This is a genomic window from uncultured Flavobacterium sp. (assembly GCF_963922255.1).
GTDB lineage: Bacteria > Bacteroidota > Bacteroidia > Flavobacteriales > Flavobacteriaceae > Flavobacterium.
The window spans coordinates 57,672-113,607 of the sequence record NZ_CAWUIC010000011.1 but is presented as its reverse complement, the minus strand read 5'-3'; the positions used below and the strand labels follow the sequence as shown (position 1 = coordinate 113,607).

The following is a 55,936-nucleotide window of genomic DNA, read 5'->3' as shown; positions in this document are numbered from 1 at the left end:
ACTGAATATGCTTTAAAAAACGGAATTGACGCTCACAAAGACCAACTGTTTGCCGTTTTGGCCAATAATTATTTAGGAGTTGTTGTTGCTTTTAGTTTCCTGTTAGGTTTGATTGCTGCTGCTTTTTCATCTGCTGATAGTGCTCTAACTTCACTTACAACTTCTTTTAGTATCGATATTTTGAATATTGAGAAAAGATATGACCCCGCCCAACAAATTGCGGTCAGAAAGAAAATTCATTTAGCTTTTGTATTGGTATCCATAATCGTAATCCTGATTTTTAAATATGGTTTCAACGATGCAAGTATCATTGATAAAGTCCTGAAATTTGCTGGATTTACTTATGGTCCGTTATTAGGACTTTATAGCTTTGGATTATTTACCAACTGGCATGTTAAAGACAAATTAGTTCCCATAGTTGCCCTTTCTGCCGTCATAATTTCCCTATTGTTAAATGCTTATGGAGAAGTTTGGTTTAATTATACCTTTGGATTTGAAATCTTAATGGTCAATGGATTTTTAACCTTCTTAGGATTAATACTGATTCGTAGCCAACAAAACTAGTGTACAAGCTTCTTCATATTTGATACCGTTTGCCTTTAACAGTTGATAAAATTCAGGATTTTCTGTCCCTGGATTGAATAGTACTCTTTTTGGCTCTAAACCAATGATGTAGTTATAATAATCGCGTTGAGCAATTGCATTTAGATACAAAGTAACTGTATGAATTTTTGTGGCAGGAATAGCTTTTGACTGAATTTTAACTCCTGCTACTTCTCCTGTTTTTTGACCAATGGCCACAACCGTATGTTTGTGATTTACTAAACTGTTAATGGCTTTAAAGCTATATCGTTCTGGATTTGTTGAAGCTCCTATTACTAATGTCTTTTTCATATTTATCTTTTAAAAGACAAAAATACGAATAAACAATTTATAAATATTTCCAAAGACTGGCATTTAACTTTAAAGTTATAATTAATTTTAAACAAAAATGCTTTTCAACATCTCACATAATGATAAAAAAATCAAGAAAACTATAAACGATTTAGTGGGCAATCCTTATGGTATTATTGAAAATATAAAAATGAAAGGAACTGGTTCTCCTAGATTACCTATTGTCAAAGCTAGCCCAGAAATCGGCAACATTTTAAACAAAAACAATTCCATCAAATATGCAAATATTGAGCTCAGACCTAAGGGAATCATTATGGGATTTCAATCGCAATTAGAAGTTTATGCTTTAGTTATCCCTTTTTACAAATTGGTTCTTTTTAAACCTGGTAATACTATGACGTTTCATATTGACGAACATTTTATCAGTATTGATATTTCAAAAAACACTGATAAAATTATGAAATTTCTAAAAAAAATTGAAAATCTAAAATTGAAACAGATAAACAACTGATAAATTAACTTTTTAATAAAACTAATTAAAAAATAATTTATGCTACATTTGTAAAAAAACAAATGGAAGTATTCCTACTCTTATTTGCTGCTTTATTCTCCATTTTAAATCCCATTGGAACCGTTCCCATATTTGTGGGATTAACTGAAGGATATAGTAAAGCTGAACTTTCCAAAACTTCTTTATGGACAGCCATTAATGTATTTATTATATTAATGATTTCTTTTTTTGTTGGTCAATATGTATTGTCTTTTTTTGGAATTACGATTACTGCTCTTAGAATTGCTGGTGGAATTTTAATTACAAATTCTGGTTTTGCTTTACTGAATGGTAAATTCAGTAAAAACAAAGGTATTAATAAAAAAGTAGAAGAAGAAGCACAGGAAAGAAGTGATATTGCTTTGACTCCTTTAGCCATGCCCATGCTTGCTGGACCAGGTTCTATGTCTTTATTAATTGCCTTTTATCAAGAACACAACACAACTGGTGAAATAATTGCGTCTAGCATTGCTATTCTTGTGATTGCGATTGTTATTTTTATTATTTTAAGAAGTGCTTATTATTTATCTAGAATTTTAGGTTCTTCTGGAATTGTAGCCATTTCAAGAATAGTAGGTTTCTTGACGATTGCCATTGGAATTCAATATATTATTAGTGCTATTTTGAGCATTATTAGAGGAATTTAAAAAAAGGTTATGGGTTTTGGGTAATTGGTTATAGGTTAAAAAAAATTATCTTAACTTACTTAAACAAGTCTTAAAATTATAGGCATCTTCTTTTAGTATTTCAAATTTTCTTAACTTTAAGAAAAAAAGAAATACATGCGAATTCTACTCACTGGAGCAAACGGTTATGTTGGGAAAAGGCTATTACCTGAATTATTAAATAATGGTCATGACGTAGTGTGTTGTGTCAGAAACAAAAATCGTCTTGGTCTTGATGCTAGTACACTTAAAAAGATTACTATTTGGGAACTTGACTTTTTAGAAGAACCTTTACTTGAAAATCTACCTGAAAAATTTGATGTTGCTTTTTATTTAATTCATTCCATGACCTCATCTACTGATAAATTTGATGAATTGGAAACTAAAGCTGCTAAAAACTTCAATATTTATTTAAATAAAATTGGTGTAACACAAGTTGTTTATTTAAGTGGAATTGTAAATCAAGAGTATCTTTCAAAGCATTTACAGTCTAGATTAAATGTTGAAGAAATTCTCTATAAAGGGAATTTTAAAACAACAGTTTTAAGAGCAGCCATAATTGTTGGTTCTGGAAGTTCCTCTTTTGAAATCATTAGGGATTTATGCGAGAAACTGCCTGTAATGATTACACCAAAATGGGTCTTAACCAAGTGCCAACCTATTGCTATTCGTGATGTAATACAGTATTTAATAGGTGTGATGTTGAATGAAAAATGCTATGATGATTCGTTTGACATTGGTGGACCAGATATCATTACTTACAAACAAATGATGCTTTCCTATGCAGAAACAAGAAAAATTAAACTTTGGATTTTTACTTTGCCCGTAATGACTCCAAAATTATCTTCTTATTGGCTTTATTTTGTAACTTCTACATCATATAAATTAGCCGTAAATTTAGTTGACAGTATGCGATTGGAAGTTGTTTGCAATGACAATAGACTTCGAAATATTTTAAACATCACTCCTATTTCTTATGTGGAAGCTATAAAACTTGCGTTTTTAAAAATTGAACAAAACCTTGTAGTTTCAAGTTGGAAAGACAGTCTAGTTAGTGGTCGATTTAAAAAAGAATTAGTAGGTTATATTCAAGTTCCAACGTACGGTTGTTTAAAAGATGAAAAGTCCATAAAAGTTGATGATGTTGATAAAGTTTTGGAAAACATTTGGTCTATTGGTGGAGCCAAAGGTTGGTATTATGGCAATTGGATGTGGGAAATTAGAGGTTTTTTTGATAAATTGGTTGGTGGTGTTGGTTTGCAAAGAGGTCGAACACATGTAAATGAGATAGCTGCAGGTGATTCTTTGGATTTTTGGAGGGTTTTGTTAGCTGATAAGACTGAAAAAAGATTGTTATTATTTGCAGAAATGCGATTGCCTGGTGAAGCTTGGTTAGAATTCAGAATTGATGAAGATAATGTTTTGCATCAAATTGCTACATTTAGACCAAAAGGTATATTTGGAAGGCTTTATTGGTATAGTTTAGTGCCTTTTCACTATTTTATTTTTGGTGGAATGATTAAGAATATTGCGAAAACTAATTAAGAAAATTCCAAAAAATAAAATTCCAAATCCCAATTATTATTTTGGAATTTGGAATTTCAGTATTGAAATTTTAAAAAAATTAGTTCTTTGGAAGAAAAATTTCTGCCATCATACATCTTGCGCTTCCACCGCCACAAGCTTCAATTGTATCTAAACTGGAACTTAAAATTGTGGCATGCTTTTCTAATTTTTGAATTTGGTCAGCAGTTAAACTTTCATGAGCTGATTTGCTCATTACCAAATAACTTTTATCATCAGTACCTTTTAATTGCAACATGTTTCCAGCAAAGTTGTTTACTTGCTCTTCTGTGATTAAAATGATTTCTTTTCCGTCTTCTTTTAAACTTTGTAAGACTTGTCTCCTTTCGCTTTTGTCATCAATACAATCGGCACAAATAACTGCAAAAGTTTCACCTAAACACATCATAACATTAGTATGATAAATCAATTTTCGTTCTCCATCAACGGTTTGATACGCTTCAAAAATAATAGGTCCCATATCAAAATCTTCACAGAATTCGATCATTAATTCTTCATCTGCTCTAGGAGATAAGGCACAATAAGCTTTTCCATTGGCTCTATCTAGAAGAAGACTTCCTGTTCCTTCTAGAAAAATGCCATCCTCTTCGGCTGAAGTGTAATCCACAATATCATTTAATTTGAATCCTTTTTCTTCTAATAAATCAAGAATATCTTCTCTTCTTTCGGCACGACGATTTTCGGCAAACATAGGATATAGAGCTACATCACCATTCTCGTGAAAAGAGATCCAATTGTTAGGGAAAATGCTATCTGGTGTATCCGGATTAATTGTATCGTCTACAACTGTTACATCTATACCAACCATTTTAAGTTTTTGCACAAAAGTATCAAACTCTTCTTGTGCTTTGGCGTTTACATTTTCTGGAGTTAATCCATCTAATACTTTTTGATAATAATTATTTACCGCTGTTTGTTCGTTCATTCGGAATGCTACCGGACGAATCATTAGTATGGAATTTGTGGTTTGTTTCATTTTTTTTGTTGTCTGTTATCTGTTGTCTGTTGTCAGTTTTATTAAAAGTCTAAGTTTTCCAGTTATTTTCAACGTATTTTATAAAATTGAAAATTTTTGCTCCTAAATTATCATAATCTGTAATATATCTTTCTATATCAGGTATTAATCCTTTGTATAAATGATTAATCTTTATTAAATGCCCTTTTGTTTCTAAACAACTTGAATGTGAAAAAACTAAAAATCTAATAAAATCAGCTTTGTAACGATTTCTGCCATAACCTTCAACAATATTAGAGTTTACAGAATCTGAAGAACGTCTTATTTGACTGCCCAATTCATATAACTCATATTTTGGCAAAAGTAATGAAGCTGAATGAATCTCATAAAATAATACCAAACTAATTTTGTAAATATCCAAATCTTGATAACTACTCATTTATAAACAATTTATTTAGTAAATAACTGAAAACCGTTAACTGACAACTTTTTAATCCCTAATTAATGGTAATGTTGAACATCTTAGTAATCCTTCTTGTTTAGCAATTTCGGCATATGGAATTTCTTCAACTGTAAAACCGCTTTCTCTAAGCCAATTGTTTAATCGGGTGAAATTTTTCTCAGAAACTACTACATCTGGTGCAATAGAAAACACGTTCGAATTCATATGATACATTTCATCTCTTGTGATGTGAAATAGATTTTCTTTTCCGAAAAGTTTGACCAAATACATATAATCTGCTTCTTCACGGAAACCGCTTTTGTAAATGATTCCTTTATCAGTTCCTACAGGCTGAAAGCAGCAATCTAAATGTAAGGCATTGTCTCTAGCTTCGATTTTTGATTTTACTAAATCAAATTCTTTTACAATTTTATTTGGAAATAATTCTTTGATATAATTTACACCCGCCATGTTAGTTCTTGCTGTAATGTAATCTTTGTAATCTGAACCTTTGTATGTTCCTATGAAGATATAATCATTCCATAACATCACATCTCCACCTTCAATATGTACTTCTTCTGGTGGACGAACTACTTTTTTGGGATCAATTTGATCTATAACATATTGAATAGCATCCAATTCTCTTTCTCTATCTGGTAAGATATTTGCTTTTATGAAAGTATCTTCGATTACAAAACCAATATCTCTTGTAAAGATTTGATTGTAGTTTTCAATCATTTTTGGTCTAAAAACTTGTACCTCATATTTTTGAAAAACTTGGTTAAAAGCTTCCATTTCTTTCACCATATCTTCTTCTACAGGATAGGTTCCTGCTAAAATGTGTTCTAATGATTTTGGATCATAAGCTTCGTCAGCTGTTGGTGTTGGACCATTACTAATGGCTGAACCTAAAACTACTGCTTTTAATCTTGCTGTTTCGTTTTTTACATTTAATTGTAACATATAATTGCTTTTTGGCATTGCTACAAAGATAAAAAACAGAATGTGCATTTTAACGATTAAAAAGTATATTTATCCACATTGTTATAATACTATATTTTTATTAAAATCTTTTCTATACATTTGAGTTACAAAAAACTAATAACAAAAATAATTATGGGAATTTCAAATTTTTTTAGTTCACTTTTTGGAAAAGCAAAAGGAACTGCTGATAATGTAAGTGACAAAGTTGAAGATGTAGCCGAAAAAGCTATTGATAAAGCAACTGAAGTAGCTGGTGATTTAAAGGAAAAAGCTTCTCATCTAATTGATGAGGCCTCTGCAAAATTAGACGAAATGGGTGTTGGTGAAAAAGTATCTAGCTTTGTAGAAACTGCAAAAGACAAATTAGAAGAGGCCTCTGAATGGGTTGAAGAAAAAGCTGAAGATGCAAAAGAAGCTGCTTCAAGTTTTGTAGAGAAAGCTGAAGATAAGATTGATGAATTAAGAGGTAAAAAAGATAATTTTGAAGAAGCTGATTAATTCCTTTTTATCAAAATAAAAAAAATCCCGTTTCATAATTTTGTTGAAACGGGATTTTTAGTTTTTATCTATCTTTTACTTCTTTAAAAGGTCTTAAGTTATACCCTGTATAAACTTGTCTTGGTCTTCCGATTGGTTCTTTGTTTAAACGCATTTCTTTCCATTGTGCGATCCAACCTGGCAAACGTCCAATTGCAAAAAGAACTGTAAACATACCTACAGGAATTCCCATAGCACGATAAATGATACCTGAATAGAAATCTACGTTTGGATATAAATTTCTTGCCTTGAAGTATTCATCTTCTAAAGCTACTTTTTCTAATTGTTTAGCTATATCCAATAAAGGATCATCAACTCCTAAAGCTTCTAAAACATCATTTGCTGCTTTTTTAATAATTGTTGCTCTTGGGTCAAAGTTTTTATACACTCTGTGTCCGAATCCCATTAAACGGAATGAATCATCTTTGTCTTTTGCTTTTAATACATATTTAGCAACATCACCTCCATTGTTATGAATTTCTTCTAACATTTCAAGTACAGCTTGGTTAGCTCCTCCATGTAATGGTCCCCAAAGTGCAGACACACCTGCAGAAATTGAAGCAAATAAACCTGCATGAGAAGAACCTACAATTCTTACTGTTGAAGTAGAACAATTTTGTTCGTGATCTGCGTGAAGAATAAATAGTTTATCTAATGCATCGATAACTTTTTTATCAAATTTATAAGGTTCGGTTGGTAATTCAAACATCATTCTCATGAAGTTTTCTACATATCCTTTTGTATTATCATAGTAGTTCAAAGGATAACCCATAGTTTTTCTGTACGTCCATGTTGCAATAACTAAGAATTTTGCCATTGTTTTACAAACAGCATCATACATTTCTTTTTCGTTATTAGGATTCACAGCTTTAGGGTTAAAAGCGGTAAGAGCACTTGTTAGAGAAGCTAAAACACCCATTGGATGAGCCGTTTTAGGAAAACCATCGATGATGTTTTTCATTTCTTCGTTGACTAACGTATATTTTCTGATATCGTTTTCAAATTTTTCTAATTGTGCTTTGGTTGGTAATTCGCCAAAAATCAACAGAAAAGATACTTCTAAGAAATCAGCTTTTTCAGCTAGTTCTTCGATTGAATATCCTCTGTAACGAAGTATTCCTTCTTCACCATCTAAAAAAGTAATTTCACTTTTGCATGAACCTGTATTTTTGTAACCTGGATCTATTGTTATTGCACCAGTTGCACCACGTAATGTTTCTACTTCAATAGCAACTTCATTTTCAGTTCCAACAATTACAGGGAACTCATATTTTTTGCCATCTAATTCTAATGTAGCCGTTTTTGACATAATATTGTTAGGGTTTTAAGATCTTGAATTTTATCAATTGCACAAAATTAGGGAATTCCTTATTAATTAGAAAGAAAATTTGATATCGTTTTCGTTAATAAAAGTATAAATTTTTTAAAGTTGTCATTATTTGCTGACTTCATCTTCCAAATTCAACTTTAAAGTAGAATTATCAACTAAAATTTAACACAAAACACCCACAAAACAATTTAATGTTCTATGGGTGAATGACTATTAACAAACAAATTATCTATTCTTTAACTAACTTTTCTACTTTTTGACCTAATTCTGTTTTTATCATTAAGAAATAAATGCCTTTTGTTACATTAGAAACATCTACAACTTCATTTTCAGCATTTGATATTTTCTTTTGCACAATTCTTCCTTGAGCATCATACACTTCAATTGATGTAATTGTAGAATTTGCCTTAACATTTACAACATCTTTTGTAGGATTTGGATAAATTCCAACTGAATTATCAATTATAATAATTGAATTACTCAACACTTGAAATGTGGTATTGGCAAAATTTGTCTCTACTGGAAAATTGTAATCAAAATAAATATCAGCTTTGTTAGAAACTATATCACTAACTAAAAGATTGTCTTTTGTTTGCAATTTCAACAATATATTTCCGTGCCCACCTGTGTCTAGGTTTATGGTTTGAAAAATAAATTCAATTATATTTCCATTTACTCTGGTAGAAACATTATGAGAAGCTTCCATTAATCGCAAGGTTGAAATGTCAAAATCAGCTGGATTGATTTCTGTTTTCACTACAATATTTTCCGCTTGATAAGTTCCTGTATTTTCAAAATTGATTACATAATGAAGGTATTCTCCAATATATGATGGAGCAACCACATCACCCTGAAGACAAGTAATGCCATTAGGATCGTATGAACCCACAACGGTTTGATTAAACTGAAATAGATTATTAAACGTGTTTTCATCTCCTGCTGAAGGCAAAATTGATGCTGTTAAAGTTAACACATCACCAATATTTACAGGTGGCGTTTCTGTTGGTCCATTCACATTTAGAGTTATATAAAAACTTCTGGTTTCAAAAGGTTTTAAATTGGCATAATCCCAACTCAAAGAGCCAGAACCCACTGAAGATGTAGCATAAGTAGTTGAAACGAAATCGAGCAGATTTTCATTATAGAAAAAGTTAATTCCGTATTGTTGGCTTAAAGTTGTATTTCCAATATTTCTGTAAACAATTTTATAAACGGCATCAAAACCTGGTCTTGCTGGAGTTATGGGAGCAATTACAATTTCTAAATCTGGATGCACTCCGTTTGGTGTAATACAGAAGTTTTGAGTAGTTGTAGTATTATCTATAACTGGAATATTCACACTTGCAGGATTTGGTGTTACATTAAAATAAGTTGGGTTTTCAAGATTTGGGGTTAAACCATAATTTCCAGTTTGATTGGTATTAAAAATATAATTGCCATTAAAATTTGTAAAAACGGAATTATTTAATGAAACTGCATTAAGACTTAAATCAAGTCCCATGTAAGAAGCTGGACTATCTAAAGCATCACAGCCATTATTATTAAAATCATATTGAATAATTCCAGAAATAGAGTTGTAATTTCCTCCTGGATTATTAGTACAATAAGAATTCACATTTACTGAACCACTAACTAAAGATTGAATATTAGCCACTTGATTTTGATCGGCACAAACATAAGTTAAACTTGGATTATTATTACTTAAGAAGTTTTCCAGCCAACTTCCTGAACCTATATTTGAACTTTCATCACTTCCGTTTTTAATAAACACCGTTTGTAATTGCGGATTAAAAGGAAAATAAAGATTGGTTAAATTAAAATTACTAGAAAGATTAAGAGTCGTTAAATTATTAGTGGAACAATTTAATGTTGTCAAATTAGTAAATGCTTCAATACCTGTTAAATCTGCAATATTAGAATTTGAAACATCTAAAGTGGTTGGCACTAATGCTTCTGAAAATTGAATTTCACCATCTGTATTTGTATCTACACCCAACTGAATTAGTTTTGCTTTAAAATTAGCATCTGGAATGTAGACGATACCGTTTACTGAATCAATGACTATTAAATCAAAGTTTGTTATTGTCATACAACCTGTTGTATTATCTACAACACTTACATAAATTGTTTCAGGATTTGAAATATTAAAATAAGAACTTGGATTTGGGAATGGATTAGCTCCAATTTGTGCATCCATTAGACTTCCATAAAACAAAACATTTACAGAAGATGGATCAATTCCATTATATATTGATGCTAAATTTAGTGTCAAGTCAAAAGTAGCAAAACCATCAAAAGGGTTTTCGTAAATTATCAAATCATTTGGCTGCACAATAAATGGAGCAGGATTTACAATTACATCGAAATTAGTAATTGAAATACAACCAGTGAAATTATCTTGTACTCTAACAAAAATAGTTTGTTGAAAAGGAACAATATTCATATAATTTGTAGCATTTTGTACTTGGTTAGATCCTGTTTGTGCATCATTTAAAGTTTCGTGGTATGTAAATGTAAATTGTTGTGGATTTCCATTAGATATCAAATTTTCTTGATTCGTTAAATCAAAACTTCCCGATCCTATACCAGGAAAAATATCGCAAGCGTAAATATCATTCGGCTGAGTAGTTATTGGAGCTGTACTCACAACAATAGTTTCACAAGCAGTTAATGTTTGCGTACAAGCAGGAGTTGTTGATGATGTTACATCTACTAAACATATTGTAGTATCAACAGTTAAGTTAGCAAATGATAAATTAGCCAATCCATTTGGATCTAAAATTACAGACTGAATAGAACCTCCATTAACTGTATATTGAACTGTTGCATTTGGAGTTCCATTAAACATAAGAGTTCCTGTTTCACCTGAACAGATTGGAGAATTTGAACCTATCGAAGCTGTTGGTGATATGTTAACGATCAAATTAAAACTTGTCGTAGCAAAATTTGTTGTGTTTGCATTTTCTTCAACTCTAACGTAAATTGCTTGACTTGGTCCACCAACAAAAGCATTAGGTGGTAAAGCAAAGTTATTATCTGCATCCGCACCTGCTTGATCAAAATGATAAGAAATTGTATATAAAGCAGGATTCAACCCGTTTAAAGTTTGAGATTCATTTGTTGTTAAATCAAAAGCTTCAATTCCATTATTTGAAACATCATCACAAACAACCAAATCATTAGGTTGTGCAATTGGCGGTTGAGCATATAATGTTCCTGATATAAAAAGAAGTATGTATAGTATTTTTCTCATGACTCTTATATTTTGTATAAATTTAATACTGTTTTATTTATTTTTTGGCACTCAATGAGTAAATGTATGTTTTGAATTAGAATTCGCTAAATGGTTTTCAAAATTTCTTGTAAGCGTTCACGTTTTCGTTGTGAAATGGGCAGATGACTTTCATCAGCCATAATAACATAACCACCGTCTTTTTTAATGTAAGATTTCAGATAATTCAAATTTATTAAATGTGATTGATGTATTCTTTCAAATCCGTGTTCGGTTAATAATTCTTCGTATTCTTTTAATGTTTTTGAAATCAGTACTGGTTTACTATTTTTAATGTAAAACTTGGTGTAATTATCTTCGCTTTCACATCGAATGATATCACTAATCTCAAACAAATGAATTCCGTCTGAAGTAGAAAGAGCTATTCGCTTGAAATTATCTACTTTCCTTCTGATGTTTTCCAACAGTAAATCTATATGAGCATAATCGTTAGTTTTCTCTAAAACCGATTCGATTTTCAAAATTACCTTTTGCAATTCATCTGGATCAACTGGTTTTAATAAAAAGTCCAAAGCACTAAACCTAAAGGCCTTAATAGCATATTGTTCGTGAGCTGTAATGAAAACTATGTTTGATTTTATAGTTCCATTCTTAACAGCCAATTGTTCCAAAATATCAAAACCTGTTCCGTCATTTAACTGAATGTCTAAAAAAACTACTTGTGGTTTCAAAGTATCCATTACTTCGATTCCCGTTGCAACACTATCTGCTTCACCAATGATTTTTATATTGGGTGCAAATCGTTCCAACAAACCTTTCATTCCTTCTCTTAGGTTTTGGTCATCGTCAATTAATATAGCTTTTATCATTTTTTAGGTTAAAAGTTTATGGGTTTAAAAGGCTAAATGGGTTTGCAATAGATTATACTATGTATTGTAACGGTAATTGCAAAATCACTTTTGTTCCTTTTATTTCATTATTTTCAATTAATTCTTCAATTTCAATGGTGGCTTTTTTGGATGTTGATGAAGCAATCATTTCTAAACGTTTTTTGATGATGTCTAAAGCCATTGATTTGTGTGCTAAAACTGAATTTTCTTTATTTAATTTGGATTGATTAATTCCAATTCCGTCATCTAAAATAGTACAAATTAGGGAATCACCTTTTATCGAAAAATCAATAGTTACATTTCCAAGTTCTTTTTTTGGAATTACTCCATGAATAATAGCATTTTCCACAAAAGGTTGAATTATTAAAGGAGGAAGCGCAACATCATCTTCAATTTCGGGACTTTTTTGAATGTTAAAATTAAATTTGTGATTAAATCGTAGTTGCTCCAGCTCCAAATAATTTTGTAGACTTTCTATTTCTTTATCAATTGGAATTAAAGATTCTTTGGAATACTCCAAAGTTAATCGCATTAATTTTGAAAATTTTGACAAATATTTTATGGCTGAGTCTGTTCCGTTTTGCACAATAAAACTCGAAATTGAACCCAAACAATTGAATACAAAATGTGGATTCATTTGTAAATGCAACGCTTTTTGTTCGTATTCAGCTAATTCTTTTTGCAAGGTAAGTGTCTTTTTAAGTTGCGTTCTGTTGTATATTAAAAATCCAATTCCGAATAACAACAAAGCAATTAATGCTCCGAATATTAATTTTAATTTAGCACTTTTAGCTTCTTCTTTTAGTAATAATTCTCTTTTTTCGTTTTCTTCCTTCTGTAGTAAATCTTTCTTTTCAAATTCATAATTCATGGAAGCTTCGACTGATTTTCTGATGTTTTCTTCATTAGTCAAGCTGTCTTTTGCCACGCTATATTTTTGAAAATGTTCTAAAGCTAAATTTGAGTTACCTTTTTTAGCATAAATCTCACTTAATAGTTTTTCTGAAATTGCTTTCTGTTCTAATACATTAATTTCAGTGGCTAAAGTCAATGCTTTATTTGTATTAAATAGTGCTTCATCTAATTGATTTTCCTCTAAATAAAATTCTCCAAGAAAAATATAAGTATCTGCTAATCCGAATTTATCATCAATGCTTGTAAAAGTATCAATTGCATTATTCCAACTTGAAACAGCATTATTATCTTGATTTTTCTCTCTAAAATACAAACCCATATTATTATACCATTCTCCTAAAGCTCTTGGATTTGGATTTTTATCTAATGCTTTTTTGGCTAAAGTGTAATATTCATAAGCTTTGTCTAAACTTTTTTGATTGAGGTAAATATTTGCAATGTTGGTTAAAGTGATTCCGACATTAACATCATTTAGTTTCTCTTGTAATTTCTGTGCTTTTATAAAATATTCTAAAGCTTTAAAATCTGAATGTTGTGATTTATAAACGACTCCAATGTTGTTATAAATTTTTGAACATTTACTTTCGTCTTTTAAATCTTCATAAATTTTTACTGATTTTAGATAGTATTGTAGTGCTTTTGCATAATTACTTTGTTCCGAAAACACAATTCCCATACTTCCATATGCTTTGGCTAAACCTTGAACCACTTCTTTTTTAGTAGATGAAGTGTTGATTCCTTCAAAAACATCTTTAGCTAAAATAAAATTATCCAATGCTTTTTTATAATCTCCTAAAATGATGTTTGAAGTTCCAATGTTTAAATAAGCATTTCCTTCTTCAACTTTATACTTAATTTTTTTGGCTAATTGTAAGGCTTGGTTTCCATATTTAGCCATTTTATTTGGATCTGAATATTTGAATTGATCAGCAATAGCATTTAAAACTATTGTTTTATCAATATCATTTTTTGATTTTTTTAGTTCATTCTGCAAACTGTCCATCACTTTGTCTTGTGCTTGAACAACTATTGAAATGATCAAAAAAAAGTGTAGAAATATTTTTGTTCTCATTTATTTACTATTGATTAACAAATGTAACATTTCCTTTTCAGGAATTTATAGTGATTTAGAATTTGAGTGTTTTGGATGAGAATTTGATTAATTTCAAACCATTTAGGAATTTAGTTTCATTTAGAAAATCTTAAATTTCTTACTTTCTAAATGGGTTAAAAAAAGAAACCCTTCTAGAGTTTGAAACTCTAGAAGGGTTGTTTTTATGTATTATTTACAGATCTTATTTCTGCTTAAAAGCTTTCATTCCTGGAAAATAAGCTACATCAGCTAATTCTTCTTCGATTCTTAATAATTGGTTGTATTTTGCCATTCTATCTGAACGTGAAGCTGAACCTGTTTTGATTTGTCCACAGTTTAATGCTACAGCTAAATCTGCAATGGTATTATCTTCTGTTTCTCCAGAACGGTGACTCATTACTGATGTATACCCAGCATTGTGTGCCATGTTTACAGCTGCAATGGTTTCAGATAAAGTTCCAATTTGGTTTACTTTAATTAAGATTGAGTTTGCCGTATTGTTTGCAATTCCTTTCGCTAATCTTTCTACATTTGTAACAAATAAATCATCTCCAACTAATTGTACTTTATCACCAACTAATTCAGTTAAAGTTTTCCAACCTGCCCAGTCGTTTTCGTCCATTCCATCTTCAATAGAAACGATAGGATATTTTTTTGTTAATTCTGCTAAATACTCTGCTTGTTCTTGAGAAGTTCTTACTTTTCCTGTTGGTCCTTCAAATTTTGAATAATCATATTTTCCATCTACAAAAAATTCTGCTGCAGCACAATCTAAAGCAATCATTACATCATCGCCAAAAGTATAACCAGCATTTTCAACTGCTAATTTGATAGAATCTAAAGCATCTTCTGTTCCACCTTCTAAGTTTGGAGCAAATCCTCCTTCATCACCAACTGCTGTTGATAAACCTCTATCGTGTAATACTTTTTTAAGGTTATGGAAAATTTCAGTTCCCATTTGCATAGCATGTGTAAAGTTTTTTGCTTTTACAGGCATAACCATAAATTCTTGAAAGGCAATTGGAGCATCTGAATGTGAACCACCATTGATGATATTCATCATTGGAACTGGTAAAGTATTAGCAGAAACGCCACCAACATATCTGTATAAAGGCATTCCTAATTCGTTTGCAGCTGCTTTTGCAACGGCTAAAGAAACTCCTAAAATGGCATTAGCTCCTAAATTAGATTTGTTTGGTGTGCCATCCAATTCAATCATCATTTTGTCAATGGCATTTTGTTCAAAAACTGACATTCCCACAACTTCAGCAGCAATTTCTGTATTTACATTTTCAACCGCTTTTAAAACTCCTTTTCCCATGTAAGCTTTTCCACCATCACGTAATTCAACAGCTTCATGTTCACCTGTTGAAGCGCCACTTGGCACAGCAGCTCTTCCTAAAATTCCATTTTCTGTAATTACATCAACTTCTACTGTTGGATTTCCGCGAGAATCTAATATTTGTCTTGCGTGTACTTTAATAATTATGCTCATTTTTTAATGATTTTTTAAAATTGGATAAACAAATTTAAACATTCTATATTTTAAAGGCTAATAAACTTATAAACGATAACGTTTTAGTACTTTTGAAGCGAAAGGCTTGCGTTTTATTTAGCTACCATATTCCTGATTTTCGTTACAATCTCTACGAGGATTTCCACTACAATCAGGGCTAGATAATTTATCTTATACCTTTTGTAAACTGTGGTTTTTTATATTCTCTATAAAAGTATCAAACAAATATTCTGCATCATGAGGCCCTGGACTTGCTTCTGGATGATATTGTACAGAAAAACAGTTTTTAGATTTCATTCGCATTCCTGCAACAGTGTCATCATTTAAATGTAAATGCGTGATTTCCATGTCTGGATGTTTTTCTAATTCTTCCTTATTAACGGCAAAACCGTGATTCTGTGAAGTAATCTCACCTTTACCTGTCAATAAATTTTTCACAGGATGATTAATTCCTCTGTGACCGTTGAACATTTTGTATGTCGAAATTCCGTTTGCTAAAGCTATTACTTGATGTCCTAAGCAAATTCCGAATAAAGGTTTGTTGTTGGTTATAATTTCTTTTGCTGTGTTTTGTGCTTGATGCAAAGGTTCTGGATCACCAGGTCCATTAGACAAGAAATATCCGTCAGGATTAAAGCTTTTTAAATCTTCATAAGAAGCATCAAAAGGAAATACTTTAATGTAACAATCTCTTTTTGCTAAGTTTCTCAGAATATTGGTTTTTATTCCTAAATCTAAAGCTGAGATTTTATAAGTTGCATTTTCGTCACCGAAGAAATAAGGTTCTTTTGTAGAAACTTTTGAAGATAGTTCTAAACCTTTCATGTTTGGAACGTTGGATAATTGTTTCTTCAAGTCTTCTATTGAAGTTCCGTCAGTTGAGATAATTGCATTTTGCGCTCCGTTATCTCTAATATAACTTACCAATGCTCTTGTATCAACATCCGACACAGCAACGATATTTTGTTTTTCAAAATAATCATATAAACTTTCAGAAGCATCTGGACGAGAATAATTAAAACTGAAGTTTTTGCAAATTAATCCAGCTATTTTTACTCCGTTTGATTCTACATCATTTAAACTTACTCCGTAATTTCCAATATGAGGATTGGTAGTTACCATGATTTGTCCGAAATAAGATGGATCTGTAAAAATTTCTTGGTAACCGCTCATTCCAGTGTTGAAACAAACTTCGCCAAAAGTTGTACCGCTAATTCCGATTGATTTTCCGTGAAAGACTGTTCCATCTGCTAATAAAACGATGGCTTTTTGTTTAGTAGTATATTGCATTTGATGTGTGTTGTTTTGCAAATTTAGTGTAATTCTTTTTTCTAAAAAAATAAGTTTATAAACAATAAAATAGTTTCTATTTTAGCCCTGATGGGAATGGCATCCTTTTTTGTAAAAAAAGATAGAATGGACAGCAGGAAATACACTGCTAAATAATGTCCAAACCATAATGCTTCAAAAAATAAATCTAAAAAAAAAGGATAAACTAAAAATTAGCTTATCCTTTTTTCTATTTATGAATTGGTATTCATTATTCTGCTTTATCAGTAGATTCTTCAGAAGTTTCAGGAGCAGGAGTTTCTGCAACAGGAGCTTCAGTAGTAGTTTCAGCTTTTTTAGCTTTTCCACCACGACGGCTTCTTCCTTTTTTCTCTTCTTTTTTACCACCGTTGTACAATTCATTGAAGTCAACTAACTCAATCATTGCCATATCAGCGTTATCTCCTAAACGATTACCCAACTTGATGATACGTGTGTATCCACCTGGACGATCTCCAACTTTAGCAGCTACTTCTCTGAATAATTCAGTTACAGCATATTTATCTCTTAAATAAGCGAAACAAATACGACGATTATGAGTTGTATCTTCTTTTGATTTTGTTACTAACGGTTCAACAAACTGTTTTAAAGCTTTTGCTTTAGCAACTGTAGTATTGATACGTTTGTGCTCAATAAGTGAACAAGCCATATTTGCAAGCATAGCTGCTCTATGTCCTTTTTGTCTACTTAAATGATTGAATTTTTTTCCGTGTCTCATGACTTTTTATTTAACCTTCATCTTGCTACTATCCGCTTTGGAGAGCAAAATATGAAGTAATTTATTCTTTATCTAATTTATATTTTGCTAAGTCCATTCCGAAAGTAAGACCTTTCACAGCAACTAGTTCATCTAATTCTGTTAAAGATTTTTTACCAAAGTTACGGAATTTCATTAAGTCGTTTTTGTTAAAAGAAACCAAGTCTCCTAAAGTATCAACTTCAGCTGCTTTTAAACAATTTAATGCTCTTACTGATAAATCCATATCCACAAGTTTAGTTTTTAATAACTGTCTCATGTGTAATGACTCTTCGTCATAAGATTCTGTTTGAGCAATTTCATCAGCCTCAAGTGTAATTCTTTCATCAGAAAACAACATAAAGTGATGAATCAACGTTTTAGCTGCTTCAGTTAATGCATCTTTTGGATTGATAGAACCGTCAGTTTGGATTTCGAAAACTAACTTTTCATAGTCAGTTTTTTGCTCCACACGGAAGTTTTCAATTGAATACTTAACATTTTTTACTGGTGTGTAAATTGAGTCAGTATATATTGTACCAATTGGTGCATTTGCTTTTTTGTTTTCTTCTGCTGGAACATATCCTCTACCTTTTTCGATAGATAATTCCATATTGATTGAAGTTTTGCTATCAAGGTTACAGATTACTAAATCTGGATTTAAGATTTGGAAACCAGAGATGAATTTTTGAAAATCACCTGCAGTTAACACTTCTTTACCTGATAAAGACATTGAAACAGATTCATTATCGATATCTTCAATTTGACGTTTGAAACGTACTTGTTTAAGATTAAGGATAATTTCTGTAACGTCTTCAACTACACCAGGAATTGTAGAGAACTCATGTTCTACACCTTCAATTCTTACTGATGTTATTGCAAAACCTTCTAATGCAGAAAGTAAAACTCTTCTAAGTGCATTACCAACAGTCAATCCGTAACCAGGTTCTAAAGGTCTAAATTCAAATTTACCTTCAAAATCGGTTGAATCGATCATGATAACTTTATCGGGCTTCTGAAAATTAAATACTGCCATAATTCGACTAATGTGTATTTTTTATTTGTTATACAACTCTACGATTAGTTGCTCTTTGATGTTTTCTGGAATCTGAAGTCTTTGAGGAACTGATACAAAAGTACCTTCCTTAGTATCATTATTCCAAGTAATCCACTCATAAACTTGAGATGCATTAGATAAAGAACGGTCGATAGCTTCTAAAGATTTAGATTTTTCACGAACTGCAACTTTATCACCAGCTTTAAGGTGGTAAGAAGGAATATTTACTAATTCTCCATTAACAGTAATATGTCTATGAGAAACGATTTGACGAGCACCTCTACGAGTAGGAGCAATACCCATTCTGTAAACAACGTTGTCTAATCTTGCTTCGCAAAGTTGCAAAAGGATTTCACCAGTTACACCTGAAGCTGCAGAAGCTTTTTCAAATAAATTTCTAAATTGTTTTTCTAAAATACCATAGGTATATTTAGCTTTTTGCTTTTCCATTAACTGGATTGCGTATTCAGATTTTTTTCCTCTTCTTTTAGACATTCCATGTTGTCCAGGAGGATAATTTCTTTTTTCGAAGGCTTTGTCTTCTCCGAATATTGCTTCGCCAAATTTACGAGCAATTTTAGTTTTTGGACCAGTATATCTTGCCATTTCTAATTGTTTAAGATAGAGATTATGAATTCAGGTCTAATCCTTCGATAATCGTAATTCTATCTTGGTTATACTTATAATTTATTTTTAAGAGTGCAAATATAGTAAATATATTTGATTAAACTCTTCTTCTTTTTGGAGGACGACATCCATTATGAGGCATTGGAGTTACATCAATAATTTCTGTAACTTCAATTCCACCATTATGTAATGATCTAATTGCAGATTCTCTTCCGTTTCCTGGACCTTTAACGTAAACTTTTACTTTCTTAAGACCAGCATCAAGAGCTACTTTTGAACAATCTTCTGCTGCCATTTGAGCTGCGTATGGAGTATTCTTTTTAGAACCTCTAAAGCCCATTTTACCTGCTGAAGACCAAGAAATAACTTCACCTTTCTTATTTGTTAAAGAAATAATGATGTTGTTAAAAGTTGCGCTAATATGAGCTTCTCCTGTTGATTCAACAATAACTTTACGTTTTTTTGTAGTTGCCTTAGCCATATTACTTATTATTTAGTTGCTTTTTTCTTGTTAGCAACAGTTTTTCTTTTACCTTTTCTAGTTCTAGAATTGTTTTTAGTTCTTTGACCTCTTAAAGGAAGTCCCGCTCTATGACGAATTCCTCTTTGACATCCGATATCCATTAAACGTTTGATGTTTAATTGAACTTCTGAACGTAATTCACCTTCAATTTTGAAAAATGATACTGCTTCACGAATTGCTCCGATCTCATCATCATTCCAATCTGAAACTTTCTTATCTTCGCTAACTTGAGCTTTTTCTAAAATCTCTTTAGCTCTGCTATTACCAATACCAAAAATGTATGTTAAAGCAATAACTCCTCTTTTCTGTTTAGGTATATCTACCCCTGCTATTCTTGCCATAATTATCCTTGTCTTTGTTTAAATCTAGGATTCTTTTTGTTGATTACGTATAATCTGCCTTTTCTTCGTACAATTTTGCACTCGGCACTTCTTTTTTTAACTGATGCTCTTACTTTCATGCTATTAGATTTAGTATCTATATGTGATTCTTGCTTTAGACAAATCGTAAGGACTCATTTCTAGTTTCACTTTATCACCAGGTAATAATTTGATATAATGCATTCGCATTTTTCCAGAGATGTGAGCAATTACAATGTGCCCGTTTTCTAATTCTACTCGAAACATCGCATTTGATAATGCTTCAATTATTGTTCCGTCTTGTTCTATTGCTGATTGTTTTGCCATAAAATAATTAAGCTACTGCTTTTCTGTTTTTACCACTTTTCATCAACCCATCATAATGTTTATTCAATAAATAAGAATTTATTTGTTGAATAGTGTCAATTGCAACTCCTACCATAATTAATAACGATGTACCTCCATAGAAATAAGCCCATGAACCTTGAACACCCATTAGACTAACAGCTATAGCTGGGAACACAGCGATAACAGCAAGATAAAGTGAACCTGGAAAAGTTATTAAAGACATAATCTTATCTAAGAAATCTGAAGTTTCAGATCCTGGCTTAATACCAGGAATAAAACCACCACTTCTTTTTAAATCATCTGCCATTTTATTTGTTGGAATTGTAATCGCAGTATAGAAATAAGTAAATACAATTATTAATAATGCAAATACTAAATTATATACTAATCCAAATGGATCTTTAAACATTGTAGCTATTGATTGAGCACCGTCAGATTGCGATAATCCTGCTAATGCTGCTGGGATAAACATAATTGCTTGAGCAAAAATGATTGGCATTACACCCGATGCGTTTAATTTTAAAGGAATAAATTGTCTGTCTCCTCCACCCATTAAATCTTGTTCAAAATCACCAGAAACTGTTCTACGTGCGTATTGAACTTGAATTTTTCTCACTGCCATTACTAATAATATACATGCTACTATCACCAATAACCATATAATGATTTCCAAAACTATCATAAGTGCACCACCATTTGCTTGAGAAGTTCTTGAAGCTATCTCTTGCATGAATGCTTGTGGCATTCTAGCGATAATTCCCACCATAATTAATAATGAAATACCATTTCCAATTCCTTTATCTGTAATTTTTTCCCCTAACCACATAGCAAAAATTGTACCTGTAACTAAGATTAAAACTGCAGAGAATAAAAACTGGAATGAATTAAATCCTAATAAAAATGCATCAGGAGGAAGTGTTGAATAAAGATTATAAATATATCCAGGACCTTGAACTAAAGTAATTGCAATAGTCAACCATCTTGTGATTTGATTTATCTTTTTTCTTCCACTTTCACCATCTTTTTGAAGTTTTTGTAGGTAAGGCACTGCTATTCCCATCAATTGTACAACAATCGAAGCAGAAATATAAGGCATAATTCCTAAAGCAAAAATAGATGCTTGTGAGAATGCCCCACCTGTAAAAACGTCAATTAACCAACCAATACCTTGATCGGTTTGGTCGGTTAAATTTCCTAGTTTAGTAGCGTCGATACCTGGAAGTGTCACTTGTGCACCAAAACGATACACTAATAATAAACCTAGAGTTAACAAAATTCTGTTTCTCAACTCTTCGATTTTCCAAACATTGACTAAAGAATCTATAAATTTCTTCATTTTACTATACTATATATTATAAGATTACTACTTCTCCTCCAGCAGCTTCAATAGCAGCTTTTGCAGTAGCAGTGAATTTATGTCCACTCACTTTAAGCTTAGCTTTTAATTCGCCTCTACCTAAAATTTTAACTAATTCGTTCTTTGTTGCTAATCTTGTATCTACTAAAACTGTAAAATCTACAGTGTCAGTTACTACTCCGTTATCAACTAACAGTTGAAGTGTATCAAGATTAACACCTTGGTATTCTTTTCTGTTAATATTTTTAAATCCGAACTTAGGAACACGTCTCTGAAGTGGCATTTGCCCTCCTTCAAAACCAATTTTCTTAGAATAACCAGATCGAGATTTAGCTCCTTTGTGTCCACGTGATGCAGTACCACCTTTACCAGAACCTTCTCCTCTACCTAATCTTTTATTTTGGTTGTGCGTTGAACCTTCCGCTGGTTGTAAATTACTTAAATTCATAACTGTATATGTTATTTAGTTTCAACAGAAACTAAGTGTTTTACTTTGTTTACCATTCCAAGGATAGCTTGGTTGTCATCATGCTCAACAACTTGTCCCATTTTTTTTAGACCCAAAGCAATAAGAGTCTTCTTTTGATCAAGAGGACAATTGATTTTGCTTCTTACTTGTTTTACTACTATTTTTGCCATTTTTTCCTTGAATTATTAACCTTTAAATACTTTTTCTAAAGATATTCCTCTTTGTTTTGCAACTGTATAAGCACTTCTCATTTGCAATAATGCATCGAAAGTAGCTTTAACTACATTATGAGGATTTGATGAACCTTGAGATTTTGATAATACATCATGAATACCCACTGACTCAAGTACGGCACGTACTGCACCACCTGCAATAACTCCTGTACCATGAGATGCTGGTATTAAAAATACTCTTGCTCCACCAAATTTACCTTTTTGTTCGTGAGGTACTGATTGCCCGCGTAAAGGAATTCTAACTAAGTTCTTCTTTGCATCTTCTACTGCTTTTGCAATAGCTTCTGAAACATCTTTAGATTTTCCTGAACCATGACCAACTACACCGTTTTCATCACCTACCACTACAATTGCAGAGAAACCGAATGCTCTACCTCCTTTTGTAACTTTAGTAACACGATTAACATTCACCAAACGGTCTTTTAAATCAAGTCCTCCTGGTTTTACTAGTTCTACATTTTTATAATTATTGATCATATATCTTTAGAATTTAAGTCCAGCTTCTCTTGCGCCTTCAGCTAATGATTTAACACGTCCGTGGTATAAATAACCACCTCTATCGAAAGAGATTGTTGAAATACCAGCCTTAAGAGCCTTTTCAGCTACTAACTTACCTACTGCATTTGCAGTTTCAATGTTTGTACCTTTAGTAACACCTTTATCTCTTGAAGATGCTGCTACTAATGTAACACCGTTTACATCATCTATGATTTGAGCATAGATTTCCTTATTAGATCTAAAAACAGCTAGTCTAGGTTGTGTAGCTGTTCCGCTCACAATCTTTCTAATTCTGAATTTTATTCTTTGTCTTCTTTCCGTTTTTGTTAATGACATAGTCTTAAATTTTAAGCTGATTTACCTGCTTTTCTTCTTAATACTTCACCTACAAACTTAATACCTTTTCCTTTGTAAGGTTCAGGTTTACGAAAAGCTCTGATTTTAGCAGCAACTTGACCTAATAATTGTTTGTCAAATGATGATAATTTTACTATAGGATTTTTACCTTTCTCTGATACTGTTTCTACATTTACTTCAGAAACTACTTCTAGTACAATATTATGAGAGAATCCTAAAGCTAAATCAAGTTTTTGTCCTTGATTTGAAGCTCTATAACCCACTCCTACTAGTTCTAATTCTTTTGTAAAACCTTCAGAAACACCAACAATCATGTTGTTAATCAAAGAACGATATAGTCCGTGTTTCGCTCTCTCGTCTTTATGATCTGATGAACGTTCAACGATAACTTGGTTATCTTCTATTTTTACCGTTACATCAGAAAATTCTTGAGTAAGCTCGCCTAATTTTCCTTTTACTGTAACCACAGCGTCTTTAACATCTACTGTTACTCCTGCTGGAATTGCAATTGGATTTTTACCTATTCTTGACATTTTTCTTTTATATTAGTATACGTAACAAATTACTTCTCCACCTACATTTAGCTGTTTAGCCATTTTTCCTGTCATCAAACCTTTTGATGTAGAAACAATTGCAACACCTAATCCGTTAAGAATTCTAGGAATTTCTGAAGAACCTGAATATTTACGTAAACCTGGTTTACTAATTCTTTGAATATCTTTAATTACAGATTCTTTAGTTTCTTTATCGTACTTAAGTGCGATTTTGATGCTACCTTGAACAGTAGTGTCTTCGAATTTGTAACTTAAAATATAACCTTGATCAAATAAAATCTTAGTGATTTCTTTTTTAAGGTTTGATGCTGGAATTTCAACCACTTTGTGATTAGCTCTCACAGCATTTCTAACTCTTGTTAGATAATCCGCTATAGGATCTGTATACATATTGTATTAAATTGCGGTTATGGTTTTCAATAAGCACTCGCTTATCGAACCTTTAACCAGTTAAAATTATTTTTTGGATTGCAAAAGTACAAACTTATTGCGAGATTACCAAGATGCTTTTTTAACACCTGGAATTAATCCTTGATTAGCCATTTCACGAAACGTTACACGAGAAATTCCAAATTGACGCATATACCCTCTTGGTCTTCCTGTTAATTTACAACGATTGTGTAAACGCACAGGAGATGCATTTTTAGGTAATTTTTGCAATGCTTCATAATCTCCAGCTTTTTTCAAAGCCTTTCTTTTTTCAGCATATTTTTCAACCGTTGCTTCTCTTTTAACCTCGCGGGCTTTCATTGATTCTTTAGCCATATCTTAGTTCTTTTTAAAAGGTAATCCTAGTTCTGCTAATAATGATTTTGCTTCTTTATCTGTATTTGCAGACGTAACAAAAGTGATATCAAAACCTGAAATTTTATTTACTTTATCAATATCAATTTCTGGGAAAATGATTTGTTCTAAAACTCCTAAGTTATAATTTCCTCTTCCATCAAATCCATCAGATTTAATTCCACCGAAATCTCTAACACGTGGTAATGCTGAAGTTACAAGTCTATCTAAAAACTCATACATTCTTTCTCCACGTAAAGTTACTTTAGCTCCAATTGGCATACCTTTTCTTAATTTAAAAGACGCAACGTCTTTCTTAGAAATAGTAGCTACCGCTTGTTGTCCAGTAATTTTCGTCATTTCTTCTACAGCATAATCTACTAATTTCTTATCAGATACTGCAGCTCCAACTCCACGGCTTACAACGATTTTTTCAAGTTTTGGAACTTGCATTACGTTTTTGTAACCGAATTCTTCCGTAAGTGCAGCAATTACTCTGCTCTTATATTCTTCTTTTAGTCTAGGTATATAAGCCATCACTATAATACTTGATTAGATTTTTTTGAGAATCTCACTTTCTTATCTCCTTCTTGCTTGTAACCAACTTTAGTCGTTTCTTTTGACTTAGGGTCGATTAAAGACAAATTCGAAATATGAATAGCTGCTTCCTTCTTTACGATTCCACCTTGTGGATTAGTTGCGCTAGGCTTAGTATGTTTTGAAACCATATTCACACCCTCAACAATCGCTTTATTTTTCTCACGTTGAATAGTTAAGATTTTACCTTCTTCACCTTTATGGTCTCCAGCAATAACTCTAACTAAATCTCCTGATTTTACTTTTAACTTTGTCATCATTTTTAGAATTAAAGCACCTCTGGTGCTAATGATACAATTTTCATGAATTGTTTTTCACGAAGTTCTCTGGCAACCGGACCAAAAACACGAGTTCCTCTCATTTCACCTGCAGCGTTTAACAATACACATGCGTTATCGTCAAAACGAATATAAGATCCATCAGCTCTTCTCACTTCTTTTTTGGTACGTACAACAACTGCAGTTGATACAGCTCCTTTTTTTACGTTTCCGTTTGGAGTAGCATCTTTAATAGAAACTACAATTTTATCACCTACAGAGGCATAACGACGTTTCGTTCCTCCTAATACACGGATAGTCAAAACTTCTTTTGCTCCTGTGTTGTCTGCTACTCTTAATCTTGATTCTTGTTGTACCATAATTATTTAGCTCTTTCAATGATTTCAACTAATCTCCAACATTTTAATTTACTCATAGGTCTTGTTTCCATGATCTTTACAGTATCTCCAATGTTACAGTCGTTTGTTTCGTCGTGTGCAACGTATTTTTTAGTTTTTAACACGAACTTACCGTATAATGGGTGTTTTACTCTTCTTGTTTCAGAAACAACAATAGATTTTGTCATTTTGTTACTAGTAACAACCCCAATTCTCTCTTTTCTTAAATTTCTTTTTTCCATCTTTCAGCAGTGTACAATTATTGTAACTTTTTAGTCAATTCAGTAGTAACTCTTGCAACAGATCTTCTTAAAGCTCTTAGTTGTAACGGATTCTCAATTGGAGAAATCGCGTGAGCATTCTTTAGGTCAGCGTATGTTTTCTTTAACTGGCTAAGTTTTTCTTGTAACTCAGTTGCTGATAGACTTATAATTTCTGATTGTTTCATAATAAATTTTGATTATGCTTCAAAGTCTCTTGCAACAACAAACTTAGTTTTCACTGGAAGTTTTTGTGCTGCTAAACGTAAAGCTTCTTTTGCAACTGATAGTGGAACACCACCAACTTCAAACATTATTTTTCCAGGTTTAACAACTGCAGCCCAATATTCAACTGCACCTTTACCTTTACCCATACGTACCTCTAAAGGTTTTTTAGTAATAGGTTTGTCTGGAAATATCTTAATCCATAACTGTCCCTCTCTTTTCATAAAACGAGTTGCAGCGATACGTGCAGCTTCGATTTGACGTGAAGTTAAGAACATTCCTTTTTCGTGTACAGATTTAATACCAAACATTCCATTTGAAAGTTCGTGACCTCTACCAGAGTTCCCTTTCATTCTACCCTTTTGTACCTTACGGTATTTTGTTCTTTTAGGCTGTAACATTTTTTCTTTAGTTTAAATAATTACTTTCTTTTGCGATTGTTCGGTCTACCACCATCTCTTTTTGGAGAAGAAGATCCTGAAGATTTAGACTGTTTTTTGTCCATACCTACTAACGGAGAAAGATCTCTTTTACCGTAAACTTCACCTTTCATTATCCATACCTTGATACCCATTCTACCATAAGTAGTATGTGCTTCAGCTAACGAATAATCAATATCAGCTCTGAAAGTTGACAAAGGAATTCTACCTTCCTTGAATTGCTCAGAACGTGCCATTTCAGCTCCATTTAAACGACCAGAGATAAGCACCTTAATACCTTCTGCGTTCATTCTCATAGCTGCTGCTATAGCCATTTTGATTGCTCTTCTGTAAGAAATTCTATTCTCAATTTGACGTGCAATACTTGCTCCTACTAATAAGGCATCAAGTTCTGGTCTTTTGATTTCGAAAATATTGATTTGAACTTCCTTGTCAGTAATTTTCTTAAGTTCTTCTTTTAACTTGTCTACCTCTTGCCCACCTTTTCCGATAATAATACCAGGTCTAGCAGTAGTGATAGTAACGGTTACAAGTTTTAAAGTTCTCTCGATAATTATTTTTGACACACTAGCTTTTGATAAACGAGCGTGGATATACTTTCTGATTTTATAATCTTCAGCGATTTTATCACCATAATCATTTCCACCGTACCAGTTTGAGTCCCACCCTCTGATGATACCAAGTCTATTTCCTATTGGATTTGTCTTTTGTCCCATACTGTTTATTAATTGCTTTGTGTGTTATCTAATTGTCCTAACACGATTGTAACGTGGTTAGAACGTTTTCTTATTCTGTGTGCACGACCTTGAGGTGCTGGACGAAGTCTTTTTAACATCGCACCACCATCTACTCTAATCTCTTTTACAAACAAACCTGCATCTTCAATGCTAGCTTCACTATTTTTTTGTTCCCAGTTATTAATAGCTGATAACAATAGTTTTTCTAGTTTTCTTGAAGCTTCTTTCGTACTAAATCTTAAAACATTAAGAGCTAGTTCTACTTTTTGACCTCTTACCATATCCGCAACTAAGCGCATTTTTCTAGGTGAAGTAGGGCAGTTATTTAATTTGGCAAAAGCTATAGACTTATTAGCCTCTTTTCTTGCATCTGCTGTTTCTCTTTTACGAACTCCCATTGCTTCTTATTTTTTACCTTTATTTTTCGCACCAGCGTGACCTCTAAAAGATCTTGTTGGTGAAAATTCTCCTAATTTATGTCCTACCATGTTCTCAGTAACATATACTGGAACAAACTGACGACCATTATGAACAGCTATAGTTTGTCCAACAAAATCTGGAGTAATCATTGATGCCCTAGACCAAGTCTTAACAACACCTTTATTACCTCCTTCAATATTAGCTTGAACTTTTTTCTCTAGCTTGTAATGTACAAACGGTCCTTTTTTTAATGAACGTGCCATGTCTATCTAATTATTTCTTTCTGCGTTCAACAATATACTTATTACTCGGGTTAACCTTAGAACGAGTTCTATAACCTTTCGCTGGAATTCCATTTCTTGATCGTGGATGACCTCCTGAAGAACGTCCTTCTCCACCTCCCATTGGGTGATCAACTGGGTTCATAGCTACTGGTCTAGTTCTTGGTCTTCTTCCTAACCATCTTGATCTACCTGCTTTACCAGATACGATTAATTGGTGATCAGAGTTAGAAACCGCTCCAATTGTTGCTGAACAAGTCAACAAGATTAATCTTGTTTCACCTGAAGGCATTTTTATTGTAGCATATTTCCCATCTCTTGCCATCAATTGAGCGAAAGTACCTGCCGAACGAGCAATAACCGCTCCTTGACCTGGTCTTAATTCAATACATGATATTACTGTTCCTAGAGGAATTTTACTTAAAAGTAAAGTGTTTCCAATTTCTGGAATTGCATCAGGACCTGAAACTACTGTTTGCCCAACTTGTAAACCATTTGGTGCAATAATATAAGTTTTTTCTCCATCTACATATGCAAGCAATGAAATGAATGCTGAACGATTTGGATCATATTCGATTGTTTTAACCGTAGCAGGAATTCCATGCTTAGTTCTTTTAAAATCGATCATACGATACTTTTGTTTATGACCACCACCCACGTGACGCATGGTCATTTTTCCTTGACTATTTCTACCTCCTGAACGTTTTTTCGGCTCTAATAATGATCTTTCCGGCTTATCAGCTGTAATAGTGTCAAAGCTATTCACAACTCTAAATCGCTGTCCTGGGGTAATAGGTTTTAATTTTCTTACTGACATTTTCTTTTATTAAATATTATTATAAAAGTCTATTGCTTCTCCTTCTTTCAGTTGTACAATTGCTTTTTTATAAGCATTTGTTTTACCAACGATTAAACCACTCTTAGTGTATTTAACCGATCTATCAGATCTGTAATTCATTGTGTTAACATTTTCAACAGTTACTCCATAAGAAGCTTCAATAGCTTTCTTAATTTGTATTTTGTTTGCTTTTTTGTCAACTACAAAACCAAAACGGTTAAAAATTTCACCGTCTTTTGTCATTTTTTCAGTAATGATAGGTTTAATTATAACATTCATACCTTCTTATTTACTTAAATTAGTTTCAATTTCTTCTAACGAACTCTCCATTAATACTAATTTATTAGTATTTAAAATACTATAAGTACTTAATTCTGAAGTAGTTATAACGCTAGACGCTTTTAAATTGCGTGACGACAAATATACATTTTTATTTGACTCACCCAACACAAATAGAGATTTTTTATTATCTAACCCTAAAGCTTTCAAAACGTTAATGAAATTTTTAGTGTTTGGAGTTTCAAAATTGAAGTCTTCAATTACCACTAAATTTTCTTCTTTTGCTTTGATTGAGAAGGCAGATTTTCTTGCTAAACGCTTCAAAGATTTATTCAATTTGAATGAATAACTTCTTGGTCTAGGTCCGAATACTGTTCCTCCACCTTTAAACAATGGGTTTTTAGCACTACCAGCTCTGGCAGTTCCTGTTCCTTTTTGTTTCTTAATCTTACGAGTACTTCCAGCAACTTCAGCTCTTTCTTTAGCTTTGTGCGTTCCTTGTCTTTGATTAGCTAAATATTGCTTAACATCAAGGTATACTGCGTGATTATTTGGTTCAATTGCGAATACTGAATCAGAAAGTTGTACTTTTCTCCCAGTTTCTTTTCCGTTTACATCTAATACTATTACTTCCATTACTTCTGAATGATTACGTAAGAGTTTTTATGTCCTGGCACACATCCTTTTACTACTAAAAGGTTTTTGTCAGCTACAACTTTTAAAACTCTAAGATTTTGAACTGTTACGTTATCTGTTCCCATTCTTCCAGCCATACGCATTCCTTTGAATACTCTAGATGGATAAGAAGAAGCTCCAACTGAACCTGGTGCTCTCAAACGGTTATGTTGACCATGAGTTGCTTGTCCAACACCACCAAATCCGTGACGTTTAACAACTCCTTGAAAACCTTTACCTTTAGATACACCTTGTACATCTACAAATTCTCCTTCCGTGAATAAATCCACATTCAACACATCACCTAAGTTGTGTTTTTCTTCAAAATACTTGAATTCAACGACTTTCTTCTTAACATCTGTTCCTGCTTTCTTGAAGTGACCTTCTTCAGCTTTGATAGAGTGTTTGTCAGTTTTGTCATCGAAACCAAGTTGAAGAGCTTCATACCCGTCAACCTCTAAGGTTCTGACTTGGGTAACTACACATGGACCAGCTTGAATTACAGTACAAGGAATATTTTTCCCGTTCTCATCAAAGATGCTAGTCATGCCAATTTTTCTTCCGATTAACCCAGACATATTAAACTAATTATTAATTACTACTTAAATTTTTGTACACATAAATATATAAGTGCACTTTTTTTCGAGGGTGCAAATATATAAATATTATTTAATTAATACAAAATTAATTACTTAACTATTTTTTAATAAATAATTAAGCAACAAACCATGAATTAAAGATTAAAAAAACCGCAGTAAATTAATACTAGCGGTTTTTATTTTTAACTGATTGAACAGTGTTTGAAACTATACTTTAATTTCTACTTCAACACCACTTGGCAATTCCAATTTCATTAAAGCATCAATAGTCTTAGAAGAAGAACTATAAATGTCTAATAATCTCTTGTATGAACTAAGTTCAAATTGCTCACGTGATTTTTTGTTTACGTGTGGTGAACGCAACACAGTAAAAATCTTTTTGTGTGTAGGCAATGGAATTGGTCCAGTTACCACAGCACCTGTACTTTTTACAGTTTTTACAATCTTTTCAGCAGACTTGTCTACCAACATGTGATCGTAAGATTTTAATTTTATTCTGATTTTTTGACTCATTTTCTTTAGAATTAAGCGTTACCTTTTGCTTTTTTGATTACCTCTTCTGAAATATTAGAAGGTGTTTCTGCATAGTGAGAAAACTCCATTGTAGAAGTTGCTCTACCAGATGATAATGTTCTTAATGTTGTTACATATCCAAACATTTCTGATAAAGGCACATCTGCTTTAATAGTTTTAGCACCACTTCTGTCACCCATATTATTTACTTGACCACGACGACGGTTTAAGTCACCTACGATATCACCCATGTTTTCTTCAGGAGTAATAACTTCAATTTTCATAATTGGTTCAAGAATTACAGCTCCAGCAGCCTTAGCCACTTCCTTGTAACCCATTTTTGCAGCTAACTCAAAAGATAGAGCATCAGAATCCACAGGGTGGAAAGATCCATCTAATAAAGTCACTTTTAAACTATCTACTGCATATCCAGCTAATGGACCAGTTTTCATAGCTTCTCTAAATCCTTTTTCAACAGCTGGTATATATTCCTTAGGAACGTTACCACCTTTTACTTCATTCACGAATTGTAATCCAAATGCTGGCTTACCATCAACATCTTCAGCAGGTTCTAATCTGAAAACAATATCTCCAAATTTACCTCTACCTCCAGATTGTTTTTTATACGTTTCTCTATGTTGAGCAGTTTTAGTGAAAGCTTCTTTGTACTCAACTTGAGGTTCACCTTGATTCACTTCAACTTTGAATTCACGTTTCATACGATCTACAAGAATATCTAAGTGTAACTCACCCATTCCTGAGATAATCGTTTGACCTGAAGCTTCATCTGTTCTAACTGTAAATGTTGGATCTTCCTCAGCTAATTTAGCCAAAGCCATACCCATTTTATCAACGTCAGCTTTAGTTTTAGGCTCAATTGCAATACCAATTACTGGATCAGGGAATTTCATTGACTCAAGAATAATTGGGTGTTTTTCATCACACATAGTATCTCCAGTCTTGATATCTTTGAATCCAACTGCTGCTCCAATATCCCCAGCCTCAATATATTCGATTGGATTTTGTTTGTTAGCATGCATTTGGTAGATACGAGAAATTCTTTCTTTGTTTCCAGAACGAGTATTCAAGATATATGAACCTGCATCTAAACGACCTGAATAAGCACGGAAGAAAGCCAAACGACCAACATAAGGATCAGTAGCAATCTTGAATGCCAAAGCAGCAAACGGCTCTTTTGGATCAGGACGACGTAAAATTTTCTTTTGATCTTCTTCTAATAAATCAGCATCATCAGGATGAATTCCTTCGATACCTTCTTTATCCATTGGAGATGGTAGATATTTACAAACTGCATCTAACATGAATTGAACTCCTTTGTTTTTGAAAGAAGAACCAGCAATCATAGGAATGATAGCCATGTCAATTGTAGCTGCACGTAACGCATTGTTTATCTCCTCTTCAGTGATAGAATTTTCATCTTCCATATACTTATCTAAAAGATTTTCGTCATAAGTAGCGATTTCTTCGATAAGAATTGAACGATAATGCTTCACATCATCAACCATATCAGCAGGAATATCGATAATATCGAAAGTTGCTCCTTGTGTTTCATCGTGCCATACAATAGCTTGATTTTTCACTAAGTCAACAACTCCTCTAAAATCATTTTCTTCACCAATTGGTAAAGTAATTGCAACTGCATTTGATTTTAACATTTCTTTTACTTGATCACATACTGCTAAAAAGTTAGATCCTTGACGGTCCATCTTGTTAACAAACCCCATTCTAGGTACTCTATATTGATCTGCAAGTCTCCAGTTAGTTTCTGATTGAGGCTCAACACCATCAACAGCACTAAATAAGAAAACCAAACCATCTAATACACGTAACGAACGGTTTACCTCTACCGTAAAGTCAACGTGACCAGGAGTATCGATAATGTTAAAGTGATAAGGTATTGATTCTGGTAATAATTTACCTTGTTGTGTTGGAAAATTCCATTCACAAGTTGTAGCAGCAGACGTAATTGTAATACCTCTTTCTTGCTCTTGTGCCATCCAGTCCATTGTTGCAGCACCATCATGTACTTCACCAATTTTGTGTGATTTTCCAGTATAGAATAATATTCGCTCCGTTGTTGTTGTTTTACCAGCATCAATGTGAGCCGCAATTCCTATATTTCTTGTATATTTTAAATCTCTTGCCATTTCTTATTTATTAAAATCTGAAGTGAGAGAATGCTTTATTTGCATCTGCCATTTTGTGAGTATCCATTCTTTTCTTAACTGCTGCACCTTCTTCTTTAGCTGCTGCTAAAATTTCTGATGACAATTTTCCAGCCATAGATTTCTCATTTCTTTTTCTAGCATAAAGAATTAACCATTTCATTGCCGTAGAAATTTTTCTATCTGGACGAATTTGCATTGGTATTTGGAATGTAGCCCCACCAACTCTACGACTACGTACTTCTACGTGAGGCATAACGTTTGTTAAAGCGTCTTTCCATAATTCTAAAGCTGTTTTTTCATTATCACCTTTTTTTGCTTCTACGATATCTAATGCATCATAAAAAACTTTAAAAGCTGTTGATTTCTTACCATCCCACATTAAGTTGTTTACAAAACGTGTTACTAACTGATCGTTAAATTTTGGATCTGGTAAAAGGGGTCTTTTTTTTGCCGCTCTTTTTCTCATGTCTTTTCTTTAAAAATTACTTTTTAGCGTCTTTTGGACGTTTTGCACCATACTTAGATCTTCTTTGTGTTCTACCGCTTACTCCGGCAGTGTCTAAAGCACCACGCACAATGTGGTATCTAACTCCTGGTAAATCTTTTACTCTTCCACCTCTAACTAATACTATCGAGTGCTCTTGTAGATTGTGTCCTTCTCCAGGAATGTAAGCATTCACCTCTTTACCATTTGTTAAACGAACCCTTGCTACTTTACGCATTGCAGAGTTTGGTTTTTTTGGTGTAGTAGTGTAAACACGTGTACATACCCCTCTTCTTTGAGGACAAGAATCTAAAGCAGCCGATTTACTCTTCTTAGTCATTTGGGTTCTCCCTGTTCTTACTAATTGTTGAATTGTTGGCATAATTAAATACTAATTTTTCTTGTGATTTATTAATCCCGCTTTTTTACGGGTTGCAAATGTATGAATATATTTTTACAAAACAAATCTAATTTATTAATTTTCAAAACTTTGTTAGTCAGCGTTTTTACCTTTTTAGTTTATTGTTTTTAGTTTTAAAAAGTTTATGTGAAATTATTTTCGTTTTTTTGCGTTAGATTAATGCTATGAAAAACTTATTTTTTTTTCTAATCTTATTGTTTTCTCAACTCTCGTTTTCTCAGGAATTTAAAATGAAGGTTGAAGGAAATTCTGATTTCGAAACAAAAACTATTGATAGTATAGGGTATACCATAAACCATCAAACGGTTGCTTCCATAATTGAAGAACAAAAATCATTTGAACAAAAGCTGCAGCAAAAAGGGTACTTTCAAAACGAACTAATACTTCAATCAAAACTTAGTGATAGCATTTTCTATTTCAAATACCATTTAAAAAATCAAATGAAATTTATACATATATATATAGGTGTAGATTCACCTGAAGAAAAAGAATTGTTAAGTCTTGAAAGCGATTCCATAAAATTAGGCATTGAAGAAGTAGAATCTTTTATGCAAAATAAAATTGCACTGCTTGAAAAGAAAGGATACTCTTTAGCAAAATTGAAATTATCAGACTACAATCAGGTTGATGATTATTTGCAAGCTAAGTTGGTTTTGGATTTAAATCTAAAAAGAACATTAACTAATATCGTAATTGAAGGTTATGATAAATTTCCGTATGGAATTAAAAAAGCAATTTTAAAGAAAGCCAGACGATTGGATTTCAATCAGGATAATGTTTCTAAAATTTATAAGGATTTTAATGAATTGCGATTTGTGACACAAACTAAATATCCTGAAATATTATTCACCAAAGATTCTACCAAAGTTTATATTTATCTTGAAAAAGCAAAACCCAATAAATTTGATGGTTTTATAGGATTTGCGAATGATGAAAATTCAAGTCTTCGTTTTAATGGTTATTTGGATTTACAATTGCAAAATATTTTAAATTCGGGTGAAAAATTAAATTTATTTTGGAAAAACGACGGAAAACAGCAATCGAGTTTTAATTTGGGAACTGAAATTCCGTATATGTTTAAAAGTCCGTTTGGAATTAAAGCAGATTTGCGAATTTTCAAACAAGACAGCACGTTTCAAAACACGAAGACAGATTTGAATTTGGGTTATTATTTCAAGTATAATTCGAAGGTTTTTCTAGGGTATCAAAAAACGACTTCTGTTGATATTCAAAATCTAAATTCATTTAGTATTAATGATTTTACGAATACGTTCATTACTTCTACATTTGATTTTACGGATTTTAATAACGAAGATTTTATCTTTCCTGAAAAGACAAAGTTTAATGCAAAAATTGGAACAGGAAACAGAACGATAAGTTCTTCAAAAACCAGTCAGTTTTTTGGACAAGTTAATTTTAGTCACAATTTATATTTGAATCAGAAGAACATTATAAACCTTAAAAACGAAACTTTCTATTTGCAAAGTGATGATTATGTAATTAATGAATTATATCGTTTTGGTGGTATAAATTCGATTCGTGGTTTTAGTGAAAACAGCTTACAAGCCAATGCTTACAGTGGAATTTTAACAGAGTATCGCTATATGATGGCTCCGAGTATTTATGTGCATTCGATAATTGATTATGGTTATTTTCAAGATAAAACTTCAAATTTGAGTGATAGTTTATTGGGATTAGGATTTGGTTTTGGACTTTTTACCAAAAACGGATTGTTTAATTTCATTTATGCTAATGGCTCTACGAATGACCAAAACATCAAACTTTCCAACTCAATTGTTCATGTGAGTTTTAAAACATATTTTTAAATGGAATTGAAAGATTAAAGGATTGAAAGATTGAAAACCTTCATAGTAAACTTAAAATCTTTCAATTATTTAATTTTTTAATCTTTCAATCTTTTTAATAAAAAGACTATTTTTGCCAAATGGAAAGAGATAATCAAATATTTGGAATTCGTGCTATAATTGAAGCGATTCAATCTAAGACAGAAATTGATAAAGTGTTTTTACAAAAAGAGCTTCAAGGTGACTTGATGAAGGATTTGATGAAAGCTATGAAACAGAACAACGTTAATTTCTCCTACGTTCCTGTAGAAAAATTAAATCGTTTGACTGCTGGAAATCATCAAGGTGCTGTGGCTACGATTTCTCCAGTTTCTTTTCATGATTTAGAAACTTTAGTGGAAACTGTTTTAGCTAAAGAAAAAACTCCGTTATTTTTAATTTTAGACCAATTATCAGATGCTCGTAACTTTGGAGCCATTATCAGAACTGCTGAATGTACTGGTGTTGACGGTATTATTGTTCAAAAACAAGGTTCTGCTCCTGTAAATGGTGATACGGTTAAAACCAGTGCTGGTGCTGTTTTTAATGTGCCGATTTGCAAAGTAGATCATATCAAAGATGCGATTTTTCATTTACAAGGAAGTGGCATAAAAACCATTGCAGCGACTGAAAAAACAGATCAAAATATTTATGATTTAGGCTTAAACGAACCTTTAGCTATCATTATGGGAAGTGAAGATAGAGGTGTAAACCCTTCTGTGTTGAAAATTGTAGATGAAAAAGCAAAATTACCTATGTACGGAACCATTGAATCTTTGAATGTTTCTGTAGCTTGTGGTGCTTTTTTGTATGAGGTTGTAAGGCAGAGACACTAAAAGAGTTTTCAGAGTTCAGTCTTTAGTTGGCAGTGAAATCAATCTTATTTCTTTATTTATGAAAAAATATCTTTTTGTGTTTTTTATACTAATCAATATATCATGTAAAAATGAAAATAAATTATTAGCATTAAATGATAAAAAAGCAATTTGTAAATCAGCTGATATTTTAAACCTTGATGAAACATTTCAAGATAATTTTATTTACAAGATAGATTCTGTTAGAAAAATTCAATATCCAAACGGTAGAAAAGACAAAGAAATTTTTGTTGATTTTGACAAAAAAATGCTGTCTCAATTTTTAAAAGACATTAATCAAAAAGAATTTACTGAAAAGAATACTTTCGAAAAGGAATATCATTTTAATATTGCTCCAAAAGAATATTCAGATCCAGAAATATGTAAGGATAAAATTTCTATTGAATTTTTTTCTGAAACTTGTGTTTATTGTATAAGAATTAACAATACATTTTTAGTTCCTGATAATTGGTGTACGGAATCTGAAGTAATATATTACTTTGATTTAAAAAACGGAAAAATTGATTATTTCAACATTCAACAAGCTGGTTAAACTATCAATCTTTTTTAATCCCAATAAAATCATAAATCACTTTTATGGATGAATTGAAATATTCTTTAACCACTTCTTCTGGTTTTGGTGGTGGAGCGAATTTTCCGTTTTCGTCAAAGTTTTTCATAAAAGGGTCATTTTCTGGATTGAAATCTGGACTTTCCCAATCGTAGTGAATGGCTTTGTCGAATTGTGGTGTTTTAAGAAAATAACTCAATACAAATCCGGTTAAGAATCCGAATAAATGACCTTCCCACGAAATGTTATATTTCCCCACTTCTGGAAACATGTACCATACCATTCCTCCATATAATAAAATTACAGTTAGGGAAACGGCTACTAATCTAAAATATTTGGTAAAAATTCCTTTGAAGAAAATAAAACTGACTAAAGCATAAACTAATCCACTGATTCCAATGTGATAACTTGGTCTTCCAATGAGCCATGTGCCTAGTCCTGAAAATAAAATTCCAACTATTACTACTGTAACGGATTGCTCTCTGTAGAAATATCTCAAAAAAAGCAGCAAAACAAATAAAGCTACAGAATTATTAAACAAGTGTTCCAAATCACCATGAAGAAATGGACTGAAAATAATTCCTTTCAGACCAAAACCTGTTCTTGGATAAATTCCATAATGCGAAAAATCAATATGATAATGATGTTCTACCCAAAACACAATCCACAAAAGTAACACTGCCAACAATGGAAACAGAATTACCGAAGGTGTGAATTTGAATGGATTGTCTTTTATTTTGTTCATGATTTTTTGTTACACAGAGTTACACCAAGCAAACACAAAGTTACACTAAGATTAAATATTTATACTAAACTATTTTAACGCAATGTTTCCAGGGTTTTCGCAAAGTTCGGTAAGTTTTGTTTTATTGTTATTTCAAAGATAAAGCCAAAATTAATTACATGCTCATTTGTCATAAAAAAGCAAATTTTGTCATAAAAGAGATTTATCTTACGTATTATGTTGTGAAATTATCAAAAAGCTATATATTTAAATCGTGGAAAGATTAAGAATAAAATTAGAAGAAAAAGTAACCATTTCAGAAAGTGAATGGGAATTTATTGTCTCTAAATTAGAAGTAAAAACATACAAAAAGAAGGAGTTTTTGATAAAATCAAATACTATTGAAAATAAGATTCATTTCATTTTGGAGGGTGTTTTTAGAATGTTTATTGATTTACCTGAAAAAGATATAACCGTCGATTTTGGTTTTCCTAATAATTTTATAAGCAGTTATTCTTCATTTCTAACACAAAATCCAAGTGTATCTTGTATTCAAAGTTTAACTAAATCAAAAGTAATTTATATAACTCGTGAAGATTTAGATGAAATTTATAAGCAAACTAAAGTGGGAGAATCCATTGGAAGAGTTTTCGCAGAAGAGTTTTTCAGATATAAATCAAAACGAGAATTGAGTTTTTTAATAGAATCTCCTACAGACCGTTATTTAAATTTGGTAAAAGAACAACAACAATTGATTCAGGAAATTCCACAGAAATATTTGGCTTCCTATATTGGTATTACGCCACAAGCTTTGAGTAGAATTCGTGGAAAAATTTAAAAATAGCGAATTTGTTAACCGAAGTTCATTGTTTGATGTCTAACATCCTACTTTCTTTGCTTTAGAATTTTAAACTAAAAAATTATGGAAGCAAATCAATTTATCGACACTGAAAAAACGAGTTACATATCAAAAAGCAAAAAACCAGACACTATTGTAATGCAAAAACCTACAAGTGCTTTTATTGGAGCTTCATGGATTGCACTTTTAACAGGAATGGTTTCTTATTGTATTGGTCTTTGGAATGCGGAAATGTTGTTGAATGAAAAAGGCTATTATTTTGCAATTCTTTTATTTGGATTATTCTCTGTTATTTCAGTTCAAAAATCGGTTAGAGATAGACTGGAAGGAATTCCTGTAACGGATATGTACTATGGAATTAGTTGGTTTACAACAATAATTTCAATCTTATTACTGGTAATTGGTCTTTGGAATGCTGATTTACTCTTAAGTGAGAAAGGATTTTATGGAATGTCTTTTTTATTGAGTTTATTTTCAGCAATTACAGTTCAAAAAAACACTAGAGACTTACTTTTATCAACTAATAGCGATAAAAAGGAATAATAGTCACTTTTTATGTATAGATAAAAAGGGTTTGGAAATAAAATTTCAAGCCTTTTTTGTTAGGCCTATATTTTGATTTTGTACCAATATTTGGTAATTTTGAATAAAATTTATGAATTATGGGCAAAAACACGTCTGTTGTATTAGGAAATCATTTTGAAGAATTTATTAAAAAATCTATAAAATCTGGAAGTTACAGTTCTGCTAGTGAAGTTATTAGAGCTAGTTTGCGTTTGTTGGAAGAAGAAGAACTTGCCAAAGAAGAACTTATTATGCAATTAAAACAAGGAGAAAATAGTGGTTATATTTCTGACTTTGATACTACTCACTTTTTAAATGAGATGAAATCTAAATACAATAATAAATGATAATTTATGAATTATCAAGACTTTCAAAACTAGATTTAGAAGAAATCTGGGTTTGGACTTTAGATAATTTTTCAGAAAATCAAGCTGATTATTATATTGAAAATTTAATTAATAAGATACAAAAGCATTGTAAATATCTTGAAAATGAAATTGTAATTGAACAACATTTTCTTGATTATAAATTTATAATATATCAATCTCACTATATTTTTTATTTAAGAACTTCAGAAAACAAAATATCCATTGTTCGTGTTTTACATCAAAACAGAAATATTAATAGAATTTTGAAGAACCATTCTTAAAAAAACTACAGAAAATCCATAGCCCTGATGGGAATGGCATCCTTTTTTGAAAAAAAAGATAGAATGGACAGCAGGAAGAAGCCTTTCTAAAAATGCCTAAAGTTAGTGCTCCAAAAAAATAAAATTATTGTATTTTTACCCCATGGAAGCACCATTAGCCGAGAGAATTAGACCAAAACAATTATCTGAATACATTAGTCAACTACATTTAGTAGGTGAACAAGGTTCGTTGACGCATCAGATTGCAAAAGGAATTATTCCTAGCTTGATTTTATGGGGACCACCTGGAACGGGAAAAACGACTTTAGCACAAATTATGGCTGAAGAAAGTAAACGTCCGTTTTATATTTTGAGTGCCATTAATAGTGGTGTGAAAGATATTCGTGAAGTTTTAGACAAAGCGAAACAAAGTGGTGGTTTGTTTACGGCAAAAAATCCGATTTTATTTATTGATGAGATTCATAGATTTAGCAAATCGCAACAAGACTCTTTATTGGCTGCTGTTGAGAAAGGTTGGGTGACTTTAATTGGTGCTACAACTGAAAATCCGAGTTTTGAGGTCATTCCCGCTTTGTTGTCAAGATGTCAGGTTTATGTTTTGAATCCGTTTTCGAAGGATGATTTAGAAGCTTTATTACTTAGAGCGATGAAAACCGATGCGTATTTGAAAACAAAAGATATTCAACTGAAAGAAACGGAAGCATTGTTGCGACTTTCTGGTGGTGATGGTAGAAAATTATTGAATATTTTTGAATTGGTTATTAATGCAAGTGAAGGAGATTTAATTGAAATTACGAATGAAAAAGTAATGCAATTGGCTCAAAAAAATACGGTTTTATATGATAAAACAGGTGAAATGCATTATGATATTGTTTCCGCTTTTATCAAATCGATTCGTGGAAGTGATCCAAATGGTGCCGTTTATTGGTTGGCCCGAATGATTGAAGGTGGTGAAGATGTGAAGTTTATCGCTCGAAGAATGTTGATTTTAGCCAGTGAAGATATTGGAAATGCAAATCCAACTGCGTTGATCATGGCAAACAATACTTTTCAGGCTGTGACTACAATTGGCTATCCTGAAAGTCGAATAATATTGAGTCAATGTGCGGTTTATTTGGCAACTTCTGCTAAAAGTAACGCGAGTTACTTAGCCATTGGAAAAGCGCAACAAATCGTAAAACAAACTGGTGATTTGCCTGTTCCGTTACATTTGCGAAATGCTCCAACAAAATTGATGAAAGAATTAGGTTATGGTGATGAATATAAATATTCGCACGATTTTGCTAACAATTTTGCTGAACAAGAATTCTTACCAACTGAAATATCAGAGACTAAATTTTTTGAACCAGGAGAAAATGCTCGTGAAAAAGAAATTCGTACTTTTTTGAAGAATCGTTGGAAGGATAAGTATGGGTATTAGTGTTTAATGAAAATATAAAATCAATAAAAAAATTAAAATTTCAACTCCACTTTTTCAACAACTAAAACATCGTTTTGATAATATTCAAACTCTGAATTATCTTTACTATAAATTGTAAAAATGCCTTGAATGCTCCCTTTTTTTGCAATATAAATTGTTGGATTTGTCGTTTTAAGTAATTCAAATTTTATATTATTATTTTCATCAACAATATTAAAACCCTTTTCAGTTGAGCTAATATTTAATCCTTTTTTAAATGCGCTTAAAGTTTTAGTGTTTTCTAATTTTGAATTTTCATTCATTTCTACAATTTCTGTATCTTTATTAGGTTTACTTCTTACAAAATTTGTAGTGTTCTTAATATTAGTTTTTCCAGTCAAGGAAATTAAAGCTATACGGGTCGCTTCATTATAAGCCTTACTTAAATTTTTTTCTCTGGTTTCTCCTTCTTCACTGATTATTATTGTATTATTTTGACAATCTCTTAGTTCCACTTTTATTTTAGTTTTTAGCATATTACTGTCTTCAAGTAAATTCAAAAACAAAGCATCACATTTATTGTTTACTAATTCCATAGGCAAATCATCTGACGAATAAAAAACTTCAAAACCCTCTTTTTCAAAATACGATTTACATAAAACATTTAAGTTATATTGATTTTCTTCTTTTAGAAAATCAAATTTTTTAGGCATAATAACAACTTTATAATAGTCTTGAGCTACTGATACCATTGAAAAAAACAACATCGTTAAAAAAACAATTTTTTTCATATTATAATATATTTTTTAATTCTAAAAGATGATTTACTTGGTAAACATCGTGATTTATTTCTGTTTTATGTTCGTTGAAAAAGATGGCATCTATTCCAAAATCTAATGCTCCTAAAATATCCGCTTCAAAACTATCTCCAATCATGATACTTTCTTCTTTGGATGCTTTTGCACTTTTTAAAGCATAATCAAAGATAATAGAATTTGGCTTCTTTTGTCCTGCTAATTCTGAATTTGTTATTGTTTCAAAATAATGCCCAATGTTTGAATTTATTAACTTCTTATCCTGAACTTTACTAAAACCATTGGTAATAATATGCAATTGGTAATTTGGTTTTAAATAATCTAACAACTCAATAGCTCCGTCAAAAAGATGATTGTATTCTGGCAAATACTTAATATAATCATCCGATAATTGATGTATGATTTCATCAGAAACTTCAAAATTTAAAGCATCAAAAACATCTTTTAATCTGTAATAACGTAAATCTTGATGCGAAATTTTATTGACCTGATACAACTTCCAATAATGTTGATTTCTTGGAATATATATGTTTAAAAACTCCTGTAAAGAAATATCAAACCCTTGATTTTTAAAAATAGTATCAAAGGCAAAACCTGAATTCTTGTCAAAATCCCAAAGCGTATGATCTAAATCAAAGAACAAATGTTTCTTGTGTTTAAACATCTTATTTTTTTACAATTACAGCATCTTCGATATGGTAAATCCAATCTTCAATATCTGTTTCGTTGTATCTAAAAGTGCCTTTTAAAGTCACATATTGATCTGTATTTAGTTTTGGCAAACTTCCTCTGAATTTAATTCCAGCTAAAGTTTCTGGTCCCGATTTTCCACAGAAAAAACAAGCAGCAAAAACGTTTTTACTAATCGCATAATTCTTTGAATCTATAGGAATGATAAATCCGCTGATTACAACTGTTTTCTTCCCTAATGTTTTTAATTTTGCGTTAACTACTGGAAAATCAACTTCTCCGTAATCTTTAACTGTTTTTTTACTGTATTTAATATCTCCAAGTAATTTCCAGGTTAAAGTATCTTCTGCAAAAAATGCATTTGAAGATGATTTAGATTTAATTTTTACTGCATTTTTTTCAGAATTAGTAAAACTAAATAAGAAAAATGCAACAAAGAGTGCTACTATTATTTTGGTAAATTTACCCATTTGCTAATGTTTTTGATATGTTTAAATTATAGGCTTTAATAGCCGGAATTAACGCTGCAATGATTCCAACAAAGATAGTTAGTAAAAATAGAATTCCTTCTTTATCCCAAATAAATTCGTAAGGATTGAAACTCATTTTAAAATCATCTTCTGCCGAATTGGAAAGCAACATCAAGGCAATTCTTCCAAGAATCGTTCCAAAAAGGAATCCAACCACACATAATAACAAGCTTTCTATCATTACCAACATTAAAAGCTTAAATCGTCCTGCTCCACTTACTCTTAATAAGGCAAATTCGAATTTTCTTTCTTTTAAAGTATTGAATAAGGCAATGAAAATTGAAATTCCAGAAATTAACATGATTCCGTAAGCTAAATAACGTAAAGCGTCTATTCCTATGCCAAATAATTTGAATAAACGATTGACTTCAATTGCTGGTGAAGCTACTTGCATTTTTGTGTTTTGAGCAATGATTCTTGGCCAAGTTACAATTCCCATTTTATTTCTAAATTTCAATAAAACAGCTGTGATTTCCATTCCAGGTTCATCTATTGTTAAATCATTTTCATAGTCATCGTGAACATGTCCTTCTTCTCCATGTGCTGGATTTTCTGCTACGTGATTGTGTTCGTCATCATCATGTACATGACCTTCTTCTCCGTGTGCTGGATTTGAAGAAACATCTTCATCATGATTATGTTCTTCGTGACTTCCATGCATTTGCCAAACACTTGGAATGTTGCATAAAATTAAATTATCTACAACTTTTCCGGTTTTTTCAGTAATTCCAACAACAGTATATGCTTCATTTTCGTGAACTTCTCCTTCTGCAGCATCACCATGTGAACCAAAGAACTTATCTCCTACTCTAATGTTTAATTTTTGTGCAATGTCGTTTCCAATAACAACATCAAAATTGTGTTCAAATAGCTTTCCTTCAGCAATTTTTGTACCATATTTTTCTAAATAATCAGGTGTTGTTCCTAAAATCTTAAAACCTCTATAATTATCTCCAAAGGCTAAAGGAATTGCTTTTTCTAAAAAAGGACTTTTCATCCAAACTTTAGCAGAATCATAACTAATATTTCCTGTTGGTGCATCTACTTGATAAACGGAAGAAAGTATTAATTGCAAAGGACTTCCTTGCGCTCCCATTACTAAATCAACACCGTCAATATTGCTGTTAAATTTTTCTTCAAATTGTTTTTCTAATAAAATTAAAACCGTAATTATCGCAACACTTGACATCAATAAAATGATGCTCAAAATTGTGTTTAAAGGTTTAAACCAAATGTTTCTCCAAGCTAATTTTGCTATCATATCATTGTAATTTGGTTGTGAAACTTCTCTTTAATTCTGCTATCATGTGTTACAATGATTAATGCTGCTTTATATTCTTTAGATAAAGAAGTTAATAATTCAATAACCGTTTCAGTGTTTTTATCATCTAAACTCGATGTTGGTTCATCAGCTAAAAGTACTTTTGGTTCGTTGATTAAAGCTCTAGCAATTGAAACACGCTGTTGTTGTCCAACACTCAATTGTGAAGGCAATTTTGATGCATGATCTGTTAATCCTAATTGACCTAATAATTTTTTGGCTGTTGCAGAATTTTTCTTTCCTGTTGCCAACCAACTTGTCATTTCTAAATTCTCTAAAACAGTTAACGAAGCAATGAAATGTGGCTTTTGAAAAACAATTCCAATATTTTTTCCTCTAAAAGAATCGTTTTTTCTTTCGGATAATGTAACGATATCGGTTGAATCAATTTCGATTGAACCTGTTTTTGGTCGTAACAAACCTGCCAAAATATGCAAATACGTTGTTTTTCCTCTTCCTGAATTTCCTGTAATTAGAATTGTATTCCCTGCCGTGCAAAATAATGCTGGCATGTGAAATAATTCTCCTTTTGGATATTGAAAGGTTATGTCTTTTGTGCTTATCATATTGAGATATGCTTAATTTTTAGAAATTGCAAGATAAGAATTTGAAACGTATTTATTTCTTAAACTTTTCTAAAAAATGCCTTCATCATTAAAACTATAAAATCCGTTTTCTGTGATGATAATATGGTCTAAAACGTTTATTTCAAGATGCTTTGAAGCTTCTTTTATTTTTCTTGTAATTTGAACATCAGCATCACTAGCCAATAATTTTCCTGAAGGATGATTATGTGTTAAGATAATTGAGATTGCATTGTTTTCAAAAGCAGTTTTAAAAATCAAGCGAACATCAACAACTGTTCCAGTTAAACCACCTTTAGAAAGTTGTGATTTATGAATTACTTTATTGGAATTATTCAAATACAAAACCCAAAATTCTTCGTGAGGCAATTCACCAATAATAGGTTGCATGATTTCGAAAACCATTTTACTAGAAGTGATTTTCTTTAATTCAACAGATTCTTCTGCTCTTCTTCGTCTTCCTAATTCTAAAGCTGCTGCGATGGAAATGGCTTTAGCTTCACCAATTCCTTTAAAATTTAAAAGCTGATTTACCGAAACTTTTCCTAGTTGATTAAGATTGTTGTTTGTTGACGCTAAAATACGCTGGCATAATTGCACGGCACTCTCGTTTCGAGAACCAGAACCAATTAAAATAGCAAGTAATTCGGAGTCAGATAAGGAAGATTTTCCTTTTAGTAGAAATTTTTCGCGTGGGCGATCGTCTTCAGCCCATTGGTTGATTGGTGTGTACATATTTTTATTTGGCTTATATTAAAGTACAAATGAAAATAATTTTATAATAACTTCAAAATAAAAACGTTAGAATTTTTTGATTGACCGCAAATTTCACGAATTTTCACAAATTTATTAATATGAATAAACCATTTTATATCATTTCAATTTCTTTAATCGCTCTACTTTCATGTAAAAAAGAAACTAAATTATCTGAAGTAATTTCTCTAAATCAAAAGGAAATTGTTCAAAATATTAGTCTTGAAAACCCGAATACTTTTGCAGAAAAATTATCAAATGCTGCTATTTCTATAATTGATGATAAAATAGTTTACACACCAAGTTATGTTTCTATAAAATATCCAAACGGTGATGTTCCTGCAAAAACTGGTGTTTGTACAGATGTAGTAATTCGTGCTTACAGAAAATTAAACATTGATTTGCAAAAAGAAGTTCACGAAGACATGAAATCTAATTTTTCAAAGTATCCAAAAACTTGGGGTTTAACTAAAACTGACACGAATATTGATCACAGAAGAGTTCCAAATTTAGAAGTGTTTTTCGAAAGAAAAGGAGAAAAATTAAAGGTTACCCAAAATGCTTCTGATTACAAAACGGGTGAATTAGTAACTTGGATGATTAACGGAAAATTACCTCATATTGGAATTGTAACGCATTTAAAATCTACAGATGGAAAACGAAATCTAATTGTACACAATGTTGGTGGTGGACAAGTTTTACAAGATTGTTTGTTTAGTTGGGAAATTGTTGGGCATTATAGATATACTAATTAAGTCATTATGATGGAGGAACAATCTTAACCGGTTTTAAGCTACTTGAGATTGCTTCGTTCCTCGCAATGACTTTACTTCATTAACCCTTTCACTTCTTCAAAATCCAAACCACCATAATTTCCTGAACTCATTAATAATAAAGCTGAATTATCAAAATTTTGAGCAAATAAGAACTCTTTGAATTCTTTTGGATTGGTGTAAATAATTAGATCTTCTCTTTGGAATGATTGTGCAATTTGGTCATAAGTCACTTCTTCTAATTGCTTAATTTTTACAGCATCTGGTGAATAGAAAACTACGGCAACATCGGCAGAATCTAATGCTCCTTGATATTCTTTTAAGAATTCTGCATTCAAACTACTGTAAGTATGCAATTCTAAACAAGCAATTAATTTTCTATTTGGATATTGATTTTTTACGGCTTTTGTAGTGGCAGAAACTTTACTTGGTGAATGAGCAAAATCTTTATAAGCTACTTTACCTTTTCCTTCCGCGATTTTCTCTAAACGTTTACTTGCTCCTTTAAAAGTAGCAATTGCTTCGTAAAAGTCATCTTCATCAACTCCCATGTTTTGGCAAATCCATTTTGCACCAGCTAAATTATTTAAGTTATGGGCTCCAAAAACTTCGATTGGCATTGGTCCTTCTGGTGTATCTAATAAAGTTGTTCCGTCTTCAACAATATAGCTTGGAGTTTGGTATGCTAGTCTTCTAATAGTGTTTTGTGAATCTTCTGCGACTTTTTTCACAGCTTCGTCTTCTTCATTATAAATTAGAATTCCACCTTTAGTAATTTGATTTACGAAGATTTCAAACTGTTCTACATAATTTTCAAAGGTTGGAAATACGTTAATATGATCCCAAGCAATTCCTGAAATTAAAGCAATATTTGGTTGATATAAATGAAATTTTGGACGTCTATCAATTGGAGAAGATAAATATTCATCACCTTCTAAAACGATAAAATCATTCTCATGTGTTAAATGTACCATCGTATCAAAGCCTTCTAATTGAGCTCCAACCATATAATCCACTTCGATATTATGAAAATGCATAACATGTAAAATCATTGACGTAATTGTAGTTTTTCCGTGTGAACCACCAATTACAACTCGTGTTTTATTTTTGGATTGTTCGTATAAAAATTCAGGATAAGAATAAATTTTCAACCCTAATTCTTGTGCTTTTAACAATTCTGGATTGTCTTCTTTTGCATGCATTCCTAAAATAATAGCTTCAATATCTGAAGTTATTTTTTCTGGAAACCAACCCATTTCGTTAGGCAATAAGCCTTTTTTATCTAATCGTGATTTTGATGGTTCAAAAATAGCATCATCGCTACCTGTAACTTGATATCCTTTATTGTGTAAGGCAAGAGCTAAATTGTGCATTGCTGCTCCACCAATGGCTATAAAATGTGTACGCATTTGAAATTCCAATATTTAAAATTCCAAATTCCAAAAAAAATAATTTGAAAATTGGAAATTGAGTTTTGTTTTATTTTTTAAATTCTAGTTTAAGCTGATTCGCTTTCGTTTTATTCTTCATTTTATTCAAATACAAATCATATAATTTTTCATAGGTTGTATTTGAATTTCCTATTTCGTGTGCTTTTTTATAATTGGTTTCAGCTTTAGAATAGCGTTCAAAATAGACATCAATATAACCTCTTGCTAAGTAACCGTCAACTTTAGACAAGTTCATTAATTGAGTTGCATATTTTTGAGCTTTGGTTTCGCTTCCACCAACAATTCCGGGTAATTCGATATATAACATTACTAAAGCCCAACGTGTGTCTATATGTTTTTCATCTAATTTTGAAGCTGTAAGAAAAGCTGTTTCAATAGCATCAATCATTCCTAATGCTTTGAATTTATTAGCACTTTTAGCTTTCATACCCATTGCTCCACCAAATTTATAATGATAATTTGCAGTAGAAGGAAATTTGTCTTTTAATTTTTTATAATAGGAAATAGCTTCATCCCATTTTTTTTCTTTTCCAGCAATATCTCCTAAATATTCAATGGTTTTAGAATGATTTGGGTTCGCTTTTAGATAATCTTCAAACAACTTTTTAGCATCAGAAAGTTTATTTTCTGAATATAGTTTTTCTGCTTTCTCAAAATTTGATTGGGAAAACATATTCACACTTATAAATAAGAAAAAAACCAAATAAAATTTCATAGTTTAAAAATATCTTCAAAAATAGTGAAATGATTTTAGTTATTGTACATAAAAAAACGACTTGATTGCTCAAGTCGTTTTAAATTTTATATGGATTTGTAAATTACTTTACAATTGTTAATTCATCAACGATGTGTTTTGCACCTGAAAAATTATCAATTACCCATAAAACATAACGAATATCAACGTTAATTGTTCTTTGTAAGTTACTATCGAAAATTACATCACCAGCCATCGCTTCAATATTTCCATCAAATGCTAAACCAATTAATTCTCCTTTTCCATTTAATACTGGAGAACCTGAATTTCCACCTGTAATATCATTATCTGTTAAGAAGTTTACATGCAAAGAACCATCTTTATCTGCATAACGACCAAAATCTTTGGCTGCATTCATTTGTAAAACTCTTTCTGGCAAATCAAATTCTGCGTCTCCTTTTTTGTATTTTTTAACTTGACCTTCTAAGGTTGTGTAGTTATTTACATTTGCATCATTGCGCTTATCTGCTGGCAATGAACGAACTTTTCCATAAGTTAAACGCAATGTTGAATTAGCATCTGGATATTGAATTTCAGCTATTTTTGATTCTCTTAAACCTTCCACTAATAAACGATATGAAGATCCAAAATCGTTTTGTGCCTTATTCAATTCTTCATTTTTAGTTAAATAATGACCTATTAATTCTTCACTTAATACATAAAAAGGATCATTAGTTACTGCATCTACTGAAGGCGTTTTTAAAAATGCTTTTACTTTTTCTAAAGATGTAAAAATACTAGCATCAAAAGTTTCGTTAACATAGTTAGTAAAATTACCATTATTTTCTTTTGCCAACTTCTGTACCATTGGTGCTAAAGCGTAATCAGCTTTTTTTGTATATAAACTTAATTGTGCTGCTAACAAGTCTTTTTCTGCAGGAATATGTATTTCTTTATAAATAGATTCTGCCATTTCAATTATTGCCGGAGCCATTTCTGCTCTTTTTGCTTCATCTGCTTTAGCATAATTTAACATTTGTCTTCCTAAACCTCTACTTACTGTTCCAAAAGCTGATGCTCTAAATAATTGCGTTATATAATTATCGTGACGCGATTTTTCATTAGTCAAAGTGTAATATTTATTAATTGTCGAAACAACATTTCCATATTTTGCTTTGTTTTCTTTTTTATTAGCCCATTTATCAAATTTTGCTTCTTGAATGGTTTTTGATTTAGCCGTTCCAAATTTAGAAAGTGCATCAATCATTCCTTGACGGTTTTTCCAATAATTTGCAATACCAGCATATTTAGAAGCATAAATTAGGTTTATAGCATCACTTTCATTCATGTATTTTTTCATTACATCCATAGATGTTTTTGAACCTTCAACCCATGCAGGATATGCGAATTTCACGTTTTGATCAATTCCACCTGCTGGCATCCAACGGTTTGTTCTTCCAGGATATCCTAATATCATTGCAAAATCATTCTCTTGTACTCCACCAATATTTACAGGTAAATAATGTTTTGGTTTTAAAGGCACATTATCTGCAGAATATTCTGCTGGCTCTCCATTTGCATCTGCATAAACTCTAAACATGGAGAAATCTGCTGTATGACGAGGCCATTCCCAGTTATCAGTATCACCACCAAATTTTCCTAAACTTTCTGGTGGAGTACCAACTAAACGGACATCTTTATAATCTTGATATACGAAATAATAATATTCGTTTCCTTGAAAAAATGGACGTACAGAAACCGTATATTTTCCACCTTCATTATTTTCTTTTTCAATTTTAGCAATTTCTTGATTGATTGCTTTTTCTCTTTCTAATTCATTCATAGAAGAATTAACAACAGCTAAAATTCTTTTTGTACAATCGTCCATTCGAACAAAGAATCGAACAGATAAGTTAGAATTTTTTAATTCCTCGGCTCTATTTTTGGCCCAATAACCATCTTTTAAATAGTTTTTATCCGCTGAAGATAATTCGGCAATTTTATCATATCCACAGTGATGATTTGTTAACACTAAACCATCTTTAGAAATCATTTCGGCAGTACAACCACCGTTAAATTGAACGATTGCATCTTTTAAACTATGGTTGTTGATGCTGTAAATTTCTTCGGCTGTTAATTGCAAGCCCATTTTTTGCATATCGCGGTGATTTAAACGTTCAATGAACATTAAAAACCACATTCCTTCATCTGCTTTTACTGAAGAAGGCACAAGCATGACAGCAGAAATAACTACTAATAATAATTTTTTCATAATTAAGATCTAAATTTTGTTTTGCGAATATAATTAAAAATAAGATTTCAATATAATTATCAATTTGAAAATGGTTTACATTATGTTAACTTTAACTTTTTAGAAAAAAAAATAAAGGATAAACAAAAAGTTTATTTTTCTGTATTTAATAATTAAATTTTAGACCATTTTATAACAAAACACAAGATACTTCCATAAATATGTTTTTAATATTAAATCTTTTTAGTTAAGCAATTTTGGTTATTATTTACAAAAAAAATATTTCTGTTTAATTCCAACCTTTTTTGTATTTTTCATCTCTATAGTATAAAACATATGTATGTCTAAAAAATTATACCTCGTTATTTTATTTTTAACTTTAAACTTTGGATTTTGTCAAAATTTTGATTCAAATTGGAAAAAAGTTTATCAATATGAATTAGACGGAAAAATAGAATCAGCTAAAAAGGAAGTTGAAAGTATCTACAAAAAATCTAACCGAAAAAATGACGACACAACTGTCATTAAATGTTTTTTCTATTTGTCAAAATTTGAACAAGTTTTTGATGAAAATGCTCAAAGTACAATTATTACAAACTTACAGTTAGAAATAAAGAGAGCCTCAAAAGAAAATAAAGCGCTTTTTTACTATATCTATGCTAAAATTTTGATTAATTATCAGAATGCTAATTGGTATCAAATAAATAATAGAACAAATCTAGAAAACAATAAAACTTCTAATTTTTTGACTTGGACAACAACTGATTTCAGTAAAGAAATTAATCACTGTTATGAAGAAATCCTTAAAAATAAATCAGAATTAAGAAGTACAACAATAGACAATTACAATGATGTTTTTGATTATAGTCCTAATGTAAATGCCAAAAACTTTACTTTATATGATTTTTTGTACGAGAAAACTATTGACTTTTATGAAACCAATATTTATTGGAACAGAGATGTTAAAGATGGAACCCTTTTACTAACTGAAAAATTTTATGCAAAACCAAGTGAGTTTGCTAAAATGAAAATTGAAAACAAAGAACATATAGATATTATTCCGATTTTTGAAATCCTTCAAGAACACGAAAAATATTTAATACAAACTAAGCAATTAGATAAACTAGATATTGCTTATTATAAGCGATTGAATTTTGCTTATAAAAAGTCACATGACGCACTTAGTCACCAAAAAAAACTTTTTGAATTAGAAAAAACAACTCAAAATCAATTATTAAAACAAGAATTAAAAGTTGAAAGAGCAAGACAATACACTTATTTCAACTCAAATAGTAAAAATAATGAAAAACAAAAAGCACTTCATTTAATTGATTCTATTTTTGCCTCTAAAATAAACGTAAATGCTTTAGCTCAAGCAGAAAGATTGAGAAATGAAATTATTAAAAAATCAATTACTGTTGAATTAAACAAAATAATTTACCCTTACGAAAACACAAGAGCATTTGTAAATTATAAAAATGTTGATTCTATAAAGATAAATTATTATAAATTTCCAGTTGCTTTAAATGAATATTTAAGCAAATACAGAAACGGAAAATATGTCGATTCTGATTCATTAGTTTTAGATTTCATAGCTAAAAACAAAGCTTTTAAAAGCTACACTAGAACTTTACCAAAACGAAAAGATTACAACAATCATACAACAGAAATCTTATTAGAACCAATTGAAACAGGCAACTATTTGGTATTTATAGAATCTGATAATTATACTCAATTCAAAGAAGCTGCTCAAAAAGCCTTTAGTTATGAAATTGTAAAATCAACTCAATTTATTGTTATTGAAGATGATGATGAAAAAAACAACATCATTTATTTATATGATAGAAAAACAGGTAAACCTATAGAAAATACAATCATAAATAATGATGTTGGAAAATATACATCAAATAAAAACGGAAAAGTTTTCCTAAAAAAAACCAAATATCTCAATGATAAATACAACAATACAATAACAATTATTAAAGACAAAGACACTCTAATTCAAAATTACAATCGAAACTATTTAAGAGAAAAACCAAGTCCAAATAAAGATGACTCTTATGATTCTTATGATGCCAAAGCAATGGTTTTTTTCGACAGAGCTATATATCGTCCGGGCCAAAAAATGTATTATAAAGGTGTTATTATTCAGAAAAAAGATGATGTTAAAAGCGTCGTTCCTTTTTTAACGATACATGTAATAATTAATGACGCTAATCATAATGTTTTAAAGGAATTTGATGTTCAAACAAATCAATTTGGGAGTTTTTCTGGTGAATTTGATATTCCAAAAAATAGCCTAACAGGAAGATTTTATATAGAAATTGTAGAACCAGACGAATATGAACAGAACAAAAAATATTACAACAAGAAAGAAGATGAGCATTCTTTTTGGGATAATGTAGATTATAATGATAGTCAAGATTTTTCTTTTCAAGTGGAAGAATACAAACGACCAACTTTTGAAGTAAAATTTAATGAAATAAAAGAAAATTACACTATTGGTGATAGTTTACAAATTGTAGGAAATGCAAAAGCTTTAGCTGGAAACATTCTTACAAATGCAAAAGTTTCTTATACAGTATCTAGAGATTATAGCAAAACCGGTTATTATTGGAAAAGTGATAACAATTACATAAACACCGAAACTTTCACAGATTCTGAGGGAAATTTTACAATTCCAATTGCTGCAATAATTGACAGTACTAGCAATGACAAAATAGACAATATTAGATTTATCATAAATGCTTCATTTACAGACACAAATGGAGAAACTAGAACAACTTCTCAAACTGTAAATGTAAATCAGAAAACTTTAAAATTAGACATTGTTTCAAATAATAAAATATATGTTGAAGATAAAGTATCAGTAAATATCAGCAGTACAACCTATAATAATTTTCCAATTGATGCAAAAGGAGAATTAAAAATTTACGAAATAAAATCAAAGAAATATTTGAAGCAAAGAGCTTTTGGTTTTCCTGAAATTCAAGAAATAAATCGAGCACAATTTGAGATACTTTTTCCTAATGAACCTTATGATTATAAAGACATTGAAACTAAACGAGTTTTAGTAAACACTGTTTCTTTTGATACAAAAATTGGCAAAGAAGTTAGGCTTGAATTTTTAAAAAATGCCGTTCTAGGCAATTATGAAATTGAAATAAGTGCTTTTGATTCTAAGAATAATTTGATAATAGATAATCATGGTTTTCAATTGGCTTCAAAAAAGAGACCTTTCTCTGAAACGCAATTATTTACTTACAGCGATATATCTAAGAAAGAGAATAATTACTTTGAAATTGAAATACAATCTGTAATTCCTAATTTATACATTACACATCGATATTATGCAGACCAAAGTGACCTACAAGAAGAAATTACACAACAATTAGTAAATGGTAGAACCATTTTTAAAATAAAGAAAGAAGAAGAATACAAAAATAATATCAATTTTCATTTTTCTAGTTTTTGGGAAAATCAATCTTATGAGCAAAGATATTCGATAAACAAAGAGCAAATTCAGACTAATTTAAACATCGAAGTAACATCATTAAGAAATAAAATTGAACCAGGAAGCATAGAAAACTGGTCTTTTAAAATAGGTAATTCAAAATTTGAAGCAGAAGTACTAGCAAGTATGTATGATAGTTCTTTAGATCAATTTGCAGTTCAAAACTGGACAAATGCTTATTTCAATAACAATGGCAATTATTATAATGCACCACAAATTTATTTAAGCAATAATAATTCAACTATATATTTTAACAACTTTTATTTGCCTCAAAAATATTTTGTGAATTATAAACGCAATCCCGAAATTTATTGGTTTGGATTTAATTTTAATGATTTTAAAAACACTCAAGTTTTAAGAGATTATCAATCAAAAATAAATGCAACTGCTTCAATTCCAAAAAATGCAAAAACCATTTCTGGAATTGTGTCTGATGAATTAGGCACATTAGCCGGAGCAACAATTGTAGTAAAAGGAACCTCAAGAGGAACCACAACAAACTTTGATGGTGAATTTACAATAGTAGCTTCCAAAGATGAAATTTTAGAAATTTCCTTTCCTGGTAAGAAGAAAACCACAATTACTGTTGAAAACATACGTAATCACAACGTGTTTATAGAAGAAGGTTTTGTCGGTGATGAAGTGGTTGTAACTGCATATGGAGCA

Annotated in this window: 67 protein-coding genes (2 of these 67 only partly in view); 15 read left to right on the top strand and 52 right to left on the bottom strand. The window is 31.2% G+C overall.

Annotated features, from left to right (window positions below; translation table 11 throughout):
• Nucleotides 1–564, top strand: partial view of a sodium:solute symporter gene (locus tag AABJ49_RS10305; protein ID WP_338378187.1) — the 3' portion only. It extends 885 nt beyond the left edge of the window; the window shows 564 of its 1,449 coding nt (coding positions 886–1,449); its start codon lies off the left edge, out of view; it ends in the stop codon at nt 562–564.
• Here the strand turns inward: AABJ49_RS10305 and AABJ49_RS10300 are convergent.
• The gene (locus AABJ49_RS10300; RefSeq protein ID WP_338378197.1) at nt 535–900 is read right to left on the bottom strand and encodes a CoA-binding protein; all 366 of its coding nucleotides are present in this window, start codon (nt 898–900) and stop codon (nt 535–537) included. The two genes, AABJ49_RS10305 and AABJ49_RS10300, sit on opposite strands and share 30 nt — an antisense overlap.
• A gap of 91 nt (nt 901–991) precedes the next feature.
• On the opposite strand from AABJ49_RS10300, the gene AABJ49_RS10295 reads away from it, so the two are divergent.
• The 3 genes from AABJ49_RS10295 (at nt 992) to AABJ49_RS10285 (ending at nt 3,654) form a co-directional block, all read left to right on the top strand.
• A complete protein-coding gene (locus AABJ49_RS10295) occupies nt 992–1,405 on the top strand; it encodes a hypothetical protein (protein ID WP_338378186.1) in 414 nt (137 codons plus the stop codon).
• Between the two features lie 62 nt (nt 1,406–1,467).
• Nucleotides 1,468–2,091, top strand: coding sequence for a MarC family NAAT transporter (locus AABJ49_RS10290; RefSeq protein WP_338378185.1), 624 nt, complete (start codon nt 1,468–1,470; stop codon nt 2,089–2,091).
• Between the two features lie 135 nt (nt 2,092–2,226).
• Entirely contained in the window at nt 2,227–3,654 is a 1,428-nt protein-coding gene (locus AABJ49_RS10285) for an SDR family oxidoreductase (RefSeq protein ID WP_338378184.1), read from the top strand.
• 79 nt (nt 3,655–3,733) lie between these two features.
• On the opposite strand, the gene AABJ49_RS10280 is transcribed toward AABJ49_RS10285, so the two are convergent.
• Genes AABJ49_RS10280 through AABJ49_RS10270 form a run of 3 tightly spaced genes read right to left on the bottom strand, consistent with a single transcriptional unit; the run spans nt 3,734 to nt 6,053 of the window.
• Complete coding sequence (locus tag AABJ49_RS10280; RefSeq protein WP_338378183.1) at nt 3,734–4,669, bottom strand: arginine deiminase-related protein; 936 nt, start codon at nt 4,667–4,669, stop codon at nt 3,734–3,736.
• A gap of 49 nt (nt 4,670–4,718) precedes the next feature.
• Nucleotides 4,719–5,087, bottom strand: a complete 369-nt coding sequence (locus AABJ49_RS10275) for a four helix bundle protein (protein WP_338378182.1) — start codon at nt 5,085–5,087, stop codon at nt 4,719–4,721.
• Nucleotides 5,088–5,138: 51 nt separating this feature from the next.
• The gene (locus AABJ49_RS10270; RefSeq protein ID WP_338378181.1) at nt 5,139–6,053 is read right to left on the bottom strand and encodes an arginine deiminase family protein; all 915 of its coding nucleotides are present in this window, start codon (nt 6,051–6,053) and stop codon (nt 5,139–5,141) included.
• Nucleotides 6,054–6,206: 153 nt separating this feature from the next.
• Here AABJ49_RS10270 and AABJ49_RS10265 point away from each other — a divergent pair, with 153 nt between their 5' ends.
• Nucleotides 6,207–6,572, top strand: a complete 366-nt coding sequence (locus tag AABJ49_RS10265) for a hypothetical protein (RefSeq protein WP_338378180.1) — start codon at nt 6,207–6,209, stop codon at nt 6,570–6,572.
• 64 nt (nt 6,573–6,636) lie between these two features.
• On the opposite strand, the gene AABJ49_RS10260 is transcribed toward AABJ49_RS10265, so the two are convergent.
• The 38 genes from AABJ49_RS10260 to rpsL all read right to left on the bottom strand — a co-directional run bounded on the left by AABJ49_RS10260 (nt 6,637) and on the right by rpsL (nt 34,391).
• Nucleotides 6,637–7,920 carry a citrate synthase gene (locus AABJ49_RS10260; RefSeq protein WP_338378179.1) on the bottom strand — a complete coding sequence of 428 codons (1,284 nt, stop codon included), beginning with the start codon at nt 7,918–7,920 and terminating at the stop codon, nt 6,637–6,639.
• Between the two features lie 250 nt (nt 7,921–8,170).
• Nucleotides 8,171–11,194, bottom strand: a complete 3,024-nt coding sequence (locus AABJ49_RS10255) for a T9SS type A sorting domain-containing protein (protein ID WP_338378178.1) — start codon at nt 11,192–11,194, stop codon at nt 8,171–8,173.
• An 86-nt stretch (nt 11,195–11,280) separates the two neighbouring features.
• Nucleotides 11,281–12,042 carry a LytTR family DNA-binding domain-containing protein gene (locus AABJ49_RS10250; RefSeq protein WP_338378177.1) on the bottom strand — a complete coding sequence of 254 codons (762 nt, stop codon included), beginning with the start codon at nt 12,040–12,042 and terminating at the stop codon, nt 11,281–11,283.
• Nucleotides 12,043–12,094: 52 nt separating this feature from the next.
• Nucleotides 12,095–14,050, bottom strand: coding sequence for a histidine kinase (locus AABJ49_RS10245; RefSeq protein ID WP_338378176.1), 1,956 nt, complete (start codon nt 14,048–14,050; stop codon nt 12,095–12,097).
• A gap of 223 nt (nt 14,051–14,273) precedes the next feature.
• Nucleotides 14,274–15,566 (bottom strand): phosphopyruvate hydratase, encoded by a 1,293-nt coding sequence (gene eno / locus AABJ49_RS10240; RefSeq protein ID WP_338378175.1) that lies wholly within the window; start codon nt 15,564–15,566, stop codon nt 14,274–14,276.
• A 192-nt stretch (nt 15,567–15,758) separates the two neighbouring features.
• Nucleotides 15,759–16,877: a glutamine-hydrolyzing carbamoyl-phosphate synthase small subunit gene (gene carA, locus AABJ49_RS10235; RefSeq protein WP_338378174.1), complete on the bottom strand. Its 1,119-nt coding sequence runs from the start codon at nt 16,875–16,877 to the stop codon at nt 15,759–15,761.
• Nucleotides 16,878–17,127: 250 nt separating this feature from the next.
• Nucleotides 17,128–17,634 (bottom strand): 50S ribosomal protein L17, encoded by a 507-nt coding sequence (rplQ, locus tag AABJ49_RS10230; protein WP_338378173.1) that lies wholly within the window; start codon nt 17,632–17,634, stop codon nt 17,128–17,130.
• Nucleotides 17,635–17,695: 61 nt separating this feature from the next.
• Nucleotides 17,696–18,688, bottom strand: a complete 993-nt coding sequence (locus AABJ49_RS10225) for a DNA-directed RNA polymerase subunit alpha (protein ID WP_338378172.1) — start codon at nt 18,686–18,688, stop codon at nt 17,696–17,698.
• Nucleotides 18,689–18,709: 21 nt separating this feature from the next.
• Nucleotides 18,710–19,315 (bottom strand): 30S ribosomal protein S4, encoded by a 606-nt coding sequence (gene rpsD / locus AABJ49_RS10220; RefSeq protein WP_338378171.1) that lies wholly within the window; start codon nt 19,313–19,315, stop codon nt 18,710–18,712.
• 118 nt (nt 19,316–19,433) lie between these two features.
• Nucleotides 19,434–19,817: a 30S ribosomal protein S11 gene (rpsK, locus tag AABJ49_RS10215; protein ID WP_026717875.1), complete on the bottom strand. Its 384-nt coding sequence runs from the start codon at nt 19,815–19,817 to the stop codon at nt 19,434–19,436.
• Nucleotides 19,818–19,825: 8 nt separating this feature from the next.
• Nucleotides 19,826–20,200 (bottom strand): 30S ribosomal protein S13, encoded by a 375-nt coding sequence (rpsM, locus tag AABJ49_RS10210; RefSeq protein WP_338378170.1) that lies wholly within the window; start codon nt 20,198–20,200, stop codon nt 19,826–19,828.
• Between the two features lie 2 nt (nt 20,201–20,202).
• Complete coding sequence (gene ykgO, locus AABJ49_RS10205; protein ID WP_073370549.1) at nt 20,203–20,319, bottom strand: type B 50S ribosomal protein L36; 117 nt, start codon at nt 20,317–20,319, stop codon at nt 20,203–20,205.
• Nucleotides 20,320–20,329: 10 nt separating this feature from the next.
• On the bottom strand, nt 20,330–20,545 hold the full coding sequence (gene infA / locus AABJ49_RS10200; protein WP_008254466.1) for a translation initiation factor IF-1: 216 nt from the start codon (nt 20,543–20,545) through the stop codon (nt 20,330–20,332).
• A gap of 7 nt (nt 20,546–20,552) precedes the next feature.
• A complete protein-coding gene (gene secY, locus AABJ49_RS10195) occupies nt 20,553–21,902 on the bottom strand; it encodes a preprotein translocase subunit SecY (protein WP_338378169.1) in 1,350 nt (449 codons plus the stop codon).
• A 16-nt stretch (nt 21,903–21,918) separates the two neighbouring features.
• Nucleotides 21,919–22,371: a 50S ribosomal protein L15 gene (gene rplO / locus AABJ49_RS10190; protein WP_338378168.1), complete on the bottom strand. Its 453-nt coding sequence runs from the start codon at nt 22,369–22,371 to the stop codon at nt 21,919–21,921.
• Between the two features lie 11 nt (nt 22,372–22,382).
• On the bottom strand, nt 22,383–22,562 hold the full coding sequence (gene rpmD / locus AABJ49_RS10185; protein ID WP_338378167.1) for a 50S ribosomal protein L30: 180 nt from the start codon (nt 22,560–22,562) through the stop codon (nt 22,383–22,385).
• Between the two features lie 15 nt (nt 22,563–22,577).
• Nucleotides 22,578–23,102, bottom strand: a complete 525-nt coding sequence (gene rpsE / locus AABJ49_RS10180; RefSeq protein ID WP_338378166.1) for a 30S ribosomal protein S5 — start codon at nt 23,100–23,102, stop codon at nt 22,578–22,580.
• A gap of 6 nt (nt 23,103–23,108) precedes the next feature.
• A complete protein-coding gene (gene rplR, locus AABJ49_RS10175) occupies nt 23,109–23,459 on the bottom strand; it encodes a 50S ribosomal protein L18 (protein ID WP_338378165.1) in 351 nt (116 codons plus the stop codon).
• An 11-nt stretch (nt 23,460–23,470) separates the two neighbouring features.
• A complete protein-coding gene (gene rplF / locus AABJ49_RS10170) occupies nt 23,471–24,013 on the bottom strand; it encodes a 50S ribosomal protein L6 (RefSeq protein ID WP_338378164.1) in 543 nt (180 codons plus the stop codon).
• A gap of 12 nt (nt 24,014–24,025) precedes the next feature.
• Nucleotides 24,026–24,424, bottom strand: a complete 399-nt coding sequence (rpsH, locus tag AABJ49_RS10165; RefSeq protein WP_338378163.1) for a 30S ribosomal protein S8 — start codon at nt 24,422–24,424, stop codon at nt 24,026–24,028.
• A gap of 105 nt (nt 24,425–24,529) precedes the next feature.
• Nucleotides 24,530–24,799, bottom strand: a complete 270-nt coding sequence (gene rpsN, locus AABJ49_RS10160) for a 30S ribosomal protein S14 (RefSeq protein WP_338378162.1) — start codon at nt 24,797–24,799, stop codon at nt 24,530–24,532.
• Between the two features lie 3 nt (nt 24,800–24,802).
• Nucleotides 24,803–25,354, bottom strand: coding sequence for a 50S ribosomal protein L5 (rplE, locus tag AABJ49_RS10155; RefSeq protein WP_338378161.1), 552 nt, complete (start codon nt 25,352–25,354; stop codon nt 24,803–24,805).
• 2 nt (nt 25,355–25,356) lie between these two features.
• Complete coding sequence (gene rplX, locus AABJ49_RS10150) at nt 25,357–25,671, bottom strand: 50S ribosomal protein L24 (RefSeq protein ID WP_338378196.1); 315 nt, start codon at nt 25,669–25,671, stop codon at nt 25,357–25,359.
• Between the two features lie 11 nt (nt 25,672–25,682).
• Nucleotides 25,683–26,051 (bottom strand): 50S ribosomal protein L14, encoded by a 369-nt coding sequence (gene rplN / locus AABJ49_RS10145; RefSeq protein ID WP_129436249.1) that lies wholly within the window; start codon nt 26,049–26,051, stop codon nt 25,683–25,685.
• Between the two features lie 2 nt (nt 26,052–26,053).
• Nucleotides 26,054–26,311: a 30S ribosomal protein S17 gene (gene rpsQ, locus AABJ49_RS10140; protein ID WP_338378160.1), complete on the bottom strand. Its 258-nt coding sequence runs from the start codon at nt 26,309–26,311 to the stop codon at nt 26,054–26,056.
• A gap of 17 nt (nt 26,312–26,328) precedes the next feature.
• Complete coding sequence (gene rpmC, locus AABJ49_RS10135) at nt 26,329–26,517, bottom strand: 50S ribosomal protein L29 (protein WP_026717861.1); 189 nt, start codon at nt 26,515–26,517, stop codon at nt 26,329–26,331.
• A gap of 12 nt (nt 26,518–26,529) precedes the next feature.
• Nucleotides 26,530–26,955 carry a 50S ribosomal protein L16 gene (gene rplP, locus AABJ49_RS10130; protein ID WP_338378159.1) on the bottom strand — a complete coding sequence of 142 codons (426 nt, stop codon included), beginning with the start codon at nt 26,953–26,955 and terminating at the stop codon, nt 26,530–26,532.
• Between the two features lie 20 nt (nt 26,956–26,975).
• Complete coding sequence (gene rpsC / locus AABJ49_RS10125; protein ID WP_338378158.1) at nt 26,976–27,710, bottom strand: 30S ribosomal protein S3; 735 nt, start codon at nt 27,708–27,710, stop codon at nt 26,976–26,978.
• Between the two features lie 8 nt (nt 27,711–27,718).
• Entirely contained in the window at nt 27,719–28,129 is a 411-nt protein-coding gene (rplV, locus tag AABJ49_RS10120) for a 50S ribosomal protein L22 (RefSeq protein WP_338378157.1), read from the bottom strand.
• A 6-nt stretch (nt 28,130–28,135) separates the two neighbouring features.
• Nucleotides 28,136–28,414, bottom strand: a complete 279-nt coding sequence (rpsS, locus tag AABJ49_RS10115; RefSeq protein ID WP_026717857.1) for a 30S ribosomal protein S19 — start codon at nt 28,412–28,414, stop codon at nt 28,136–28,138.
• A 10-nt stretch (nt 28,415–28,424) separates the two neighbouring features.
• Nucleotides 28,425–29,249: a 50S ribosomal protein L2 gene (gene rplB / locus AABJ49_RS10110; protein WP_338378156.1), complete on the bottom strand. Its 825-nt coding sequence runs from the start codon at nt 29,247–29,249 to the stop codon at nt 28,425–28,427.
• Between the two features lie 9 nt (nt 29,250–29,258).
• On the bottom strand, nt 29,259–29,549 hold the full coding sequence (rplW, locus tag AABJ49_RS10105; RefSeq protein ID WP_338378155.1) for a 50S ribosomal protein L23: 291 nt from the start codon (nt 29,547–29,549) through the stop codon (nt 29,259–29,261).
• 6 nt (nt 29,550–29,555) lie between these two features.
• On the bottom strand, nt 29,556–30,185 hold the full coding sequence (rplD, locus tag AABJ49_RS10100) for a 50S ribosomal protein L4 (RefSeq protein ID WP_338378154.1): 630 nt from the start codon (nt 30,183–30,185) through the stop codon (nt 29,556–29,558).
• Complete coding sequence (gene rplC, locus AABJ49_RS10095) at nt 30,185–30,802, bottom strand: 50S ribosomal protein L3 (RefSeq protein ID WP_338378153.1); 618 nt, start codon at nt 30,800–30,802, stop codon at nt 30,185–30,187. The genes rplD and rplC overlap by 1 nt, the downstream gene beginning before the upstream one ends.
• A gap of 228 nt (nt 30,803–31,030) precedes the next feature.
• The gene (rpsJ, locus tag AABJ49_RS10090) at nt 31,031–31,336 is read right to left on the bottom strand and encodes a 30S ribosomal protein S10 (RefSeq protein WP_008254495.1); all 306 of its coding nucleotides are present in this window, start codon (nt 31,334–31,336) and stop codon (nt 31,031–31,033) included.
• 11 nt (nt 31,337–31,347) lie between these two features.
• Nucleotides 31,348–33,504: an elongation factor G gene (gene fusA, locus AABJ49_RS10085; protein ID WP_338378152.1), complete on the bottom strand. Its 2,157-nt coding sequence runs from the start codon at nt 33,502–33,504 to the stop codon at nt 31,348–31,350.
• Between the two features lie 10 nt (nt 33,505–33,514).
• Nucleotides 33,515–33,991, bottom strand: a complete 477-nt coding sequence (gene rpsG / locus AABJ49_RS10080) for a 30S ribosomal protein S7 (protein WP_338378151.1) — start codon at nt 33,989–33,991, stop codon at nt 33,515–33,517.
• Nucleotides 33,992–34,007: 16 nt separating this feature from the next.
• Entirely contained in the window at nt 34,008–34,391 is a 384-nt protein-coding gene (gene rpsL, locus AABJ49_RS10075) for a 30S ribosomal protein S12 (protein ID WP_338378150.1), read from the bottom strand.
• Nucleotides 34,392–34,594: 203 nt separating this feature from the next.
• On the opposite strand from rpsL, the gene AABJ49_RS10070 reads away from it, so the two are divergent.
• The 3 genes from AABJ49_RS10070 to AABJ49_RS10060 all read left to right on the top strand — a co-directional run bounded on the left by AABJ49_RS10070 (nt 34,595) and on the right by AABJ49_RS10060 (nt 37,681).
• Nucleotides 34,595–36,256 carry a hypothetical protein gene (locus tag AABJ49_RS10070; RefSeq protein WP_338378149.1) on the top strand — a complete coding sequence of 554 codons (1,662 nt, stop codon included), beginning with the start codon at nt 34,595–34,597 and terminating at the stop codon, nt 36,254–36,256.
• A 119-nt stretch (nt 36,257–36,375) separates the two neighbouring features.
• Nucleotides 36,376–37,110, top strand: a complete 735-nt coding sequence (gene rlmB / locus AABJ49_RS10065; protein WP_338378148.1) for a 23S rRNA (guanosine(2251)-2'-O)-methyltransferase RlmB — start codon at nt 36,376–36,378, stop codon at nt 37,108–37,110.
• Nucleotides 37,111–37,168: 58 nt separating this feature from the next.
• Nucleotides 37,169–37,681 carry a hypothetical protein gene (locus tag AABJ49_RS10060; protein WP_338378147.1) on the top strand — a complete coding sequence of 171 codons (513 nt, stop codon included), beginning with the start codon at nt 37,169–37,171 and terminating at the stop codon, nt 37,679–37,681.
• A gap of 4 nt (nt 37,682–37,685) precedes the next feature.
• Here AABJ49_RS10060 and AABJ49_RS10055 read toward each other — a convergent pair whose 3' ends face one another.
• Entirely contained in the window at nt 37,686–38,444 is a 759-nt protein-coding gene (locus AABJ49_RS10055) for a rhomboid family intramembrane serine protease (protein ID WP_338378146.1), read from the bottom strand.
• 253 nt (nt 38,445–38,697) lie between these two features.
• Between AABJ49_RS10055 and AABJ49_RS10050 the strand changes: the two genes are divergently transcribed.
• The 5 genes from AABJ49_RS10050 (at nt 38,698) to AABJ49_RS10030 (ending at nt 41,915) form a co-directional block, all read left to right on the top strand.
• Nucleotides 38,698–39,261, top strand: coding sequence for a Crp/Fnr family transcriptional regulator (locus tag AABJ49_RS10050; RefSeq protein ID WP_338378145.1), 564 nt, complete (start codon nt 38,698–38,700; stop codon nt 39,259–39,261).
• Between the two features lie 84 nt (nt 39,262–39,345).
• Complete coding sequence (gene yiaA, locus AABJ49_RS10045) at nt 39,346–39,825, top strand: inner membrane protein YiaA (protein WP_338378144.1); 480 nt, start codon at nt 39,346–39,348, stop codon at nt 39,823–39,825.
• Nucleotides 39,826–39,944: 119 nt separating this feature from the next.
• Nucleotides 39,945–40,193: a type II toxin-antitoxin system ParD family antitoxin gene (locus AABJ49_RS10040; protein ID WP_338378143.1), complete on the top strand. Its 249-nt coding sequence runs from the start codon at nt 39,945–39,947 to the stop codon at nt 40,191–40,193.
• The gene (locus AABJ49_RS10035; protein ID WP_338378142.1) at nt 40,190–40,495 is read left to right on the top strand and encodes a type II toxin-antitoxin system RelE/ParE family toxin; all 306 of its coding nucleotides are present in this window, start codon (nt 40,190–40,192) and stop codon (nt 40,493–40,495) included. Before AABJ49_RS10040 ends, AABJ49_RS10035 begins: the two co-directional genes overlap by 4 nt.
• A gap of 142 nt (nt 40,496–40,637) precedes the next feature.
• Nucleotides 40,638–41,915, top strand: a complete 1,278-nt coding sequence (locus AABJ49_RS10030) for a replication-associated recombination protein A (RefSeq protein WP_338378141.1) — start codon at nt 40,638–40,640, stop codon at nt 41,913–41,915.
• Between the two features lie 32 nt (nt 41,916–41,947).
• Here the strand turns inward: AABJ49_RS10030 and AABJ49_RS10025 are convergent, their stop codons facing one another.
• The 6 genes from AABJ49_RS10025 to radC form a co-directional block, all read right to left on the bottom strand.
• Complete coding sequence (locus AABJ49_RS10025) at nt 41,948–42,685, bottom strand: hypothetical protein (protein WP_338378140.1); 738 nt, start codon at nt 42,683–42,685, stop codon at nt 41,948–41,950.
• A gap of 1 nt (nt 42,686) precedes the next feature.
• Complete coding sequence (locus tag AABJ49_RS10020; RefSeq protein WP_338378139.1) at nt 42,687–43,373, bottom strand: YjjG family noncanonical pyrimidine nucleotidase; 687 nt, start codon at nt 43,371–43,373, stop codon at nt 42,687–42,689.
• A gap of 1 nt (nt 43,374) precedes the next feature.
• Entirely contained in the window at nt 43,375–43,869 is a 495-nt protein-coding gene (locus tag AABJ49_RS10015) for a hypothetical protein (RefSeq protein ID WP_338378138.1), read from the bottom strand.
• Nucleotides 43,862–45,190 (bottom strand): FtsX-like permease family protein, encoded by a 1,329-nt coding sequence (locus tag AABJ49_RS10010; RefSeq protein WP_338378137.1) that lies wholly within the window; start codon nt 45,188–45,190, stop codon nt 43,862–43,864. Before AABJ49_RS10010 ends, AABJ49_RS10015 begins: the two co-directional genes overlap by 8 nt.
• The gene (locus AABJ49_RS10005) at nt 45,187–45,816 is read right to left on the bottom strand and encodes an ABC transporter ATP-binding protein (RefSeq protein ID WP_338378136.1); all 630 of its coding nucleotides are present in this window, start codon (nt 45,814–45,816) and stop codon (nt 45,187–45,189) included. Before AABJ49_RS10005 ends, AABJ49_RS10010 begins: the two co-directional genes overlap by 4 nt.
• A gap of 69 nt (nt 45,817–45,885) precedes the next feature.
• Nucleotides 45,886–46,569, bottom strand: a complete 684-nt coding sequence (gene radC, locus AABJ49_RS10000; protein WP_338378135.1) for a DNA repair protein RadC — start codon at nt 46,567–46,569, stop codon at nt 45,886–45,888.
• Nucleotides 46,570–46,688: 119 nt separating this feature from the next.
• Between radC and AABJ49_RS09995 the strand changes: the two genes are divergently transcribed.
• Nucleotides 46,689–47,342 carry a DUF1287 domain-containing protein gene (locus tag AABJ49_RS09995; RefSeq protein ID WP_338378134.1) on the top strand — a complete coding sequence of 218 codons (654 nt, stop codon included), beginning with the start codon at nt 46,689–46,691 and terminating at the stop codon, nt 47,340–47,342.
• Between the two features lie 71 nt (nt 47,343–47,413).
• Here the strand turns inward: AABJ49_RS09995 and AABJ49_RS09990 are convergent, their stop codons facing one another.
• From AABJ49_RS09990 to AABJ49_RS09980, 3 genes are all read right to left on the bottom strand, one after another.
• Nucleotides 47,414–48,769 (bottom strand): Mur ligase family protein, encoded by a 1,356-nt coding sequence (locus AABJ49_RS09990; protein WP_338378133.1) that lies wholly within the window; start codon nt 48,767–48,769, stop codon nt 47,414–47,416.
• Between the two features lie 70 nt (nt 48,770–48,839).
• Nucleotides 48,840–49,484 (bottom strand): hypothetical protein, encoded by a 645-nt coding sequence (locus AABJ49_RS09985; RefSeq protein ID WP_338378132.1) that lies wholly within the window; start codon nt 49,482–49,484, stop codon nt 48,840–48,842.
• 145 nt (nt 49,485–49,629) lie between these two features.
• On the bottom strand, nt 49,630–51,777 hold the full coding sequence (locus tag AABJ49_RS09980) for a S46 family peptidase (RefSeq protein WP_338378131.1): 2,148 nt from the start codon (nt 51,775–51,777) through the stop codon (nt 49,630–49,632).
• A 319-nt stretch (nt 51,778–52,096) separates the two neighbouring features.
• Between AABJ49_RS09980 and AABJ49_RS09975 the strand changes: the two genes are divergently transcribed.
• Nucleotides 52,097–55,936: the 5' portion of an alpha-2-macroglobulin family protein gene (locus AABJ49_RS09975; protein WP_338378130.1), read on the top strand. The gene runs 2,721 nt beyond the window's last position; only the first 3,840 of its 6,561 coding nucleotides appear in the window; the start codon lies at nt 52,097–52,099; the stop codon falls past the right edge of the window.

What these genes read in the sequence shown, in the direction of transcription:
- AABJ49_RS10245 (WP_338378176.1), bottom strand. Translation starts at nt 14,050, where the DNA reads ATGAGAACAAAAATATTTCTACACTTTTTTTTGATCATTTCAATAGTT.
- rpsG (WP_338378151.1), bottom strand. Translation starts at nt 33,991, where the DNA reads ATGAGAAAAAGAGCGGCAAAAAAAAGACCCCTTTTACCAGATCCAAAA.
- rpsE (WP_338378166.1), bottom strand. Translation starts at nt 23,102, where the DNA reads ATGATCAATAATTATAAAAATGTAGAACTAGTAAAACCAGGAGGACTT.
- rpmC (WP_026717861.1), bottom strand. Translation starts at nt 26,517, where the DNA reads ATGAAACAATCAGAAATTATAAGTCTATCAGCAACTGAGTTACAAGAA.
- rplE (WP_338378161.1), bottom strand. Translation starts at nt 25,354, where the DNA reads ATGGCTTATATACCTAGACTAAAAGAAGAATATAAGAGCAGAGTAATT.
- rplQ (WP_338378173.1), bottom strand. Translation starts at nt 17,634, where the DNA reads ATGAGACACGGAAAAAAATTCAATCATTTAAGTAGACAAAAAGGACAT.
- AABJ49_RS10020 (WP_338378139.1), bottom strand. Translation starts at nt 43,373, where the DNA reads ATGTTTAAACACAAGAAACATTTGTTCTTTGATTTAGATCATACGCTT.
- AABJ49_RS10270 (WP_338378181.1), bottom strand. Translation starts at nt 6,053, where the DNA reads ATGTTACAATTAAATGTAAAAAACGAAACAGCAAGATTAAAAGCAGTA.
- AABJ49_RS10040 (WP_338378143.1), top strand. Translation starts at nt 39,945, where the DNA reads ATGGGCAAAAACACGTCTGTTGTATTAGGAAATCATTTTGAAGAATTT.
- eno (WP_338378175.1), bottom strand. Translation starts at nt 15,566, where the DNA reads ATGAGCATAATTATTAAAGTACACGCAAGACAAATATTAGATTCTCGC.
- infA (WP_008254466.1), bottom strand. Translation starts at nt 20,545, where the DNA reads ATGGCAAAACAATCAGCAATAGAACAAGACGGAACAATAATTGAAGCA.
- rplP (WP_338378159.1), bottom strand. Translation starts at nt 26,955, where the DNA reads ATGTTACAGCCTAAAAGAACAAAATACCGTAAGGTACAAAAGGGTAGA.
- AABJ49_RS10250 (WP_338378177.1), bottom strand. Translation starts at nt 12,042, where the DNA reads ATGATAAAAGCTATATTAATTGACGATGACCAAAACCTAAGAGAAGGA.
- rpsC (WP_338378158.1), bottom strand. Translation starts at nt 27,710, where the DNA reads ATGGGACAAAAGACAAATCCAATAGGAAATAGACTTGGTATCATCAGA.
- AABJ49_RS10280 (WP_338378183.1), bottom strand. Translation starts at nt 4,669, where the DNA reads ATGAAACAAACCACAAATTCCATACTAATGATTCGTCCGGTAGCATTC.
- rpsL (WP_338378150.1), bottom strand. Translation starts at nt 34,391, where the DNA reads ATGCCAACAATTCAACAATTAGTAAGAACAGGGAGAACCCAAATGACT.
- AABJ49_RS10070 (WP_338378149.1), top strand. Translation starts at nt 34,595, where the DNA reads ATGAAAAACTTATTTTTTTTTCTAATCTTATTGTTTTCTCAACTCTCG.
- rplV (WP_338378157.1), bottom strand. Translation starts at nt 28,129, where the DNA reads ATGGGAGTTCGTAAAAGAGAAACAGCAGATGCAAGAAAAGAGGCTAAT.
- rpsM (WP_338378170.1), bottom strand. Translation starts at nt 20,200, where the DNA reads ATGGCAAGAATAGCAGGGGTAGATATACCTAAACAGAAAAGAGGAGTT.
- AABJ49_RS09980 (WP_338378131.1), bottom strand. Translation starts at nt 51,777, where the DNA reads ATGAAAAAATTATTATTAGTAGTTATTTCTGCTGTCATGCTTGTGCCT.
- yiaA (WP_338378144.1), top strand. Translation starts at nt 39,346, where the DNA reads ATGGAAGCAAATCAATTTATCGACACTGAAAAAACGAGTTACATATCA.
- AABJ49_RS10055 (WP_338378146.1), bottom strand. Translation starts at nt 38,444, where the DNA reads ATGAACAAAATAAAAGACAATCCATTCAAATTCACACCTTCGGTAATT.
- rplX (WP_338378196.1), bottom strand. Translation starts at nt 25,671, where the DNA reads ATGACAAAGTTAAAAGTAAAATCAGGAGATTTAGTTAGAGTTATTGCT.
- secY (WP_338378169.1), bottom strand. Translation starts at nt 21,902, where the DNA reads ATGAAGAAATTTATAGATTCTTTAGTCAATGTTTGGAAAATCGAAGAG.
- AABJ49_RS10260 (WP_338378179.1), bottom strand. Translation starts at nt 7,920, where the DNA reads ATGTCAAAAACGGCTACATTAGAATTAGATGGCAAAAAATATGAGTTC.
- AABJ49_RS10225 (WP_338378172.1), bottom strand. Translation starts at nt 18,688, where the DNA reads ATGGCAGTATTTAATTTTCAGAAGCCCGATAAAGTTATCATGATCGAT.
- AABJ49_RS10015 (WP_338378138.1), bottom strand. Translation starts at nt 43,869, where the DNA reads ATGGGTAAATTTACCAAAATAATAGTAGCACTCTTTGTTGCATTTTTC.
- rplR (WP_338378165.1), bottom strand. Translation starts at nt 23,459, where the DNA reads ATGTCATTAACAAAAACGGAAAGAAGACAAAGAATAAAATTCAGAATT.
- AABJ49_RS10005 (WP_338378136.1), bottom strand. Translation starts at nt 45,816, where the DNA reads ATGATAAGCACAAAAGACATAACCTTTCAATATCCAAAAGGAGAATTA.
- AABJ49_RS10275 (WP_338378182.1), bottom strand. Translation starts at nt 5,087, where the DNA reads ATGAGTAGTTATCAAGATTTGGATATTTACAAAATTAGTTTGGTATTA.
- rpsS (WP_026717857.1), bottom strand. Translation starts at nt 28,414, where the DNA reads ATGGCACGTTCATTAAAAAAAGGACCGTTTGTACATTACAAGCTAGAG.
- AABJ49_RS10035 (WP_338378142.1), top strand. Translation starts at nt 40,190, where the DNA reads ATGATAATTTATGAATTATCAAGACTTTCAAAACTAGATTTAGAAGAA.
- rplC (WP_338378153.1), bottom strand. Translation starts at nt 30,802, where the DNA reads ATGTCTGGGTTAATCGGAAGAAAAATTGGCATGACTAGCATCTTTGAT.
- AABJ49_RS09990 (WP_338378133.1), bottom strand. Translation starts at nt 48,769, where the DNA reads ATGCGTACACATTTTATAGCCATTGGTGGAGCAGCAATGCACAATTTA.
- rplD (WP_338378154.1), bottom strand. Translation starts at nt 30,185, where the DNA reads ATGGAAGTAATAGTATTAGATGTAAACGGAAAAGAAACTGGGAGAAAA.
- AABJ49_RS10010 (WP_338378137.1), bottom strand. Translation starts at nt 45,190, where the DNA reads ATGATAGCAAAATTAGCTTGGAGAAACATTTGGTTTAAACCTTTAAAC.
- AABJ49_RS10265 (WP_338378180.1), top strand. Translation starts at nt 6,207, where the DNA reads ATGGGAATTTCAAATTTTTTTAGTTCACTTTTTGGAAAAGCAAAAGGA.
- AABJ49_RS10290 (WP_338378185.1), top strand. Translation starts at nt 1,468, where the DNA reads ATGGAAGTATTCCTACTCTTATTTGCTGCTTTATTCTCCATTTTAAAT.
- AABJ49_RS09995 (WP_338378134.1), top strand. Translation starts at nt 46,689, where the DNA reads ATGAATAAACCATTTTATATCATTTCAATTTCTTTAATCGCTCTACTT.
- rplO (WP_338378168.1), bottom strand. Translation starts at nt 22,371, where the DNA reads ATGAATTTAAGTAATTTACAACCAGCGGAAGGTTCAACGCACAACCAA.
- AABJ49_RS10030 (WP_338378141.1), top strand. Translation starts at nt 40,638, where the DNA reads ATGGAAGCACCATTAGCCGAGAGAATTAGACCAAAACAATTATCTGAA.
- rplN (WP_129436249.1), bottom strand. Translation starts at nt 26,051, where the DNA reads ATGGTACAACAAGAATCAAGATTAAGAGTAGCAGACAACACAGGAGCA.
- rplF (WP_338378164.1), bottom strand. Translation starts at nt 24,013, where the DNA reads ATGTCAAGAATAGGTAAAAATCCAATTGCAATTCCAGCAGGAGTAACA.
- rpsH (WP_338378163.1), bottom strand. Translation starts at nt 24,424, where the DNA reads ATGTATACAGATCCTATAGCGGATTATCTAACAAGAGTTAGAAATGCT.
- fusA (WP_338378152.1), bottom strand. Translation starts at nt 33,504, where the DNA reads ATGGCAAGAGATTTAAAATATACAAGAAATATAGGAATTGCGGCTCAC.
- AABJ49_RS09985 (WP_338378132.1), bottom strand. Translation starts at nt 49,484, where the DNA reads ATGTTTTCCCAATCAAATTTTGAGAAAGCAGAAAAACTATATTCAGAA.
- AABJ49_RS10285 (WP_338378184.1), top strand. Translation starts at nt 2,227, where the DNA reads ATGCGAATTCTACTCACTGGAGCAAACGGTTATGTTGGGAAAAGGCTA.
- AABJ49_RS10025 (WP_338378140.1), bottom strand. Translation starts at nt 42,685, where the DNA reads ATGAAAAAAATTGTTTTTTTAACGATGTTGTTTTTTTCAATGGTATCA.
- rlmB (WP_338378148.1), top strand. Translation starts at nt 36,376, where the DNA reads ATGGAAAGAGATAATCAAATATTTGGAATTCGTGCTATAATTGAAGCG.
- AABJ49_RS10060 (WP_338378147.1), top strand. Translation starts at nt 37,169, where the DNA reads ATGAAAAAATATCTTTTTGTGTTTTTTATACTAATCAATATATCATGT.
- rpmD (WP_338378167.1), bottom strand. Translation starts at nt 22,562, where the DNA reads ATGGCAAAAATAGTAGTAAAACAAGTAAGAAGCAAAATCAATTGTCCT.
- rpsN (WP_338378162.1), bottom strand. Translation starts at nt 24,799, where the DNA reads ATGGCTAAAGAATCAATGAAAGCCCGCGAGGTTAAAAGAGAAGCAACG.
- carA (WP_338378174.1), bottom strand. Translation starts at nt 16,877, where the DNA reads ATGCAATATACTACTAAACAAAAAGCCATCGTTTTATTAGCAGATGGA.
- radC (WP_338378135.1), bottom strand. Translation starts at nt 46,569, where the DNA reads ATGTACACACCAATCAACCAATGGGCTGAAGACGATCGCCCACGCGAA.
- ykgO (WP_073370549.1), bottom strand. Translation starts at nt 20,319, where the DNA reads ATGAAAGTAAGAGCATCAGTTAAAAAAAGAAGTGCCGAGTGCAAAATT.
- rpsK (WP_026717875.1), bottom strand. Translation starts at nt 19,817, where the DNA reads ATGGCTAAGGCAACTACAAAAAAACGTAAAGTTATTGTTGAATCAACA.
- rplB (WP_338378156.1), bottom strand. Translation starts at nt 29,249, where the DNA reads ATGTCAGTAAGAAAATTAAAACCTATTACCCCAGGACAGCGATTTAGA.
- rpsQ (WP_338378160.1), bottom strand. Translation starts at nt 26,311, where the DNA reads ATGGAAAAAAGAAATTTAAGAAAAGAGAGAATTGGGGTTGTTACTAGT.
- rpsD (WP_338378171.1), bottom strand. Translation starts at nt 19,315, where the DNA reads ATGGCAAGATATACTGGTCCAAAAACTAAAATTGCTCGTAAATTTGGC.
- rplW (WP_338378155.1), bottom strand. Translation starts at nt 29,549, where the DNA reads ATGAATGTTATAATTAAACCTATCATTACTGAAAAAATGACAAAAGAC.
- AABJ49_RS10295 (WP_338378186.1), top strand. Translation starts at nt 992, where the DNA reads ATGCTTTTCAACATCTCACATAATGATAAAAAAATCAAGAAAACTATA.
- rpsJ (WP_008254495.1), bottom strand. Translation starts at nt 31,336, where the DNA reads ATGAGTCAAAAAATCAGAATAAAATTAAAATCTTACGATCACATGTTG.
- AABJ49_RS10255 (WP_338378178.1), bottom strand. Translation starts at nt 11,194, where the DNA reads ATGAGAAAAATACTATACATACTTCTTTTTATATCAGGAACATTATAT.